The 56,711-nt window shown below is 63.4% G+C and carries 52 protein-coding genes and 1 tRNA gene (1 of these 53 only partly in view); 22 read left to right on the forward strand and 31 right to left on the reverse strand.

Going from position 1 to position 56,711, the window contains the following annotated elements; all coding sequences use genetic code 11:
• Positions 1–13 precede the first annotated feature (13 nt).
• Positions 14–1,045, forward strand: a complete 1,032-nt coding sequence (locus tag BJ122_RS06275) for a thermonuclease family protein (protein WP_245407632.1) — start codon at positions 14–16, stop codon at positions 1,043–1,045.
• Between the two features lie 237 nt (positions 1,046–1,282).
• On the opposite strand, the gene BJ122_RS18965 is transcribed toward BJ122_RS06275, so the two are convergent.
• From BJ122_RS18965 to BJ122_RS06285, 3 genes are all read right to left on the reverse strand, one after another.
• Positions 1,283–1,933 carry a hypothetical protein gene (locus tag BJ122_RS18965; RefSeq protein WP_146227162.1) on the reverse strand — a complete coding sequence of 217 codons (651 nt, stop codon included), beginning with the start codon at positions 1,931–1,933 and terminating at the stop codon, positions 1,283–1,285.
• Positions 1,934–2,569: a DNA-processing protein DprA gene (locus tag BJ122_RS06280; protein ID WP_110780321.1), complete on the reverse strand. Its 636-nt coding sequence runs from the start codon at positions 2,567–2,569 to the stop codon at positions 1,934–1,936.
• A 717-nt stretch (positions 2,570–3,286) separates the two neighbouring features.
• Positions 3,287–3,721, reverse strand: coding sequence for a thermonuclease family protein (locus tag BJ122_RS06285; RefSeq protein ID WP_110780266.1), 435 nt, complete (start codon positions 3,719–3,721; stop codon positions 3,287–3,289).
• 291 nt (positions 3,722–4,012) lie between these two features.
• Between BJ122_RS06285 and BJ122_RS06290 the strand changes: the two genes are divergently transcribed.
• The gene (locus tag BJ122_RS06290) at positions 4,013–4,249 is read left to right on the forward strand and encodes a zinc ribbon domain-containing protein (protein ID WP_110780267.1); all 237 of its coding nucleotides are present in this window, start codon (positions 4,013–4,015) and stop codon (positions 4,247–4,249) included.
• A gap of 367 nt (positions 4,250–4,616) precedes the next feature.
• On the opposite strand, the gene BJ122_RS06295 is transcribed toward BJ122_RS06290, so the two are convergent.
• Together BJ122_RS06295 and BJ122_RS06300 are read right to left on the reverse strand one after the other, a co-directional pair.
• A tRNA-Pro gene (locus tag BJ122_RS06295) sits at positions 4,617–4,694 on the reverse strand.
• Positions 4,695–4,802: 108 nt separating this feature from the next.
• Complete coding sequence (locus BJ122_RS06300) at positions 4,803–5,117, reverse strand: hypothetical protein (RefSeq protein WP_027277198.1); 315 nt, start codon at positions 5,115–5,117, stop codon at positions 4,803–4,805.
• Positions 5,118–5,429: 312 nt separating this feature from the next.
• On the opposite strand from BJ122_RS06300, the gene BJ122_RS06305 reads away from it, so the two are divergent.
• Complete coding sequence (locus tag BJ122_RS06305; protein ID WP_110780268.1) at positions 5,430–7,331, forward strand: potassium transporter Kup; 1,902 nt, start codon at positions 5,430–5,432, stop codon at positions 7,329–7,331.
• A gap of 64 nt (positions 7,332–7,395) precedes the next feature.
• Here BJ122_RS06305 and BJ122_RS06310 read toward each other — a convergent pair whose 3' ends face one another.
• Positions 7,396–8,937: an undecaprenyl-phosphate glucose phosphotransferase gene (locus BJ122_RS06310; protein WP_110780269.1), complete on the reverse strand. Its 1,542-nt coding sequence runs from the start codon at positions 8,935–8,937 to the stop codon at positions 7,396–7,398.
• A 329-nt stretch (positions 8,938–9,266) separates the two neighbouring features.
• Between BJ122_RS06310 and BJ122_RS06315 the strand changes: the two genes are divergently transcribed.
• On the forward strand, positions 9,267–11,342 hold the full coding sequence (locus BJ122_RS06315) for a GumC family protein (RefSeq protein ID WP_110780270.1): 2,076 nt from the start codon (positions 9,267–9,269) through the stop codon (positions 11,340–11,342).
• Positions 11,343–11,362: 20 nt separating this feature from the next.
• On the opposite strand, the gene BJ122_RS06320 is transcribed toward BJ122_RS06315, so the two are convergent.
• Complete coding sequence (locus tag BJ122_RS06320; protein WP_027277194.1) at positions 11,363–11,575, reverse strand: DUF2842 domain-containing protein; 213 nt, start codon at positions 11,573–11,575, stop codon at positions 11,363–11,365.
• A gap of 89 nt (positions 11,576–11,664) precedes the next feature.
• Between BJ122_RS06320 and BJ122_RS06325 the strand changes: the two genes are divergently transcribed.
• The gene (locus BJ122_RS06325; protein ID WP_110780271.1) at positions 11,665–12,708 is read left to right on the forward strand and encodes a COX15/CtaA family protein; all 1,044 of its coding nucleotides are present in this window, start codon (positions 11,665–11,667) and stop codon (positions 12,706–12,708) included.
• Positions 12,709–12,720: 12 nt separating this feature from the next.
• Here BJ122_RS06325 and BJ122_RS06330 read toward each other — a convergent pair whose 3' ends face one another.
• From BJ122_RS06330 to BJ122_RS06355, 6 genes are all read right to left on the reverse strand, one after another.
• Positions 12,721–13,062, reverse strand: a complete 342-nt coding sequence (locus tag BJ122_RS06330) for a DUF190 domain-containing protein (protein WP_103010619.1) — start codon at positions 13,060–13,062, stop codon at positions 12,721–12,723.
• 2 nt (positions 13,063–13,064) lie between these two features.
• A complete protein-coding gene (locus BJ122_RS06335; protein ID WP_110780272.1) occupies positions 13,065–13,496 on the reverse strand; it encodes a CrcB family protein in 432 nt (143 codons plus the stop codon).
• Positions 13,493–13,897 (reverse strand): fluoride efflux transporter CrcB, encoded by a 405-nt coding sequence (gene crcB, locus BJ122_RS06340; RefSeq protein WP_110780273.1) that lies wholly within the window; start codon positions 13,895–13,897, stop codon positions 13,493–13,495. The genes BJ122_RS06335 and crcB overlap by 4 nt, the downstream gene beginning before the upstream one ends.
• 23 nt (positions 13,898–13,920) lie before the next feature.
• Positions 13,921–15,201, reverse strand: a complete 1,281-nt coding sequence (locus BJ122_RS06345) for an O-acetylhomoserine aminocarboxypropyltransferase (RefSeq protein WP_110780274.1) — start codon at positions 15,199–15,201, stop codon at positions 13,921–13,923.
• 83 nt (positions 15,202–15,284) lie between these two features.
• Complete coding sequence (locus BJ122_RS06350) at positions 15,285–15,875, reverse strand: CoA-binding protein (RefSeq protein WP_110780275.1); 591 nt, start codon at positions 15,873–15,875, stop codon at positions 15,285–15,287.
• Positions 15,876–15,944: 69 nt separating this feature from the next.
• Positions 15,945–16,772 (reverse strand): enoyl-CoA hydratase, encoded by an 828-nt coding sequence (locus tag BJ122_RS06355; RefSeq protein ID WP_110780276.1) that lies wholly within the window; start codon positions 16,770–16,772, stop codon positions 15,945–15,947.
• Positions 16,773–16,871: 99 nt separating this feature from the next.
• Between BJ122_RS06355 and BJ122_RS06360 the strand changes: the two genes are divergently transcribed.
• The 5 genes from BJ122_RS06360 (at position 16,872) to BJ122_RS06380 (ending at position 20,395) form a co-directional block, all read left to right on the forward strand.
• Entirely contained in the window at positions 16,872–17,300 is a 429-nt protein-coding gene (locus BJ122_RS06360; RefSeq protein WP_110780322.1) for a PaaI family thioesterase, read from the forward strand.
• 157 nt (positions 17,301–17,457) lie between these two features.
• Entirely contained in the window at positions 17,458–17,922 is a 465-nt protein-coding gene (gene rplM, locus BJ122_RS06365; protein ID WP_110780277.1) for a 50S ribosomal protein L13, read from the forward strand.
• Entirely contained in the window at positions 17,922–18,404 is a 483-nt protein-coding gene (gene rpsI, locus BJ122_RS06370; protein WP_027277184.1) for a 30S ribosomal protein S9, read from the forward strand. The genes rplM and rpsI overlap by 1 nt, the downstream gene beginning before the upstream one ends.
• A gap of 344 nt (positions 18,405–18,748) precedes the next feature.
• Positions 18,749–20,005: a GGDEF domain-containing protein gene (locus tag BJ122_RS06375; RefSeq protein ID WP_110780278.1), complete on the forward strand. Its 1,257-nt coding sequence runs from the start codon at positions 18,749–18,751 to the stop codon at positions 20,003–20,005.
• Between the two features lie 87 nt (positions 20,006–20,092).
• Positions 20,093–20,395: an antibiotic biosynthesis monooxygenase family protein gene (locus BJ122_RS06380; protein ID WP_110780279.1), complete on the forward strand. Its 303-nt coding sequence runs from the start codon at positions 20,093–20,095 to the stop codon at positions 20,393–20,395.
• Positions 20,396–20,492: 97 nt separating this feature from the next.
• Here BJ122_RS06380 and BJ122_RS06385 read toward each other — a convergent pair whose 3' ends face one another.
• Positions 20,493–21,632, reverse strand: coding sequence for an AI-2E family transporter (locus tag BJ122_RS06385; RefSeq protein ID WP_110780280.1), 1,140 nt, complete (start codon positions 21,630–21,632; stop codon positions 20,493–20,495).
• A gap of 308 nt (positions 21,633–21,940) precedes the next feature.
• Here BJ122_RS06385 and BJ122_RS06390 point away from each other — a divergent pair, with 308 nt between their 5' ends.
• Positions 21,941–22,882, forward strand: coding sequence for a septal ring lytic transglycosylase RlpA family protein (locus tag BJ122_RS06390; RefSeq protein ID WP_110780281.1), 942 nt, complete (start codon positions 21,941–21,943; stop codon positions 22,880–22,882).
• A 35-nt stretch (positions 22,883–22,917) separates the two neighbouring features.
• On the opposite strand, the gene BJ122_RS06395 is transcribed toward BJ122_RS06390, so the two are convergent.
• Positions 22,918–23,865, reverse strand: a complete 948-nt coding sequence (locus BJ122_RS06395) for an alpha/beta fold hydrolase (protein WP_110780282.1) — start codon at positions 23,863–23,865, stop codon at positions 22,918–22,920.
• A 143-nt stretch (positions 23,866–24,008) separates the two neighbouring features.
• On the opposite strand from BJ122_RS06395, the gene BJ122_RS06400 reads away from it, so the two are divergent.
• The 6 genes from BJ122_RS06400 (at position 24,009) to BJ122_RS06425 (ending at position 30,225) form a co-directional block, all read left to right on the forward strand.
• Positions 24,009–25,274, forward strand: coding sequence for a D-alanyl-D-alanine carboxypeptidase family protein (locus BJ122_RS06400; protein WP_110780283.1), 1,266 nt, complete (start codon positions 24,009–24,011; stop codon positions 25,272–25,274).
• Between the two features lies 1 nt (position 25,275).
• The gene (tmk, locus tag BJ122_RS06405; protein ID WP_110780284.1) at positions 25,276–25,965 is read left to right on the forward strand and encodes a dTMP kinase; all 690 of its coding nucleotides are present in this window, start codon (positions 25,276–25,278) and stop codon (positions 25,963–25,965) included.
• Positions 25,962–27,002, forward strand: a complete 1,041-nt coding sequence (locus BJ122_RS06410) for a DNA polymerase III subunit delta' (protein ID WP_110780285.1) — start codon at positions 25,962–25,964, stop codon at positions 27,000–27,002. Before tmk ends, BJ122_RS06410 begins: the two co-directional genes overlap by 4 nt.
• Positions 27,003–27,065: 63 nt before the next feature.
• On the forward strand, positions 27,066–28,622 hold the full coding sequence (metG, locus tag BJ122_RS06415) for a methionine--tRNA ligase (protein WP_110780286.1): 1,557 nt from the start codon (positions 27,066–27,068) through the stop codon (positions 28,620–28,622).
• An 8-nt stretch (positions 28,623–28,630) separates the two neighbouring features.
• Entirely contained in the window at positions 28,631–29,422 is a 792-nt protein-coding gene (locus BJ122_RS06420; RefSeq protein WP_110780323.1) for a TatD family hydrolase, read from the forward strand.
• Positions 29,419–30,225 carry an MBL fold metallo-hydrolase gene (locus tag BJ122_RS06425; protein WP_110780287.1) on the forward strand — a complete coding sequence of 269 codons (807 nt, stop codon included), beginning with the start codon at positions 29,419–29,421 and terminating at the stop codon, positions 30,223–30,225. Before BJ122_RS06420 ends, BJ122_RS06425 begins: the two co-directional genes overlap by 4 nt.
• 206 nt (positions 30,226–30,431) lie before the next feature.
• Here BJ122_RS06425 and BJ122_RS06430 read toward each other — a convergent pair whose 3' ends face one another.
• The 12 genes from BJ122_RS06430 to queC all read right to left on the reverse strand — a co-directional run bounded on the left by BJ122_RS06430 (position 30,432) and on the right by queC (position 45,932).
• Entirely contained in the window at positions 30,432–31,769 is a 1,338-nt protein-coding gene (locus BJ122_RS06430; protein WP_110780288.1) for a phenylacetate--CoA ligase family protein, read from the reverse strand.
• 63 nt (positions 31,770–31,832) lie between these two features.
• Positions 31,833–32,618: a MetQ/NlpA family ABC transporter substrate-binding protein gene (locus tag BJ122_RS06435; protein WP_110780289.1), complete on the reverse strand. Its 786-nt coding sequence runs from the start codon at positions 32,616–32,618 to the stop codon at positions 31,833–31,835.
• A 249-nt stretch (positions 32,619–32,867) separates the two neighbouring features.
• Positions 32,868–34,517, reverse strand: coding sequence for an acyl-CoA synthetase (locus tag BJ122_RS06440; protein ID WP_110780290.1), 1,650 nt, complete (start codon positions 34,515–34,517; stop codon positions 32,868–32,870).
• An 85-nt stretch (positions 34,518–34,602) separates the two neighbouring features.
• Positions 34,603–36,552 carry a TRAP transporter large permease gene (locus tag BJ122_RS06445; RefSeq protein WP_110780291.1) on the reverse strand — a complete coding sequence of 650 codons (1,950 nt, stop codon included), beginning with the start codon at positions 36,550–36,552 and terminating at the stop codon, positions 34,603–34,605.
• A complete protein-coding gene (locus BJ122_RS06450) occupies positions 36,486–37,505 on the reverse strand; it encodes a TRAP transporter substrate-binding protein (protein ID WP_110780292.1) in 1,020 nt (339 codons plus the stop codon). The genes BJ122_RS06445 and BJ122_RS06450 overlap by 67 nt, the downstream gene beginning before the upstream one ends.
• Before the next feature lie 220 nt (positions 37,506–37,725).
• The gene (locus tag BJ122_RS19420) at positions 37,726–38,010 is read right to left on the reverse strand and encodes a hypothetical protein (RefSeq protein ID WP_110780293.1); all 285 of its coding nucleotides are present in this window, start codon (positions 38,008–38,010) and stop codon (positions 37,726–37,728) included.
• A 187-nt stretch (positions 38,011–38,197) separates the two neighbouring features.
• A complete protein-coding gene (locus BJ122_RS19205) occupies positions 38,198–38,350 on the reverse strand; it encodes a hypothetical protein (RefSeq protein WP_181418886.1) in 153 nt (50 codons plus the stop codon).
• A 90-nt stretch (positions 38,351–38,440) separates the two neighbouring features.
• Positions 38,441–40,081 carry a DUF1254 domain-containing protein gene (locus BJ122_RS06460; protein ID WP_110780324.1) on the reverse strand — a complete coding sequence of 547 codons (1,641 nt, stop codon included), beginning with the start codon at positions 40,079–40,081 and terminating at the stop codon, positions 38,441–38,443.
• Between the two features lie 197 nt (positions 40,082–40,278).
• Complete coding sequence (locus tag BJ122_RS06465; protein WP_245407634.1) at positions 40,279–41,919, reverse strand: methyl-accepting chemotaxis protein; 1,641 nt, start codon at positions 41,917–41,919, stop codon at positions 40,279–40,281.
• Between the two features lie 328 nt (positions 41,920–42,247).
• Positions 42,248–44,398 (reverse strand): methyl-accepting chemotaxis protein, encoded by a 2,151-nt coding sequence (locus tag BJ122_RS06470; RefSeq protein WP_110780295.1) that lies wholly within the window; start codon positions 44,396–44,398, stop codon positions 42,248–42,250.
• Between the two features lie 271 nt (positions 44,399–44,669).
• Positions 44,670–44,987: a YdhR family protein gene (locus BJ122_RS06475; RefSeq protein ID WP_110780296.1), complete on the reverse strand. Its 318-nt coding sequence runs from the start codon at positions 44,985–44,987 to the stop codon at positions 44,670–44,672.
• Between the two features lie 192 nt (positions 44,988–45,179).
• On the reverse strand, positions 45,180–45,932 hold the full coding sequence (gene queC / locus BJ122_RS06480; protein ID WP_181418887.1) for a 7-cyano-7-deazaguanine synthase QueC: 753 nt from the start codon (positions 45,930–45,932) through the stop codon (positions 45,180–45,182).
• 113 nt (positions 45,933–46,045) lie between these two features.
• Between queC and mazG the strand changes: the two genes are divergently transcribed.
• The 3 genes from mazG to BJ122_RS06495 all read left to right on the forward strand — a co-directional run bounded on the left by mazG (position 46,046) and on the right by BJ122_RS06495 (position 48,675).
• Positions 46,046–46,864, forward strand: coding sequence for a nucleoside triphosphate pyrophosphohydrolase (mazG, locus tag BJ122_RS06485; RefSeq protein WP_110780298.1), 819 nt, complete (start codon positions 46,046–46,048; stop codon positions 46,862–46,864).
• 153 nt (positions 46,865–47,017) lie between these two features.
• Positions 47,018–48,310, forward strand: a complete 1,293-nt coding sequence (locus BJ122_RS06490; protein ID WP_110780299.1) for a hemolysin family protein — start codon at positions 47,018–47,020, stop codon at positions 48,308–48,310.
• Positions 48,307–48,675 carry a hypothetical protein gene (locus tag BJ122_RS06495; protein WP_110780300.1) on the forward strand — a complete coding sequence of 123 codons (369 nt, stop codon included), beginning with the start codon at positions 48,307–48,309 and terminating at the stop codon, positions 48,673–48,675. Before BJ122_RS06490 ends, BJ122_RS06495 begins: the two co-directional genes overlap by 4 nt.
• Positions 48,676–48,793: 118 nt before the next feature.
• Here the strand turns inward: BJ122_RS06495 and BJ122_RS06500 are convergent, their stop codons facing one another.
• Positions 48,794–49,291, reverse strand: a complete 498-nt coding sequence (locus tag BJ122_RS06500) for a single-stranded DNA-binding protein (protein WP_110780301.1) — start codon at positions 49,289–49,291, stop codon at positions 48,794–48,796.
• Positions 49,292–49,730: 439 nt separating this feature from the next.
• Between BJ122_RS06500 and BJ122_RS06505 the strand changes: the two genes are divergently transcribed.
• On the forward strand, positions 49,731–50,462 hold the full coding sequence (locus BJ122_RS06505) for an outer membrane protein (RefSeq protein ID WP_110780302.1): 732 nt from the start codon (positions 49,731–49,733) through the stop codon (positions 50,460–50,462).
• A gap of 307 nt (positions 50,463–50,769) precedes the next feature.
• Entirely contained in the window at positions 50,770–53,757 is a 2,988-nt protein-coding gene (uvrA, locus tag BJ122_RS06510) for an excinuclease ABC subunit UvrA (protein ID WP_110780303.1), read from the forward strand.
• A 632-nt stretch (positions 53,758–54,389) separates the two neighbouring features.
• Here uvrA and BJ122_RS06515 read toward each other — a convergent pair.
• The 3 genes from BJ122_RS06515 to BJ122_RS06525 form a co-directional block, all read right to left on the reverse strand.
• Positions 54,390–55,223 (reverse strand): class I SAM-dependent methyltransferase, encoded by an 834-nt coding sequence (locus tag BJ122_RS06515; protein ID WP_110780304.1) that lies wholly within the window; start codon positions 55,221–55,223, stop codon positions 54,390–54,392.
• Between the two features lie 444 nt (positions 55,224–55,667).
• Positions 55,668–56,321, reverse strand: a complete 654-nt coding sequence (locus BJ122_RS06520; protein WP_110780305.1) for a ChrR family anti-sigma-E factor — start codon at positions 56,319–56,321, stop codon at positions 55,668–55,670.
• Positions 56,318–56,711, reverse strand: partial view of a sigma-70 family RNA polymerase sigma factor gene (locus BJ122_RS06525; protein ID WP_430694761.1) — the 3' portion only. The gene runs 194 nt beyond the window's last position; only the last 394 of its 588 coding nucleotides appear in the window; the start codon falls outside the window, past its right edge — the gene reads right to left on this strand; it ends in the stop codon at positions 56,318–56,320. Before BJ122_RS06525 ends, BJ122_RS06520 begins: the two co-directional genes overlap by 4 nt.

Below are 56,711 nucleotides of genomic sequence, written 5' to 3' on the forward strand. Positions count from 1 at the left end.
TGCAGCGGCCGCGATGTTGGTGTTCGTACCCAGCTCGGTTGGCGCTGGCGGCTGGGAAACCGTGCATCGTCACGTGCACAAGACCGGGAAGTGCGGTTCGGGCAAGGAGGTCCTCGCGACGCTCTATTCGATCGGTTCGCGCACGAGCACGGGCGAGCCTGTAAGCCGTGACAGCCTGACCGCGGCTTCCCACGAATACCCGCTCGGAACGACGGTCTCTGTGACCAATCCTGCGAACGGACGAACGTGCAGCGTCCGCATCAACGACCGAGGTCCATTCGGAAGGGCCCGCGACGCCGGTGTGAAGATCGATTTCACTCCGGGCGCGGCGCGCTGCCTGGGAATGCGGGGCACGCAGTACGTCTGCTTGCCTGGCGACGAAACCGTCGAGGTCGCCGGCGTGCCGCGCATCGTTGATGCCGATACGGTCGAGATCGGCGGCACCAAGATCCGATTGCATGGCATCGACGCGCCGGAGACCGACCAGCTCTGTCTCGACGAGAAGGGGGAGCGCTGGCCCTGCGGCATCGCATCACGCGACGAGCTTGCCAGGCGTTTCGGGGGCAAGCCGTGGACCTGCGAGGTCAGCAGTCAAGACAAATACGGCAGATCTCTTGGCACGTGCCGCGTGGGCTCAGAGAGCGTTGAGGAGTGGATGGTTCGCTCGGGCTGGGCGCTGGCCTTCATTCGCTATTCGCGCGAACACGAGGCTTCTGAGGCCGTCGCTAGGGAAGCGCAGTCCGGGTTGTGGGCCGGCGCATTCATTGCGCCATGGGATTGGCGCGACCGAAACCGAAGGACCATGATCCTCGGAGCGGCCAGCGTGCCGCGCAACGCGCAGGAGGTGCTGCTCGGGGCAGCGTCGGCGGCTGCAGCGCCGTCTCAGCAGTGCGTGATCAAGGGCAACATCAGCCGCAGCGGCGAGTGCATCTACCATCAGCCAGGCAACCGCTGGTACGCGAAGGTGATGATGGGCCCGGGGAAACGTTGGTTCTGCAGCACCACGGAAGCCGAGGCGGCCGGCTGTCGGGCACCCAAGCGCTGAGATATCTGCCGGCGTCTCATTCAAGGCGCGACGGGCGAGCTTTTCACTAGCCGGCCTTTCAAGCTGAGGCGCATGTCAGGTGAATGCATGTGCCACGCTGGTGATCTACGAGAGGCCGCCTTACAGCTCGCTGACAGCGATTACTCGCGATGCGGAATGGTCCAGACGAGCACGTGACCGCGCCGATGATCGATGCGATGCGGCGGACGGCCTGATAGCAGCGTCAGGGGCGAGGGTTCAGAACAGGGGCGGCTGAGGGATTGCAAGATCTCGGCCCTCGGCCTTGAACATATTTGGTTCTTGATTGCAGGTGCTACGAGCAACAACCAACCCCTTGTTCAATGCTGCTCCAATTTCAGACAGCCGCCACACCGCCGCAATGAATGAAGATCCGGACGTCACCACGTCATCAAATAGGATGACAGGCCGTGTGGGTTTTTGAACAACAACTAGATTGTCGTAGCGAGGTTCAGGACTTCGATGCCCGGCGGTGGTGTGAACTGCCGGAGCCGCAGATCTCCAGCGGAGGCAATCCTCGGCTACCAATTTTCCCGATGAAGCAGACGCCATGCTGCTTGCAAATGACAATGTTCGGTAGTTCGGAGACGCGCCAACTACGGCTGAGCTATTTGGTATCGGCACGATCGTGGTCGTTTCGCGCAGCGTCTTCGCAACGTCTTTTCCTATGAAGGTCCAAAGTCGTGCCAAGAACTCCTCTTTGCTGCTCTGCTCGAGTCGGATGGATAGCCCAGCGATTCCGATTTGGGCATAACCGTTGATAGGCTGTCCCTTGAGGCACTTTACGACCTTGTTCGTGTCAAAATCTTGCTGTCTGGGCGAGATCCCAGCCCAGTCCGTCAAGTAATAGCAATAGTGCTGGACCAGCATTTAGGCGCCGATAGCAGCGACGATCTCGTCCGTAGAAGACAGAACCGCTACTTTGGGATGCTTCAAGAATTGTTGCGGCCAGGAGAGAGAGCCATTTTCGGCTACCGCCCTCATAATGAAAAGCCACCGATTGAGCCGGACGCACTCTGCCGCTTGATGTAGCGTGCCTGAAGTATCTGACGCTTCAACGATCACCGTCGCATCACTGATAGCTGCCATCACGCGGTTCCGAGCTGGAAAATTCGACTTGAAGACGCGCTCGCCGTTGCGAAATGGCGAAATCAGTAAGTGGTGCTTGTAGATGTGCTGTTGAAGTTCCGAATTTTCCGCCGGGTACGCCTTGTCGAGCGGAGTTCCGATTACGGCGACCACTCGACCTTGATTGTCTATTGCACTCTGCAGAGCGGCCGTGTCGACGCCTTTCGCGAGGCCGCTGACCACCGTCACCCTAGTTCTGGCCAGATCTCGAGCAAGTTGAGAAGCCCTCCGCCAGCCATCATCTGAGACCTCGCGCGTGCCAACGATGGAGACAGTGGGGCCATCCAACAAATCGAGCTCGCCAGCATAATAGATCGCAACCTCGCGGCTGGGAGAGGCATTCCGCAAGAAATCAAGCTGGCGATCAGCCAGCGGCATGCGACCGAACCTCATCAATAGGTCCGAGAGTAAATACCGATGCGAATCGACCGGCGGAGCATACGAGCCGCGGCGGCGCTCTCTTCCTTCAATTCTGCGATTTATCATTGCGGTCGACAGCATACCGCGAATCTCACTATTTGGCCTGCAATTGTAACGACTAGTGCGGCGATGTTACAACCCGAGTCCGCGTATGGAATTGTGCGGGATCAAGCTTTCCAGCGATTTGAGAAGGGCACGGCGAGATCCCGGTGATCCAGCCAATTCGGGGCGATCGACACGGCGCCGGGCGTGCCGCAGGCCGTGCAGAGCACCATCCGGCCGACTTCTCCCCAGCTGCGGCCCGGTGTAGATCCTCGAGCCGGACGTGGCCGCTGGAGACGCTGGCGACGCCGTGGCCGTCGCTGATCCACTCGGCCGGGCTGCCGGTCGGACCTGGCACAGCCGCGGCCCGTTCTGTGCGTGCGCACAGTGCCGCGCGCGGTCAATACCGCGATGGGAAGCGAGCGGACCGGTTGGCGATCGACGAATCGGATCGAGGCACTGGTCATCGGATCACCCACAGCCACACCGCCATCATCAGCGCGAATAGGATGCATGACGTGGCGATCGCGGCGATGCGCTGGAGTCTGGTCGTTTGCCTTCCGTGTCGCGGATTGCTCACAACAGCGTCCTTTCACGCCTACGCCGGCCGGCGTGGGCGCTGGCCTCCGAGGCTCACCGCCATGGGTTCGGCGCCGGCGGGCAGCCCGTCGGCCCGCAGATGAACGGAACGGCCAAGCCTTCGCGGATCAGGATGGCCCCGACGTCTTCGCCCCGCGATTTGAGGACGCCGCACTTGCGACCGAAGTTGCAGAACGCGGAGTCTTCCGAGCCGGGCCGGCAAGAGCACTGCACCTCGGCATAGTCGAGCTCGCCGCCGCGGACGATCTCCCGAAGCCTGGCCGTGGCCCTGCCGCCGAGCTCCCGTTCTCTCTCGGTCTCTGCATTCCGCGTTTCCGGGGCATTGAAGCCGACGAGGCGGCGATCCGGCTGCTGGCCGTCGATTCGGATTGTGTCGCCGTCGATCACCCTGATCCGGTCGGGGGCGATCGGCTCGGCCGCAGCAGCGCTTGCCAGCAACAGCAACAGCGCCGGGAAAACGTGTCTCATTCCTTCGCCCCTTTGCCGCGCTCCTGCACGTTCTCTGGCGTGCACCTCTTTTCCGGTGGATTGCCACAGACCCGGCTGAACTCGGCCCAGCCGACGCACTTGCCTGACGGCCCCCGATAGCCCGGGCCGCCGCGGTCGCCGCAGGCCGGCATGGCCGACGTGGGGATCATGACGACCGCAAGAGCGGCTATGGTAACGCGCAGACGCATAATGGAACCATCGGCCCCGAGGCCCAATGGTGCAAGCCTATGACCACTGTCCGAATGGACAGGCGGCGCTATCGTGCCGGGCATGAGCCTCAAGATCACCCTCGCCGAGATGCGCGCTGCCGGCGCGCGGGCCGTGCTGGTCTATTGCCGCGCCTGCGGTCATGGCACGCGGCTTGAGGCCGAGCGCTGGCCGGATGACGTGCGGCTGTCCGATCTAGAGCCTCGGTTCACCTGCAAGGCGTGTGGCGCCCGCGGCGCCGATGTCCGGCCGGACTACAACAGCGCGCAGCGGGGCGAGGGGGCGCTCTACCGAACCTGATCAACACAAGCGCCGGTGTCATCCCCCTAGTGTTTCGATTGGTTGATCTGTCAAGGATTCGTTAACCAACCGGGAGCAGCCTCATGCGTGGCACACCTCCGTGCCGGGCCATGTGAAACCTCGAAGTGAAATCCAGACCGGACTGCAGAACCGCCGCCCGTCCTCGCTCGGGTGGCGGTTTTGTCTTTGGGACTGAGATCAGAACCCAAACTCGGCGCGGTCGTCGGTCAATTGCGGCAACGATTCTGAGCATTGGCAGGGCAGGGACCAAAGCCCCCAGATGACCCAATATGGACCCAACCCGGAAAGCCGCAATGATCGGCCAAAGAGCCGATCAAGCTAAACTGCTGAAATGTATTTGGAAAAATGGTCGGAGCGAGAGGATTCGAACCTCCGACCCCTAGTCTCCCAGACTAGTGCGCTAACCGGGCTGCGCTACGCTCCGATGCCTGTCGTGTAGCTTCGTTCGCCGCCGGGCGCAAGCCGGAGTAGCCTTTGCGCCCAGCAAAAAAGCCGCCCGAAGGCGGCTTTTGCGAATGGCAGGCGGTGTTGGTCAGCCGCGCTTAAACATGCCGGTGACATTGGCCGGAACCGGGATCTTGGCAGCCAGCCCCGGGACGAACACCAGCGCCACGATCACGCCCGCGAGCAGAATCGACAACAGCCCCATGCTGGCCAGGCCAGACACGATCCACAGCGCCACCAAAAACACCGCCACTTCACCAGCGAAATAGGCCAGCACCGTCCAAAAACTCTGCTGGGCGACCTTGATCGGCGGCGCAAACAACGCGACCGCGATGCTGAACACCAGAATCACCACGGCGTACAGGAACAGCGCCGACATGGCTTCCAAGACGGCTGCAAGCATGGGGAGTACCTCGACAGAACAGAATGATCGGCAACCATAGGACGATTCGACAGGGCACGAAAGCCGCCAGCGGCGCGCCTGCGGTGCGCGGGCACCGCTAAGCCGCCCATGGTGCCGATCCCGCCAATAATCGCGTGCAGCGCGCGGAGCGATGGCCGCGCCCCGGTATGTCGATGCCGGCGTGTGGCGCGGCGGCTTTACACGCTCTTGATGGCGGCGTGCCGTATTCCGAATGGCATCCTTATGCGCCGGCCAGGAACCTGGGAGCTGGGGCCACGAACGCTGTTCGGCCCGCTGCTTTCAGAGGACCCGATGAGCGACGCCATCAGCGCACCTGCCGCCATTCACACCAAGCGACCCACCTCCCTTGCCACCCTCACGCTCGGTTCGATCGGCGTGGTCTATGGCGATCTCGGCACCAGCCCGCTGTACGCGCTCAAGGAGAGCTTGGCGGCCGCCTCGGCCGGCGGTGCGCTGACCCAGCCGATGGTGCTCGGCGTGGTGTCGCTGGTGCTGTGGACGCTGTTCGTGATCGTCACGCTCAAATACGTGCTGCTGATCATGCGCGCCGACAATCACGGCGAAGGCGGCATTCTCACGCTGATGGCGCTGCTGCAGGGCGTGATGCGCCGCCGCTTCACCGCGATCTCGGTGCTCGGCATGGCCGGCGCCGCGATGTTCTATGGCGACGCCATGATCACGCCGGCGGTGTCGGTGCTGTCGGCAGTCGAAGGGCTGAAGCTGGCAACGCCGGCGTTCGAGCCGTACATCATGCCGCTCAGTATGGCGATCCTGATTGGTTTGTTCGTGGTGCAAAGATGGGGCACCGCCGCAGTGGCCGCCTGGTTCGGACCTGTGATGCTGGTGTGGTTCTGCGTAATCGGGATCGGCGGCCTGATGAACCTGATCGGCGATCTCAGTATTTTGGCTGCGCTCAATCCGCTGCTCGGCATCGAGTTCCTGCTCAATCACGGCTATGCCGGCATGGTGGCGCTGGGCGCGGTGTTTTTAACCGTCACCGGCGCCGAGGCGCTCTATGCCGACATGGGCCATTTCGGCCGCAAGCCGATCAAGCTGGCTTGGATGTCGATCATCTTCCCGGCGCTGGTGCTGTGCTATCTCGGGCAGGGCGCGATGCTGCTATCCAGCCCGGACAAGGCGGAAAACCCGTTTTTCCATCTGTTTCCGGAATGGGCGCTGTTGCCGATGGTCGGCTTGGCGATGCTCGCGACCACCATCGCCAGCCAGTCGGTGATCTCGGGCGCGTTCTCGCTGACGCGCCAGGCGATCCAGCTCGGACTGTTGCCGCGCATGGAAATCCGCCGCACCTCGGAGACCGAGAAGGGCCAGATCTATCTGCCGCGCGCCAACTGGCTGCTGTTGATCGCGGTGCTGTATCTGGTGTTCGCGTTCAAATCGTCGAGCGCGCTGGCGGCCGCATTCGGTATCGCTGTCACCGGAACCATGGTGATCACCAGCATCATGGCATTTTTGGTGATGCGGACCTGCTGGAAATGGCCGCTGCTGGTGTCGGCGCTGGTGATCGCGCCGTTCCTGGCGGTCGACACCATCTTTCTGTCGGCCAATCTGCTCAAAGTGTTCGAGGGAGGCTGGATCCCGCTGGCGATGGGCACCGCGCTGATGGTGATCATGATCACCTGGCAGCGTGGCTCCAAGATCGTGGCGCAGAAATCGGTGCGCGACGAGACCGACCTTGATGATTTCATCCGCTCGATTTCGACCTCAAGCTCGGCGGTCCGGGTCCGGGGCGTCGCGGTGTTCCTGACCGCCAATCCGAACTCGACGCCGACCTCGCTGATGCACAACCTCAAGCACAACAAGGTGCTTCATGAGCACAACGTGATCCTGCGGGTGGTGACCGAGGATGTGCCGCGCGTGCCGAACAGCGGCCGCGCCAGCGTCGAAGTGGTCAATGACCGCTTCACCCGGATCGTGCTGCGCTTTGGCTATATGGAAACGCCGGATGTGCCGGCAGCGCTGCGGCAATGCGCGGCGGGTGGTTTTGCCTACAACGCCATGAACAGTTCGTTCTTCTTGTCGCGCCGGGTGATCCGCGCCGGCCGGCCGTCGGACATGCCGCGCTGGCAGTCATGGCTGTTCGTCAACATGGCGAAATGGGCCGACGACGCCAGCCTGTATTTCCAGATCCCGAGCGGCCGCGCGGTCGAGATCGGCATGCAGATCAATGTCTGAGAGGGACCGGAGCGGGAGGGCGCTGTGGTCACCGCAGCGCCTGAGGAAACAAACGCCAGCAAGCTTAGTAGGCGTTCTCGCCCTTCAGCAGCGCCCACGGCGTCTTGAGCAGGATGTACAGATCGAACAGCACCGACCAGTTCTCGATGTAGTACAGATCGAACTCGACGCGCTTCTGGATCTTCTCATCGGTGTCGACCTCGCCGCGCCAGCCATTGATCTGCGCCCAGCCGGTGATGCCCGGCTTGACGCGATGGCGCGCGAAATAGCCATCGACCGCCTCGTCGAACAGCCGGTTCTGCAGCTTGCCCTGCACCGCATGCGGGCGCGGCCCGACCAGCGACAGATTGCCCTTGAACACCACGTTGAACAGCTGCGGCAGCTCATCAAGGCTGGTGCGGCGGATGAACCGGCCGACGCGGGTGACGCGCGGATCGTTCTTGGTCACCACCTTGGACGCGGTCGGGTCGGCCTGATGATGATAGAGCGAGCGGAACTTGAAGACGTCGATGCGCTCATTGTTGAAGCCGAACCGCTTTTGCCGAAACAGCACCGGGCCGGGGCTGTCGAGTTTGATGGCGAGCGCCACCAGCGCCATCACTGGCGCCGCCACCAGCAGGATCAGGCCGCCGACAATACGGTCGAACAGCATCTTCATCACCAGATCCCAGTCGGTGATCGGCGCTTCAAATACGTCGAGCGTCGGCACCTTGCCGAGATAGGAATAGGAGCGGGGCCGGAACCGCAGCCGGTTGGTGTGCGCCGACAGCCGGATATCGACCGGCAGCACCCATAGCTTCTTCAGCATTTCCAAAATGCGCGTTTCCGCGGAAATCGGCAGCGCGAACAGCACCAGATCGACGCGGGTGCGGCGCGCGAATTCCACGATGTCATCGACCTTGCCGAGCTTGGGCACGCCGGCGCAATTGTCGAGCGCCCGCTCGTCATTGCGATCGTCGAACACGCCCAAAATCCGCAAGTCGGAATCGTCCTGGGCGTTGAGCGCGCGGATCAGGCGTTCGCCATTGTCATCGGCGCCGACGATCACCGTGCGGCGGTCAAGCCGGCCTTCGCGCGCCCAGCGTCGCACCAGGCTGCGCAGCCCGAGGCGCTGCGCGATCAACGCACTCAAGCCGGCGAGGTAAAAGCCCAACAGCCAGACCCGCGACACCTCGCTGCCAAGCTTTGCGAAGAACGACACGCCGATGAACAGCAGAAACACCACGGTCCAAGCCGACAGCATCCGCGTGAATTGCCGCAGCTGGCAGCGGAACATCTGCACCTGGTAGAGATCGGCTGCCTGGAACGCCAGCACCATGGCAGAAGTCATCGCAAAGATCGCCGCCATGTACGGCCAGGTAGCGCCATCGTTGCGCGCCACGTAACCGAAATACAGAACAACGCCGGTCAGGCTGATCAGAACGAAGTCGCTGATGCGCGCCATACCAGTGATCACAACCGGCGAATAGGCGGGGCGCACTTTCTCGTTGGCAATAGCAAGCGCCGGTGCGGAGAGCCGGCGGCGGCGCTCAACGGGTACACCGGTCGGTGTGGCGCTCGGCGTTGCAGCTGCGCTGATCAGCGCGCGTGCGTCGATAGGTTCCAAGACTTACTGTCCCGTATTTGCCGCAAGCGGTCAGGCCGCGTCAGCGATCGTTTTCTTCATTCTGCTATCGATTAACGGAAAACTTGGAACAATTAGTTAGCGGCTCGTGCGACAACTGCTGCGCATCGTCTGGGGCCATCCCAACTACACTTCAGATCACGACATTCCACAGGGATTGCGCGACCTTGAGTTGTGATTTTGATCCCAAAACTCATGACCGCTGGCGCGGCGCCCCTTAAGCAAGCGTCGCCCGGCAATTAACGCCCCGGCAACCTTAATGAAGTGTAATCGCTGCCAGACTCAGCGGGGACACGGGTCGGGAGTTTTCCATGCGTTTGGCGTTTTGGCGGAAGGGCGGCGGCGTGCCGGTCGGTGAGGCGGCTACGGCTGACCCGACTGCGGACAATGACGCCGAAGCGCCGTCTGGGCGCCAGGCAGCGGCCATTTTGCGCCAGAAGAAATGGCGCGTGCTGGCGCCGACCGCGCTGGCGCTGTTGCTGTCGCTGGCGATCGTCAGCCTGATGGCGCCGCGTTATCAATCAACCTTGCAGCTCTCGAGCGAGCGCCCGAGCGCCGTGCGGCAGCAATTGCTGAAATCGCGCGACATCGCCCGCGAGGTGATCGACAGCGCCAAGCTGATGGAGCGGCCGGAATTCGATCCGGTGCGCGGCCAGCCGTCGGCGCTGAAATCGCTGGCGTCATTGGCCGGCCTTGCCAAGGATCCGCTGGTGCAGACGCCCGAGCAGCGCGTGCTGGCCGCTTATTTCGACCGGCTGACAGTCGAGGCCGATGACGCCGCGCGAACGTTGGTGGTGGGGTTCCAGTCCAGCGATCCCAACCTTGCGGAAGAGGTGGTCGAGGCGATCGCCGAGCACGCCGAGGTGTTGGAAGAGACGCTGCGGCAGCAGCAGGCGAGCGCCGATGCCCAGCGTCGGACCGGCGCGATCGACCAGCAGCGCAAGCGGCTGGCGGAGGCCGAGGCGCGGGTTGCACAATTGCGCGCGCTGTCGGTGGATGGCGATGGTGCCGCAAATCTCAATACCGAATTGATCAAGGCGCGCGCGCAGAAGTCCGAGGCCGAAGCCAAGGCGCGGCTGCTGCAAGACGCGCTGCAAAGCGGCCGGCCGATCGATGTCGCGGCGCTTGATGCCGAACCGATGCGCCGGCTGACCGAGCGGCGGGCCGCGCTGCGCGGCGAACTGGCTCAGCAGTCGCTGACCTTGCTCGATGGCCATCCGCGCATCAAGGAGCTGAAGGCGCAACTCGCCGAGCTGGATCGGCAGCTTCGTGCCGAGGCGACGCGGCAGGCGCAATCATTGGAAGTTGAGGCGCGGCTCGCCGCCGAGCGGATCGACAGCCTGACCGCTAACCTCGAGCAACTCGCCCGGCAGCCGTCGCCGGCGTCCGACAAGTCGCAGCTCGCCGCGGCGGAACGCGAGCTGAATGCGCAGCGTGTCAAGCTTGAGTCCGAGCAGGCTGCCGGCCGCGCGACGGCCGAGCCCGAAGCGACGGATGCCGAGGCGGCCGACCAGCAGATGGTGTCGACCACGCCGGTTGCTCCGCGCAAGCTGCCGATCGTGCTGGCGGCGACGCTCGCCACCATGCTGCTCTCCGCAGGGGTCACGGTCGCGCGCCACAGGCCGCGTCCAGCCGCGCCGTCGGAAGCGGATGATGGCGCGGATGAGGATGTCGGGGAGCAGGGCACCGCGATGGAGCCCGAACCGCTGACGCCGCCGGTCGAGACGGCGATCGAAGTGCCGGCCGACCCGGTGCCGGCCTTCACCGCGGCTGTACCCGACACCCATCCTGCCTTGGCGGCCGCGGTCGGCGACCTTGAGGCGCTGGCTGCCGAGCTGAGCAAGGCCGGCCGCGCGGCGCGCAAGCTGACATTCCTGGGGGCCCGCCAGCCGGGCGGCGCCACCATGACCGCATTGACGCTGGCGCGGCTGTTGTCGCGGAGCGCCAAGGTGGTGCTGATCGATCTGGCGCCGTCATCGCTCGCGCTGCGGGCGATTTCGACCGACCCGGCGGCGCCGGGCCTTGCCGAATTGCTGCTGAAACAGGCCTCGTTCGGCGACATCATCAATCGCGACCGCTTTTCGCAGCTGCATCTGGTCACCACTGGCCATGGCGGCGCCGACCGGGCGCTGCTGCGCTCGCCAGAGCTCAACCTGGTGCTCGATGCGCTGCTGCGCGTCTATGACCACGTGTTGCTCGATGCCAGCGCCGCGACCGACCTGTCCGCGGGACTTTTGAGCGCGCAGGCGCATGCCATCGTGCTGCCAGAGCCGGACATGACGGCGCATGAGCAGGCGCAGCGGCGCGCGCAGCTGATGGCGGTTGGATTTTCGGATGTGACGATGCTGGGCAGCCCGCCGCCACTCGCCGTGCCGGCAGCGGCCTGACGGGACTTTTGGGCGCCGCCTCAGGCGGTGCGGTCAGGCCGCGACATCCAGCTCACGATCGGCATCGCCGGCAGCACCCAGCCGAGCCCGACCACGACATAGAAGCCGGCCTGCATCCATTTGGAGTCCTGGATCAGCGGGAACTGGGCCAGCACCATGCCGAACAGCGACCAGGTGATGGCCAGCACCAGCAGACCGATGGTTCCAACGAATTTGCGGGTGCGGATCTTCATGGTTTCGGGTCCGGAGCAATGTACCGCGCGGGTTGCGCGCATGCAGCGTGGCGATAGGCTGCGAAAAACACATTCGGGGTAGGGCGTCAATGGCCGGTTCCTCCAACGCTCGATTTGTTGCGCTGCGCATCTGGCTGTTTTCGGTCGCGGGGCTGATCGTGGCGATGGTGTTGGTCGGCGGCGCCACAAGGCTGACCGGCTCCGGCCTGTCGATCGTGGAATGGCAGCTGGTGACCGGCACGCTGCCGCCGTTGTCGGACCAGCAATGGCTTGAGGCGTTTTCGGCCTATCAGCAGATACCGCAATATCGCCAGCTCAATGCCGGCATGACGCTGGCCGAGTTCAAGACGATCTTTTGGTGGGAGTGGAGCCATCGGCTGCTCGGCCGCGTGATCGGCCTCGCTTATCTGGTGCCATTCCTCTGGTTCATCTGGCGCGGCGGGCTGGAACGCACGCTGCAGCGCCGGCTGTGGCTGATTTTTGCGCTCGGCGCGCTGCAAGGAGCTGTCGGCTGGTGGATGGTGAGCTCCGGGCTGACGCAGCGCGTCGAGGTCGCGCAGGAACGGCTGGCGATCCATCTGACGCTGGCGCTGGCGATCTTCGCGGCGATCATCTGGACGCTGCAACGGCTTGGCCCACAACACAAAGAACAAGGTTCTAAGCGGCTGCGCTTCACGGCAGCGGCGCTGCTGGCGCTGGTATTCGTGCAGCTATTTCTGGGAGCGCTGGTCGCCGGGCTGCGTGCCGGGCGAATCTACAACACCTGGCCGCTGATCGACGGCGCGCTGCTGCCAGCGGCGCAGCGGCTGTGGCTCGAAACGCCATGGTGGCGCAATCTGGTCGATAATCAGCTCACCGTGCAGTTCAATCACCGCATGATGGCCTATGCGCTGTGCGCCCTCGCACTGCTGCATGTGATCGATGCGTGGCGCTGCCGGGCGGCGACAAGCAGCGCGCTGCTGCTACTCGGTGCACTGCTATTGCAGGCCGGGGCCGGGGTGCTGACGCTGCTCTATCAGGTTCCGATCGGACTTGGGCTGTTGCATCAGGCGCTGGCGGTGCTGGTGCTGACACTGGCGGTTACGCATCTGGCGCGGCTGTGGCCGCCGCGCGCGCCACAGCTCCTTCGCTAGAGCAGCGGCGAACTACTCGGCCTTGCCGTATTGAATGACCTGCACCTTCTCCAGCGTCACCAGGCCGCTGCTGCCGTTCATCATCACATTGAGCTCGGGCAGAAAGCCGTTGATCGCCTGCTCGCTGTCAACGATCTCGATCACCAGCGGCAGGTCCTGTGACAGCCGCAAAATCTTCGCGGTGTGCAGCCGGCTGCTCTTGCCATAGCCGACCGGGCCACGCAGCACGGTGGCACCAGCCAGATGCAGCTCGCGCGCCTTGAGCACGATCGCCTCATGCAGCGGCGTGCCCTCAAATCGATCGTCCTCGCCGATATAGATGCGCAGCAGCACCGCCTCTTTGGGAAGATCCATGATCAGGTTCCTTTCAGACGATTGAGCCTTGTGGCGGCGAGAAGCCCAAGCCACGCCGCGAGCAGCCATGCGACCGGCGAGCTGCCAAGATAGATCAGCGCCGCCAGCGCGTGGCCATGATGCAGCAAGTCAAGCATTTCCAGGCTGAAGCCGGAGAAGGTGGTGTAACCGCCGCAAATGCCGGTCATCACAAATTGCCGCTGCCGGCTGGAAGCGAACAGCCGGCCGTCCGGCGCGGTGATCGCGGCATAAAAGCCGATCAGCAGCGAGCCGGTGACGTTGACGGTCAGCGTTGCCCACGGAAACCCTGGGCCGAGCAGCGCGTGTTGCGCGAGCGCCAATAGATGACGCGCCAAGCCGCCGATCACGCTGCCAGCGGCGATGTAGCCATAGAGCACGGCGCGATCGAGCATTTCGCTGCGGCGAGCGCTCATGGCAGCACGCTCCACCAGCGGCCCGAGGCATAGCCGAGCGCGACCACGACCAGCCCCAGCACCAGCGTGAACATCACATTGCACGCCGCGCGCAACGCTTCACCTTGGCGGGCGAGCGTGAGGGTCTGCAGGCTGAATGACGACACCGTGGTGTAGCAGCCGAGAAAGCCGGTGACCGCAAACAGCCACGGTCCAGGCGTCGCGAACCAGCCGCGCCCGGTGCTGGCCAGGGCACCGAACACGCCAATCACGAACGCACCGCTGAGATTGACGATCAGCGTGCCCCACGGAAAGGTCTCGCCGATCCGCCGTGCCACCCAGCCGGACACGAAGAACCGCGCCATGCCGCCGAGCGCGCTGCCGAGCGCCACAAAGAGCAGCCCTGTGACGACCTCGATCATGATGGCGGCTGGCGCGGCCGCACTCAGGCGCCGAGCGCCTGCTCCAGATCGGCGATCAAATCTTCCTTGTCCTCAATGCCGATCGAGACCCGCACCACGTCCGGCGCGGCGCCGGCCGCGGTCTTTTGCTCATCGCTGAGCTGGCTGTGGGTGGTGGAGGCCGGGTGGATGATCAGCGAGCGGGTGTCGCCGACATTGGCGAGATGCGAGAACAATTTCAGCTTGGCGACCAGATCGACGCCGGCCTGATAACCGCCCTTGAGCGCGAAGGTGAACACCGCGCCGGCGCCCTTCGGTGCGTATTTGCGCTGCAGGTTGTTGTAAGGATCGCTGGGCAGGCCGGCATAATTGACCTGTGCCACTGCCGGATGCTTCGACAGCCATTCGGCAATCGCCTTGGCGTTGTCGCAGTGCTTCTGCATGCGCAGCGGCAGGGTTTCGATGCCGGTCATGATCATGAAGGCGTTGAACGGCGATATCGCCGGCCCGAGGTCGCGCAGGCCGAGCACGCGGCAGGCGATCGCGAATGCGAAATTGCCAAAAGTCTCTTGAATCTTCAGGCCATGATATTCCGGGCGCGGCTCGCTCAGCATCGGATATTTGTTGTCGCGCGACCAATCGAAGGTGCCGGCGTCGACGATGATGCCGCCGAGCGAATTGCCATGGCCGCCGAGGAACTTGGTGAGCGAATGCACCACGATGTCGGCGCCGTGGTCGATCGGGCGGATCAGATAGGGCGTCGCCAGCGTGTTATCGACGATCAGCGGCACGCCGGCCTTGCGCGCCACCGCGGCGATCGCTTCGATATCGGTGATGGAGCCGCCCGGATTGGCGATCGACTCGATGAAGATCGCCTTGGTGCGCGGCGTCACCGCGCGCTCGAAGCTGCCGATGTCATCGGGATCGGCCCACGCCACGTTCCAGCCAAAACTCTGAAAAGCGTGTTTGAACTGATTGATCGTGCCGCCATAGAGCTTGCGCGCCGCGATGAATTCATCGCCGGGCTGCAGCAGCATCTGGAACGCCACCAGCTGCGCGGCATGGCCGGACGCGGTCGCGAGCGCCGCGGTGCCGCCTTCCAGCGCCGCAACGCGCTCCTCAAGCACCGCGGTGGTCGGGTTGGTGATGCGGGTATAGATGTTGCCGAACGCCTGCAGCCCGAACAGCGAGGCGGCGTGGTCGGCGTCGTTAAAGACGTAGGACGTGGTCTGATAGATCGGCGTGGCGCGCGCGCCGGTGGTGGGGTCCGGCTGGGCTCCGGCGTGAACGGCGAGAGTGGCGAACCCGGGGCTGCGATCGGTCATGACTGATCCTATGTGCGTTGAGAATTGCCGGTTATCTGAGCCGATCGGGCGGAGGCGTCAAGCAAGGGCCGCGACGGTCGGTATTAGCTGTTGTCAGGTTTTGAGTCGGTGCGCCGCGGCGCGGCAAGCGTGCCGCCGGCAAGGCTCGATTGGCCGAGCGCCAGGCGCATGCCAGTGGTCGGCATCGGGCGGCGCTTGGAACTGAGCGTGCGCGAATTGACGCCGAGCCAGCCGATCTCGGCCGACAGCCGCGCATATTCGATTTTCGGGCAGCGGTTCATCACCACTTTGACGCCGGCTTGTTCCGCGAGCGCGGCCGCCGTATCGTGGCGCACGCCAAGCTGCATCCAGATCACCTTGGGCAGCGGCTTAAGCGCCAGCGCTTCTTCGACCGCGGGCAGCACCCGATCGGCATTGCGAAACAGATCGACCATATCGACCGGGCGATCGATCGCTGTCAGCGACGCCACAAAGGGGCGGCCGAGCAGCTCTTTGCCGACCTGGCCGGGATTGACTGGAATCACGTCATAGCCGCGCTCGGCGAGATATTTGAACACGAAGTAGCTCGGGCGGATGGTGAGCGGCGACACGCCGACCACGGCGACCGTCTTGACCTCGTTCAAAATGGCGCGGATGTCATCGTCGCGATAGTCGTCATGATGAAGGGCGGTCATAACGGCGATCCAGCACGGGCGGGGTGGGCAAGCGACGCAGCGGGCAGGGGCGCGCTCAGCGATCCTTCCTCAGCGATCCTTCCACAGCGGCGGGCGCTTGTCGATGAATGCTCGGATGCCCTCGTCGGCGTCTTCTGCCATCAGATTGTCGGTCATCACGCCGGAGGCGAAGTTATAGGCCTCGGTCAGCGGCAGTTCGAGCTGACGATAGAACGCCGCTTTGCCAACGCGCACCGTGTACGCCGATTTGCTGGCGATGCGCCGCGCCAGATCGATGGCCGCCGCGCGTTCGGTACCAGCCGGTACCACGCGATTGACCAGGCCGATCGCCGCAGCGGTCGCGGCATCGACCGGTTCGCCGGTCAGCAGCATATGCATGGCGTGTTTGGGCGCGACATTGCGCGACAACGCCACCATCGGCGTCGAGCAGAACAGCCCAATATCGACGCCCGGCGTGGCAAAGCTGGCATTGTCGGCGGCGATCGCAAGGTCGCAGCTCGCCACCAGCTGGCAGCCGGCGGCAGTTGCGACGCCTTGCACGGCAGCGATCACCGGCTTGGGCAGGTGCACGATCGACTGCATCATCGCGCTGCAGGCGCTGATCAGCCGCGCGAAGCAGGCGCGGCCTTGATCGGGATCGGCGCGGTGCGCCGTGATTTCCTTCAGATCATGACCAGCGCAAAACGCCGGCCCATTGGCCGTGATCACCACGGCGCGAATGCCGTCGTCCCGCGCGATGGAATCAAGTTCCGCCTGCAGATCGCTGATCAGGTCTTTCGACAGGCTGTTGCGCGCGGCCGGACGATTGAGCGTCAACACCGCAACACCGCTTTCAACGGTTTCGCGCAGCAGAGCAGGGGTGTGGGAGGCGACAGGATAGACAGGCTGGACGGTCATTGATGATCCGGGGCTGGGAACGGCAATCATGTTATTGTAACAGACCATTGTGAAGCGCGGTGATCAATGAAACGGCGCGACAAGGGTGGGACGACCAAGATGAGAAATGCCAAGATGAGCGTGGCGGAAGTCGAGAGCTTTCTGCACCATGAGTTTCCGCAAGCGTTCGCTCACGATGACATCAGCATTGAATGCGCCGACGGTTCGACCAGCCTGCTGCGCCAGCGCTTCTCCGAGCGGCTGCTGCGGCCGGGCGGCACCATCTCCGGGCCGACGCTGATGACGCTGGCCGATTTTGCGATGTATGTGGTGCTGCTGTCGGCGATCGGCCCGGTCGGGCTCGCGGTCACTACCAATCTCAACATCAATTTCCTGCGCAAGGGCCAGCCCGGCCAGGACGTGCTGGCGACTGCGCGGCTACTCAAGCTCGGCAAGCGGCTGGCGGTCGGCGAGGTGCTGCTGCTGTCGGGCACCTGTCCGGACCCAATCGCGCATGTGACCTCGACCTATTCCATTCCAAATGCTTGAACTTTTTGCGGGTAATATCGCACCATATTCATAAGTCATTGTTCTGATTGAGCAATGTCCGGCGCGCGGGGATTGACGGCGGCCCGGCCGTTAATTACAAGCACGCCAAGTCCGGCGCATCGGCGCTGAACCGTTCCCCATTCATGGAAGATCTCGCATGAAGACTTTTTCGGCAAAGCCTGCCGAGGTCACGAAGAAGTGGGTCGTGATCGACGCCACCGGTCTCGTGGTCGGCCGGCTCGCGGCGCTGGTGGCCAACCGGCTGCGCGGCAAGCACCTCCCGACCTACACGCCGCACGTCGATTGCGGTGACAACGTCATCATCGTCAACGCTGCCAAGGTGGTGCTCACCGGCCGCAAGCGTGACAACAAGATGTATTACAAGCACACCGGTTTCATCGGCGGCATCAAGGAACGCTCGGCGAAGTCGATCCTCGAAGGCCGCTTCCCGGAGCGCGTCGTCGAGAAGGCGGTGGAGCGCATGATTCCGCGCGGTCCGCTCGGTCGTCAGCAGATGGGCAATCTGCGGGTCTATGGTGGCCCCGATCATCCGCATGAAGCGCAGCAGCCCGAAACGCTCAACGTCGCCGTCCTGAACCGCAAGAACGTGAGGGCCGCATAATGTCTGAAACCATGCAGTCCCTCGAACAGCTCGCCTCGTTGAAGGTGGCTGCCGCGGCTCCCGATGCCCCGCAGCACGTCAAGAAGGTCGACAAGTTCAACCGCGCTTACGCCACCGGCAAGCGCAAGGACGCCGTCGCCCGCGTCTGGATCAAGCCGGGTGCCGGTAAGGTGACCGTCAACGCCCGTGACATCGAGGTGTATTTCGCCCGCCCGGTGCTGCGCATGATGATCCAGCAGCCGCTGGTCGCGGCCGCCCGCGCCGGCCAGTACGACGTGATCTGCACCGTCGCTGGCGGCGGTCTGTCCGGCCAGGCTGGTGCGGTTCGCCACGGCATTTCCAAGGCGCTGACCTATTTCGAGCCGGAGCTGCGCTCTGTGCTGAAGAAGGGTGGCTTCCTGACCCGCGACTCGCGCGTCGTCGAGCGTAAGAAGTACGGCAAGGCCAAGGCCCGCCGTTCGTTCCAGTTCTCGAAGCGCTAATCGCTTCCGCAGACCCGATCTGCACTCAAGTTCAAGAGAGCGCCTCCGGGCGCTCTCTTTTTTTGTGCGATCTAATACCAACGGCTCCTGCCATTGACCCGTCATGCCCGCGCTTCGTCCCGGCCATGACATGCGGATGGGTTGGTATCAATTTCCGTTGGTATAAGGTTGCATTCGGCATCAATCTCTGGTTGAATGCATTTGTCCGCTGCTGCACCGCAAGGTTGAGTGCAATTTAGCGTTGAAACGCGCGCCATTTTTGCGGAAATTTGCGCAGCGCAAACAAACTCCATCTCAATACGGCGTTCCTACCGTCGGGCATCTTTCAAGGCCCGGTGGCACTCATGTCGCTCGATATTTCCACGTTGTATCTGGTCGCTACGCTGCTCGCCGCGTTGCTCGGCGGCATGCTGATGTATTTTGGCCGCAAGGAGGGCATTCCGGCGCTGGATTGGTGGGGCTACGCCTATCTGCTCGGCGCAACCGTTGTCGCTCTGTGGGCACTGGCCAGCCCGGCGCTGCCGGATGTCGCCGGACTTGCCATCAATGCATTGGGCTTCGTGGCCTGCGGCATGGTGTGGAACGCGGCGCGCGTGTTCCACGGCCGCGCGCCGAACTGGCCGGGCCTGTTCGTCGGGCCGCTGGCCTGGATCGCCACCATTGTCAGCCTGCCGTCGGACGCGATCGCGCTGCGCATGACGATCGGCGCTGGCATCGTCGCGATCTATGCGGTGCTGACTGCGTTCGAGCTTGGTTCGGAACGACGCAAATCGATGCAGCGGCGATGGCCGGCCATGCTGGTGCCGCTGCTGCATGGCGGCGTGCTGATGCTGCCGATCCTGCTGGCCGATCTCTTGATGACGCCCGAACAGAGCGCCAGCGGCAACATCTGGATGACGATCTTTGCGGTCGAACTGGTGCTGTATGCGGTTGGCACGGTGTTCGTGATCTTCATGCTGGTGTCGGATCGAACGGTGCGGGCGCACAAGACCGCGGCCTCGCTCGATCCGCTGACCGGGCTGTTCAATCGGCGCGGTTTTAGCGAAGCCGCCGCGCGCATGATCGAGCGCGAGGCCAATGCTGGCCGCCCGGTGTCGGCGATGATTTTCGACATCGACTATTTTAAGTCGGTCAACGACCGGTTCGGTCACCCGGCCGGCGACGAACTGCTCAAGCTGTTCGCGACGCTGGTGGCCAGCTCGCTGCGCATCACCGACCTCAGCGGCCGGATCGGCGGCGAGGAATTTGCCGCGCTGCTGCCGTGCACGATCGAAGAAGCGATGATTGCGGCCGAGAGGGTGCGTGAATCGTTCGAAAATTGCGGGATCGTGGTCGATGAGGAAGCGATCCCGACCACGGTGTCGATCGGCGTTGCCGGCGGCCCGGCGCGCACCGAGCTGGAAGTGCTGCTCGCGGCTGCCGATACCGCGCTGTATCAGGCCAAGCGCGGCGGCCGTAACCGAGTTATCGCAGCAACCGAAGAACCTTTGTCTCTCGAAACCTGCCGTCGGCGGCTGGCCGCTGCGGCGAGTCGCGGCGCCGCCGCGGAGCGTCCAAGCTTGATGCCGAGCCATCCGATCGGAGCCGGTGCCATCGCCTGATGGCAGCGGTGGATCGGCAGGGCGTCATGCTTCACCACCCCTCCGGGGTCGGCTAGAGATAGCGCTCTCGCCAACCCCGGAGTCGTGATGATCACCGAAATCGCCCAGATCGACGTCAAGCCTGGCATGGAAGCCGACTTCGAAGCCGCCGTCACCAAAGCACGCGCGGTGTTCGGCCGCTCCAACGGATTTTGCGGCTTTGAACTGCATCGCTCGATCGAGAAGCCGCAGCGCTATCGCTTGATGGTGAAGTGGCAGACCCTGGAAAACCATACCGTCGACTTCCGCGGTTCAGAGAATTTCACCGAATGGCGCGCGCTGGTCGGCCCCTTTTTCGTGGCGCCCCCTGAGGTCGAACACACCGAGATCGTGCTGACCTCGGCCGGCTAGTTTTGGCCATGAGTTGACCGCGCCGCTGAGGCGCTCCTGTGCGAGGGCGGCTCTGCGTTGTTCAGAACCGCCGCAATTCGCACCGCCGGACCAGACGCTAAGACGCCGTCTCCGGGTCAAGGTCGCTGCCGAGGTGATCCATCACCACCCGGCCGATCGCCATCAGCGGCAGCGCCAGCGCCAGCCCCCACAGCCCGAACACGATGCCGAGCAGGATCTGCACCGCAAACAGCGTCGCGGGAGGGATGTTGATGGCTTGCCGCTGGATCAGCGGCGTCAGGATGTAGCTCTCCATGGCGTGCACGCCGAGGAACAGCACAAAGGCGCTGACCATCGCGATCCAGCCCGACGCGATGCTGGCCAGCACGATGATCGCCCCGCCGAGAATCGCGCCGATGGTTGGGATGAATGCCAATAGCCCGGCCTGAACGCCGAGGATAAAGGCGCCCGGGATGCCGATGATCTTGAGCCCGATCGCGGTGGTCGCGAACACCGCGGTCATGGTGATCATTTGCGCCAGCAACCAGCGCTGCAACACGTCACCGGCATCGTCGACGATTTCAGCGGTGGTGGCGCGGAGCGATCGCGGCACGCAGCGCAGCAGCCCGTTGCGATACACCGCCGGCTGTGCGGCAAAGCACACGCCCAAAAAGATCACGATGAAGAAGTTGCCGACCGCGCTGACCGTCCCGAGCAGCAGTTTTAGGGTCTGACTGAAAATCGCGCCGCCGCCAGAGGCGAGGGCACCGGCGCTCGGCAGGCTGCGCGGGGTCGCTTGCGCCGCCGCGGTCTCCGCTGTGGTTGGCGTGGTGCTAAGATCCATGAAGCTGGTGTCGAACCCATGCTCCTCCAGGATCGCTTTGCCTTTGACGATTTGCGCCTTGATGGTGTTGCTCAGCAAGGTGGCCTGCTGCGCGATCGTGCTGCCGCCCAGCGTGGACATGCCGACGAACATCGCGGTCAGCACCACGCACACCAGCGCCAGCCGCAGCCCGTGACTGCCGCCGATCACCTTGCCGAGCAGCGAGGTCACCGCGCTCAGGAACACGCCGAACAGGATGCCGGCGAAAATCAGAAACAGCGTGGCGGCAAAATGCCAAGTGAACCACAGCGCCGCCGCCGCCAGCACCGTGCTGATGCCGCCGACCGCCAACGCCCAGGCCAGATCGTTGCGTTGCTGGATCCGGCCCTCGAGGGGCGAGCTGCCAGGCGACACATCTTTGATGAGCTGATTCATCGCACCCCCGACTCGTTTCCCGCCTTTGACTGAGTTGATGCGATCTTATCAAGGCGCCGCGATGGTTTCGATGACGATCGCCAAGCGTGCCGCTCGCCGCCTCACCCCCTTGAGAACTGCAGCAAGCGGGCAACGGGGTGGAGATTTCCACCGCAAAGCATTAACCATTGTTCCACTATCCTCTGTGTCACCCCATTTCCGCCGTGATCTCGCTGCGATATGGTTTCCAATTGTTGTGGGGTGAGGGCCGCAACGGCCGCGGCGGGACGTCCGTTTGGGCGTCTGGCCGGGGAATGGTATGGGGATCTATGGGGTATCGCGAACCAGATTCGTTCGGCCGCGCGGCACGTGCCGCTGCCGCCATGAGCGCTTGCCTGATGCTTGCCAATTGCGCGGCATCCGACAAATTCGCCAGCCGCGTTGATCCGAAATACGGCGTCTCTGCCAGTCCGCGCGTCGTCGCGCCGGGCGAGCCGGTGCCCAAGGGCGGCGGTACTTACCGGGTCGGAAAACCCTATGTGGTCGGCGGCCGGATGTATGTCCCCGAGGAAGACGTCAACTACCGCGCCGAAGGCTTGGCCTCCTGGTATGGCGACGACTTTCATGGCCGGCTGACCGCCAATGGCGAAGTGTTTGATATGCAATCGCTGTCGGCGGCCCATCCGACGCTGCCGATTCCGAGCTATGCCCGCGTCACCAATATGGCCAACGGCAAATCTCTGGTGGTCCGCGTCAATGACCGCGGCCCCTATCACGGCAATCGGTTGATGGACGTTTCCAACCGGGCCGCTGAACTCCTCGAATTCAAACGGCATGGCGTCGCCAAGGTGCGGGTCGAATATGTCGGCCGCGCGCCGCTGGAAGGCTCCGACGATCGCCAATTGCTGGCAACGCTGCGCACGGGCGAACCGGCTCCGGCGCCGTCGGTGGTGCGGGTGGCCGCTGCCGGCAATTTCGTGCCTGACATTCCGAGCCCGACCCGCGGCGCGATTCGCGGCGACGTACCGCTGCCGGAAGGGCGGCCGTATTCGCTCGGCCACAGCTCGCAGGACCTGGCGTCGATCAACGCCACCTCGGAAATCTCGGCCTCGCGCAGCAGCCGCTCGGCGGGCCGCACGCTCGATAACAAGCGCGCGGTGGCCTATGACGCCGGCAAGGACGTCCATCCGGTTGCGCATCCGGTCGCTGCCAAGATGAGCGGACATCAGGACGCGATCGGCGCGATGATCTCGGCCCGCGGCCTGTACTAAAAACCATTATGCTAGTTAGCTCAACGGCTTGATGATCAAAACTCAAGCCGTTTGAGAAACTCGACCAGCGTGGCATTGACCTCTCCCGGACGCTCCTGCTGAATCCAGTGACCGGCCTCCGGGATGATCAGCTTGCGGGTCAGGGCCGGCAGCACCCGTTCCATCTCGGCGACGCGCTTGCCGCCAAGTAGGCCTGTCACCACCGCATCCTGCGCGCCGCCGATGAACAGCGACGGCTGCCGGATTTGCGCGTCCTGCCAGGGCGCGGTCAGCTCCCAATTGCGATCGATATTGCGATACCAGTTCAGGCCGCCGCGAAAACCGCTGGCGCGATAGGCGGCGACGAATTCGGCGAGATCATCCTCATCCAGCCAATCCGGCAGCGGCTGATTCGGTGGTGGGCTGCGCAGCAGCCCCTGGCCGGGAGCGACGAATAGCGCCTGTGGATCGGCGAAGCCGCCGCCGAGGATGGTGCGCAGCGTCAGTTCTGGATCGCGCTCGAACTCGGCCTCAGCCAGCCCCGGCGGTTGAAAATACTGCCAGTAGAAGTTTTCGATGCCCTGCTTGCGCAGGGCGTCGAGCGGCCGCTCCCGGCCGCGATAGGGCGGCGGCACGCTGAGACCGGCGACGCCGCAAAACAGATCGGGCCGAAACAGCGCCGCGTGCCAGGCGACCGCCGCGCCCCAATCATGGCCGACGATCGCGGCCCGATGGACGCCGCAGGCGGCGGTCAGCGCCACCATGTCGCCGACCAGATCGAACATCGAATAGGCGGCCACTTCGGCCGGTGCCGAGGAACGGCCAAAGCCGCGCATATCCGGTGCCACCACGCGGTAGCCGGCAGCGGCCAGCGCGGTGATCTGATGGCGCCAGGAATAGGACAGTTCGGGCCAGCCATGGCAGAGCAGCACCAGCGGGCCGCTGCCCTGTTCGCGCACGAACAACTCGATGCCATTGACCGGAACGGTACGTGTGGTCTGCATAGGGTGTGCTGCTTTTTCTGTGGGGAGATCGTGGCAGCGCCGATGCCCGCAGGCTAAGATTGATCACCAAGCGACGCAATCGGAAACGGGGGCGTGCCATTGCGTCGCTGCTGCCATCACTGCACGCTGCTTCCAGGACACTCATGGCGTTGTTCAGCAATCTTTCGGCTCGTGGCGTACCTCTGACCAAGCTGTCGCGGCTTGTCGGCGTCGGCCTACTGGCGGTGCTGGTGGGATGGGCCGGCATGGCGCTGGCTGCCAATAAGAGTGTGCAGGGCGCCCCCGCCGCCGCAGCCAAGGACGACGGCGGCTACGACACCGACGCGCCGACCGCGATCCTGATCGAAGCGTCGAGCGGCAGCGTGCTGTTCGAGAAGAACGCCGACGAGCTGCGTGCGCCGTCCAGCATGATGAAGCTGATGACCGCGGAATACGTGTTCCGCGCGCTGCAGCGCGGCGAAATCCAGCTGACCGACGAGTTCAAGGTCAGCGAAAACGCCTGGCGCAAGGGCGGCGCGCCGGCTGGCGGCTCGACCATGTTTGCCGAGATTCACAGCCGGGTCTCGGTCGATAATCTGCTGCACGGCGCCATCATTCAGAGCGGTAACGATTCCTGCATGGTGCTGGCTGAAGCATTGGCTGGCAGCGAAAGCGCCTTTGCCGAAAAGCTGACCCAGCGTGCCCGCGAACTTGGCCTGACGCGCTCGACCTTCGCCAATTCGACCGGCCTGCCGGACCCGGGCAACAAGATGACGGTGCGGGAGCTGGCCAAGCTGGCGCGGCACCTGATCCTGACCTATCCGGAGAACTACAAAATCTTCGGCGAGCGCGAATTCACCTGGAACAAGATCCGCCAGCAGAATCGCAACCCGCTTCTGACGATGCTCGAGGGCGCCGACGGCCTGAAAACCGGCTTCACCAAGGAAGGCGGCTACGGCATGGTCGGCTCGGCCGTGCAGAACGGCATGCGGCTGATCGTGGTGGTCAACGGCCTGGAAGGCGCCGATGACCGCGCCAACGAGACCAAGAAAATCCTGGAATGGGGTTTTCGCAATTTTGAATCGCGCACGCTGTTCAAGGCCGAGGATTTGGTCGGCTACGCCAAGGTGTTTGGCGGCGAGAAGCGTTCGGTCAAACTGACCAGCACCGAGCCGGTGCGGGTGATGGTGCAGAAGAACGGCAACGACAAGCTGATCGCGCGCATCCTGTATCGCGGCCCGATCCCGGCGCCGGTGCAGCCCGGCCAGCCGGTCGGCGTGGTCCGGGTGTGGCGCGGCGCCAATCTCGCGGTCGAGGTGCCGCTGCACGCCGCCGAGGAAATCGGCCAGGGCTCGATGACCTGGCGCGCGTTCGACAGCGTCAGCGAGCTGGTGATCGGGCTGGTGCGCGCCGGCGTGTCGAAACTCTGAGATGATCGCCCCGCACCCGACGCGCCCCGGCCCAGGCCGCTTCATCAGTTTTGAAGGCGGCGAGGGCGCCGGCAAATCCACCCAGATCAAGCTGCTGTCGGAGCGTCTGCAAGCTGCCGGGTTTCGCACGCTGGTGACGCGCGAGCCAGGCGGCTCGCCCGGCGCCGAGATCATCCGCCATCTGCTGCTGTCGGGCATTGGCGGCCTGATCGGCGGCGCGAAGGCCGAAACGCTGCTGTTTGCCGCCGCGCGCGATGACCATGTGCAGACCGTGATCGCGCCGGCACTGGCCGACGGCCAATGGGTGCTGTGCGACCGTTTTTCGGACTCGACCCGGGCCTATCAAGGCCGGCTCGGCGCGGTGCCGCCGGCGCTGCTCAACGCGCTGGAACGGGTCACGATCGACGGCTTGAAGCCGGACCTGACCTTGATCCTCGATCTGCCGGCGGAGATCAGCCTGAAACGGGCTGCGGCGCGGCGCGGCGACAGCGCCCCGGATCGCTTTGAATCGGAGGGGCTGGAATTTCACCGCGGTCTGCGCGATGCCTTTCGGCAGATCGCCGCCGACGAGCCCAAGCGCTGCGCTTTGATCGATGCCGACGCCGACATCGACACGGTCGCGGCGCGGATCTGGGGCGCGGTGCGGCAGCGGCTGCTGCTCGCTTTGAGCGACGGAACCGAACCGGAATGAGCGCACGTAAAGTCGAAACCGAAATCGAGTTGCCGCGGCCGCGCGATACCGTGGCGCTGATCGGCCATCACGACGCCGAAGCGCAGTTGCTGGAAGCCTATCGTAGCGGCCGTATCGCGCATGCCTGGCTGCTGAGCGGACCGCAGGGCATCGGCAAGGCCACCTTGGCGTATCGGATGGCGCGGTTCGTGCTCGCGTATCCCGACCCGATGTCGCCGCCGGTGCAGCAGGCGACCTCGCTGGCGCTACCGGAAAACCATCCGGTGCTGCACCACGTTTCGGCTGGGTCTCACGGCGGCTTGCTGACGCTGGAGCGCACCGTCAACGACAAGGGCACGCTGCGCACCATCATCACGGTCGACGAAGCGCGCGAAACCATCGGCTTCTTCGGCTCGACCTCGGCCGGCGAGGGCTGGCGGGTATGCGTGGTCGATACCGTTGACGAGCTGAACGCCAACGCCGCCAACGCGCTGCTGAAGGTCATCGAGGAACCGCCGCAGCGCTCGCTGTTCCTGCTGGTCAGCCATTCGCCGGCGCGGGTGCTGGCCACCATTCAGTCGCGCTGCCGGCGGTTGCCGTTGCGACCGCTGCCGAGCCATCAGGTGGTGCAGGCCGCATCGATCGCCTCGGGCATCGATCCTGACGATCCGACCCTGCAGCAGGCCGCCGCCGCGGCCGAGGGCAGCGTGTCGCGGGCGCTGACCTTGCTCGGCGGCGACGCGCTTGGACTGCATCAGCGCACCACCGCGCTCTTGGAGTCGCTGCCGAATGTCGATCCGCGCGCGCTGCACGCGCTTGGCGATGCGCTATCGGGTACCGATCGGGTTGCGCTTGCCACCTTTATCGATGGCATCGAACGCTGGATCGCGCTGCGGCTGCACCAGGGCGACGTCAACGCGGATTTGCCCCGCCTTGCGCGGCTGGCAGAGGTATGGGAAAAGATCAATCGCGCCGCGCGCGACACCGAAACCTTCAATCTCGAGCGCAAGCCGCTGGTGTTTTCGGTGTTCGGGCTGCTCGCCGAGGCGACCCGCTGACGCTGGGGTCCCTCCGTTCGCAGGCAGACCGCGGCGATCATCCAGCAGAAGGCTTCCTCGACGATGGCGCCCGCCAGCAAATCTCGTGACACCTATTACCTGACCACCGCCATCGCTTATCCGAACGGTGTGCCGCATATCGGCCATGCCTATGAGGCGATCGCCACCGACGCGCTGGCGCGGTTTCAGCGGCTCGACGGCAAGGACGTGTTCTTCTTGACCGGCACCGACGAGCACGGCCTGAAGATGGTTCAGACCGCGCAGAAGGAAGGCCTGACACCGGCCGAACTCGCCACCCGCAATGCCGGACGCTTTCGGCAGATGGATGACCTGTTGAACGTGTCTTACGACCGTTTCATCCGCACCTCGGAAGAACAGCACCATCGCTCCTCCCAGGAAATCTGGCAGCGCATGGTCAAGAACGGCGACATCTATCTCGACAGCTATGCCGGCTGGTATTCGGTTCGCGACGAGGCCTATTACGCCGAGGACGAAACCACGGTCGGCGAGGACAAGGTGCGCCGCGGCCCGCAGGGCACGCCGGTCGAGTGGGTCGAGGAACAGAGCTACTTCTTCAAGCTGTCGGCCTATCAGGACCGGCTGCTGCAACTCTATGCCGATCAGCCCGATTTCATCGGCCCGGACTCGCGCAAGAACGAGGTGGTGTCGTTCGTCAGGGGCGGGCTCAAGGACCTGTCGGTGTCGCGCACCACGTTCGACTGGGGCATCAAGGTGCCGGATGCCGACGGCCATGTGATGTATGTCTGGGTCGACGCGCTGACCAACTACATTACCGGCGTCGGCTTCCCGAACGAGAGCGATCCGAACTGGCGCTACTGGCCGGCTGATCTGCATGTGATCGGCAAGGACATCATTCGCTTCCATGCGGTGTATTGGCCGGCGTTCCTGATGTCAGCTGGCATCCCGGTGCAGAAGCGGGTGTTCGCGCACGGTTTTCTGTTCAACCGCGGCGAGAAGATGTCGAAGTCGCTCGGCAACGTGGTCGATCCGTTCAATCTCGCCGAGCAATATGGCGTCGATCAGCTGCGCTACTTCCTGCTGCGCGAAGTGCAGTTCGGCCAGGACGGCAGCTACAATCACGAAGCGATCGTCAACCGCATCAATGCCGATCTCGCCAATGATCTTGGCAATCTGGCGCAGCGCTCGCTGTCGATGATCGCCAAGCAGTGCGAGAGCATCGTGCCGGAGCCCGGTGAGTTCAGCGACAACGACAAGGCGATCCTGAGCCAGGCCGACGGCATGCTGGCGCTGGCGCGCAGCGCGATGGAAACGCAGCAGATCCATCAGGCGCTCAATGCGGTGTGGGCGGTGGTGGCCGAGGCCAATCGCTACTTCGCCGGCGAAGCGCCGTGGGCGCTGGCCAAGACCGATCCGGCGCGGCAGCGCACGGTGCTCTATGTCACCGCCGAGGTGATCCGCCAGATCGCGATTTTGGCGCAGCCGGCAATCCCGGCATCGGCCGCCAAGCTGCTCGACATTCTGGCGATCCCGGCCGACCAGCGCGACTTCGCCGCGCTCGCGACCCGCATCAGGCCCGGCACCCAAATGCCGGCACCAGCGCCGGTGTTCCCGCGCTATGTCGAGCCCGCCGCGACGTGAGTCTGCCGATGCTGGTCGACAGTCACTGCCATCTCGATTTCCCGGATTTTTCCGAGGAGCTCGAGGACATCATCAGCCGTGCCACGCAAGCTGGCGTGGGGCGGCTGATCACCATCTCCACCAAGGTGCGCGAACTGCCCAAACTGATCGCGATCGCCGAGCGCTTTCCGAGCGTCTATTGCTCGGTCGGCACCCATCCGCATCACGCCGATGACGAAGACGGCATCAGCACCGCAGAGCTGGTCGAGCTGACGCGCCATCCCAAAGTGGTGGCGCTCGGCGAAGCCGGGCTCGATTACTTCTATCAGTTCGGCTCGCGCGAGGCGCAGCATCGCGGCTTCCGCGCCCATATCGCGGCGGCGCGCGAAAGCGGCCTGCCGCTGGTGATCCATAGCCGCGAGGCCGATGATGATTGCGCCGCGATCCTCGAAGAGGAAATGGCGGAGGGTGCCTTTCCGGCCTTGCTGCATTGCTACACCGGCGGCAAGCATCTGGCGCACAAGGCGATCGAACTCGGGCTGTCGATCTCGTTCACCGGCATTCTGACTTTCAAGAAGTCGCAGGAACTGCGCGATCTCGCCGCCGAGCTGCCGCTCGACCGGCTGCTGATCGAAACCGACGCGCCTTATCTCGCGCCCGGCAAATTCCGCGGCAAGCGCAATGAACCAGCGTTCGTGGTCGAGACCGCCAAGGCACTCGCCGAGATCAAGGGCGTGAGCTTTGAGGAGCTGGCGAACGCCACCACCGACAATTTCTTCCGGCTGTTCACCAAGGTGCCGCGACAGGAAGACGCTGCATGACACTGACGCTCACCATCCTGGGCTGCGGTTCGTCGTCGGGCGTGCCACGTCCGGCACTCGGCTGGGGCGCCTGCGACCCGGCCAACCCCAAGAACCGGCGCCGGCGCTGCTCGCTGATGGCCGAGCTGCGCCGCGGCGACGACGTAACGCGGGTGGTGATCGATACCTCGCCCGATCTGCGCGAGCAGCTGCTCGATGCCAATGTCGATCATGTCGATGCGGTGTTTCTCACCCATGAGCACGCCGACCAGACCCACGGCATCGACGATCTGCGTTCGCTGGTGATGCACAGCAGGCGCCGCATTCCGGTGTATCTCAATGACAGCACCGCGGCGCATATCCGGCTGCGCTTTGCCTATTGTTTTGAGCAGGCGCCGGGCAGTGCCTATCCGGCGATCCTGGAAGCGCGGCCGATCGAAGCCGGCGAGAGCCGCGTGATCGAAGGGCCGGGTGGGGCGCTGAGCATCTCGGCGTTTCTGCTGCGCCATGGCAATATTCCGGCGCTCGGCTACCGGATCGGCGATGCCGCCTACACGCCCGATCTGCACGACATTCCAGAACAGAGTTTTGCAGCGCTGCAAAACCTCGATCTGTGGATCATCGATGGGCTGCGCTACAAGCACCACCCGAGCCACTTCAATATCGAGACCGCGCTGCGCTGGATCGAACGCTTTAAGCCGAAACGCGCGGTGATCACCAATATGAGCGCCGATGTCGACTATGCGACGCTCAGCGGGCAGCTGCCGCCCAACGTGATCGCCGCGTTCGACGGCATGCGGCTTGAAGTCGGTTGTTCCGATTAGCGTTGTCGTCGGGCAGCAGAGTTGCCGGCGGTCGCTGTGACGCCAAGAACTCTGAACTATGACACGTCATGCCCGCGCTTGTCGCGGGTATCCACGTCTTCTAGCTATTACGATATCAAAGACGTCGATGGCCGGGACGAGCCCGGCCATGACGCATGGAGAGGGGTTGGTATCAGTAATCGCTGCGATCAACGGCTCTCCATCCTTCAATTCCACACGCCGCTGCGACGATCTTCGACGCGCTTGGCCTTGTGGGTGGCACGCGGCAACGTATCGGGTTGTAGCACCGACACAGCTGCCGACACGCCAGTGACCGCGCGCAGCTTGCGCTCGAAGCGATCGGCCAGCTGGTTGGGCTCACCGTTGAAGCCGTGAATATGCTCGACCTCGACCGTGAGCCGGTCAAGGTGGTTGATGCGCTCGACCACCAGCCGATATTCGCCGGTCAGCTCGTGATCCTGACGCGCCACCGCCTCGACGTCGCTCGGGAACAGATTGACGCCCTTGATGATCAACATGTCATCGAGCCGGCCGTGCACGCCGTTCAGCCGGATAGCAGTGCGGCCGCAGCGGCACGGTTCGGGATTGAAGCTGACGATGTCGCCAGTGCGGAACCGGATCATCGGCCGCGCCGACTTCTGCAGCGTGGTCAGCACCATCTCGCCGCGATCGCCGGGCTTGACCGGCTCGCCGCTGCTCGGATCGATCACTTCCACCAGAATATGATCTTCCGCCCAGTGCAGGCCGTTCTTCCGTTCGCACATGCCGGCGCACGAGCCAAAGATGTCGGACAGGCCGTAGTAATCATAAACCGAGGCACCCCACAGCGTTTCGATGCGGTCGCGGGTCTCGGGAATCGAGCCGCCCGGCTCGCCGGCGACAAAGATGCGGCGCACGGCAAAATCCTTGCGCAGATCAAAGCCCTGCTTGACCGCGGTTTCGCCGAGATACCAAGCGTAAGACGGCGTGGTCCAGATCACGGTCGCCTGGAACTGGCGTAGGATCTGCAACAGCCGGTCCGAGGGCAGGGTGCCGGCATGCACGGTCAGGGCGCCGAGCTTCTGCGCGCCGAGCACGCACGGCCCGCCGATGAACAGCGACAGGTTCAGCGAATGCACATAGCGGTCGCTCGGCCGCATGCCGGACGACCAGAACTGCCGCGCTTCATAATCGATCCAGGCGTCAAAATCGGCCGCGGTAAACGGCGAGGCGGTCGGCACGCCGGTCGAGCCGGACGACGCCGAGATGTAGACGATGTCGCGCTCCGGCACCGCAACGAGATCGCCCAACGGCGGCACGGCGAGCTGACGATCACGCAGCGTGTGCTTGTTGATGAACGGAAAACGCCGGATGTCGTCGAGCGTCTTGATCTGGTCGGGCGTTACTTTGGCGGCGTCGAACGAGGCGCGGTAGGCCGGCGAATTCTGATAGGCATGCGCGACATGGCGCTGCAGCAGCGACAGTTTCAGCGCGTCCCATTCGGCGCGCGATTGGGTTTCGAGCCGTGCATCCCAGTACGGCCGATCGTCGGAAAGGCTGGTCATCACATTACAATCTTGAACAGAGGATGACCGGCGGCCCACAGGCCGGCCGGTCGAAAAAGGGCGTCACCAGGTGGTCAGGATGGTGCCGTTGAAGCGCTTTTCGGTGAATTCCTTCACTTCCGGCGAGCGGTAGATTTCAACGAACTTCTTCAGCGCCGCGTTGTCCTTGTTCTTGGCACGAACCGCGAACACCAGGTTCCAATTGCTATCAGCGCTTTCCAGCAACAGCGCCTTCTTCGGATCAAGGCCGGCGCTGAGTGCGTAGTTCAGGTTCACCGCTGAGAAATCGAGGTCGTTGAGCGAGCGCGGCAGCTGCGCCGCGTCGAGTTCGACAATCTTCAGACGCTTCGGATTGTCGATGATGTCAGCGATGGTGGCCTTGATGCCGACATCGGGTTTCAGCTTGATCAGACCGGCCTTCTCAAACAGCTGCAACGCGCGCGCGCCGTTCGACGGATCGTTCGGGATCGCCGCCGACGCGCCGGTCTTCAGCTCCGACAGGTTGTTGATCTTGTTGGAATACAGGCCGATCGGCACGATGATGCCCTTGGCGATCGACACGAGGTCATAGCCGCGCTGCGCGATCTGATTGTCGAGATAGGGCTGGTGCTGGAACAGGTTGATATCAAGATCATCCTGCGACAGCGCCACATTCGGCACCGTGTAGTCGGTGAATTCAGTGATTTTCAGCGTGATGCCTTGCTTGCTGGCGAGATCGCCGGCGTAGCGCAGAATTTCGGCATAAGGCCCGGCCGTGGTGCCGATCCGGATCACGTCGCTGGCCTTCGCCGGAGCAATCAGTGAGAGAATAGCAAGCGCTGCACCTGCGAACTTCAATGTACGTTTCATGTCCAATCCATTTTTGCGGAGGCCGACCGTGGTCGACCGATTGGACGAAACTACATAGCCGCTGTTTCACTGGCCATTTTGAAGTCAATGGCAAATGGAGGCGAATGTTGCTCCGCAGCGTGAGGATAGAGAAAGACTCAATTCAGTGTCGCAAGCATGCGCGGCTGCGGGGCAGCGATCCTGGTGATCTGATCGAGACCAGGAATCGCCGCCACGCGGGCTCTGCAGCACAGAGCTGTCGTTGCCGCGCTATTCCGAAATCGCTTTTGCTGATTTCACCTGATCGCGCAGCATGAACTTCTGAATCTTGCCTGTCGAGGTTTTGGGAATCGAGGCGAACTCGATGACCTTCGGCGTTTTGAAACCGGGCAGTTGCTCGCGGCAATAGGCGATGATTTCCGCCTCGGTCACGCTGGCGCCTTCCTTCAATTCGACGAACGCGCACGGCACCTCGCCCCATTTCGGATCAGGCTTGGCGACCACCGCGGCGAACATGATCGCCGGGTGCTTGTACAGCACGTCCTCGACCTCGACCGAGGACACGTTCTCGCCGCCCGAGATGATGATGTCCTTGGAGCGGTCCTTGATGATCACATAGCCATGCTGATCGAGCACGCCGAGATCGCCGGTGTGGAACCAGCCGCCGGCGAAGGCTTCCTGGGTAGCTTTCTCGTTCTTCAAATAGCCCTTCATGACGATATTGCCGCGGAACATGACCTCGCCGATGGTCTCGCCGTCGCGCGGCACCTCGGTCATGGTTTCTGGATCAAGCACCGTGACCGCTTCTTGCAGCGGGTAGGGAACGCCCTGGCGGCGCTTGAGCTGGGCGCGCTCGGCGAGCGGCAGCTCGTCCCAGCCGGGCTGCTCGGCGCACACCGAGGCCGGGCCATAGACTTCGGTGAGACCGTAGACGTGGGTCAGCTTGATGCCGATCGACTCCGCGCCAGCCAGCACCGCGACCGGCGGCGCCGCGCCGGCGATCAGCCCGACGATCGGACGGCCGCTGCCGTCCTTCGGCGCGCTCGGGGCGTTGATCAGGGTGTTGTAGACGATCGGCGCGCCGGCCATGTGGGTGACGCCATGTTTCGGGATCAGCTCAAAGATTTTGGCCGGATCGACCTTGCGCAGGCAGACATTGACGCCAGCCGCCGCCGCGATGGTCCAGGGAAAACACCAGCCATTGCAGTGGAACATCGGCAGCGTCCACAGATAGACCGGATGCTGGCCAAGGCCGGCGGCGATGATGTTGCTGACCGCGTTGAGATACGCGCCGCGGTGATGGGTGACGACGCCCTTGGGATTGCCGGTGGTGCCGGAGGTGTAGCCGAGCGCGATCGCATCCCACTCGTCATCAGGACGGCGTCCGGCAAAGCTTGGATCGCCCGCCGCCAGCGCGGCTTCATATTCGATCTCGCCGATCCGCCGGCCAGCGCCAAAGGCCGGGTCATCGACATCGATCAGCAGCGGCTTGGGGCCGCTCATCAAGGCAATGGCGTCCTCGATCACCGCGGCGAATTCCGGGTCGACCAGCACCGCCTTGGCGCCGCCATGGTCGAGCTGGAACGCGATCGAATTCGGCTCAAGCCGGATATTGAGCGGGTTGAGCACCGCGCCTAGCATCGGCACCGCGAAATGCGCTTCATACATCGCCGGGATGTTGGGCAGCATCGCCGCCACGGTGTCGCCGCGGCCGATGCCACGGCTGGCGAGGAAGGAGGCGAGGCGGTGGCTGCGCTCGCGGGTTTCCGCCCAGGTGAAGCGCCGGTCCTCATAGACCACGCTGGTCATGGTGGGGTAGATCGCGGCGGTGCGCTCCAGGAAGCTGAGCGGTGTCAGCGGCACATAATTGGCAGCGTTTTTGTCGAGACCGAGATCGTATTGGTGCGGTTGGGCGGCCATCTGACAAACTCCTCCTCACAGATAGATATTGGTCGTTCTTGATATTTTGGACGAAGCGCCGAACCGGCACGCCGCCGCCCCGATCTCACAGGAAGCCGATCGAGATCCAGGGAAACACCGCCACAATAATCAAACCGGCGAGCAGCGCCAGCAGGTAGCCCCAAATCGGACGGATACCTTCGGCGGGGTCGACACGGCCGATCGCGCAAGCAGCGTAGTAGCCGACCCCGAAGGGCGGCGCGAACAGCCCGATGCCCATCGCCAGGATCACCACCATAGCGTAGTGCACCTCATGGATGCCGACCGCGCGCGCGATCGGGAACAACAGCGGGCCGAACAGCACGATCGCTGGAATGCCTTCCAGCACGCTGCCGAGGATCACAAAGGCCAGCACCGACACCGCCATGAAGGTGGCGGCGCCGCCGGGCAGGCCGGTCATCGCGCTCGCCAGCGCCCTTGAGAAGCCGGACTGGGTCAGCCCCCAGGCCATGCCGGTCGCGGTGCCGATGATCAGCAAAATCGCGCCCGACAGGCTGGCGGTTTCCACCAGCATCGGCCGCAGCCGCTGCCAATCGAATTTGCGATAGACCAAAAGCCCGGCGAGCAGGGCGTACACGATGCCGATGGTCGACACTTCGGTGGCGGTGGCAACGCCCTCCACCACCGCGGCGCGGATCACGAATGGCAGCGCCAGCGCCGGCAGCGCGACCACAAAGGCTTTCAGAATCTCGCCGCCGCTGGCGCGGCTGACATGGCTGAGATCCTCATCGCGGTAGCGCCACCACACCAGCATGCACAGTGTGATCGCCAGCACCGCGCCCGGCAGCAGCCCGCCAGTGAACAGCGCCGCGATCGACACGCCGGTGACCGAGCCGATGGTGATCAGCACCAGGCTTGGCGGAATGGTTTCGGTCTGTGCGCCGGTGGCCGAGAGCAGGGCGACCAGATCGCCCGGCTTGGCGCCGCGCTTCTTCATTTCCGGCAGCAGCACCGGCGCGACCGCCGCCATGTCGGCGGCCTTGGCGCCGGAAATACCGGACACCAGATACATAGCGCCGACCAGCACATAATGCAGGCCGCCGCGCACATGGCCGAGCAGGCTGGCCAGAAACGTCACCATGGCGCGCGCCATGCCGGTCATCTCGATCAGCAGGCCGAGAAACACGAACAGCGGCACCGACAACAGGATCAGATGGCTCATGCCCTCGTCCATCCGGCCGACCAGCACCATTAGCGGCGTGTGGGTGGTGAGCGCCAGATAGCCGTAGATCGCCAGGCCAAAGCCAAACGCGATCGGTACGCCGGCGAACACGCAGGCCGCGACCACGCCGACAAAGAAGATCAGCAGATTGATATTGCCGAGCGGCTTCAGCAGCGGCTGCGCCAGCACGAACGCGCCGATGATGACAGCAACCAGGGCGAGGGCGCCGGCCACGATTGGCCAGCGCCCAAAGCGCAACAAGCGCAGCAGCGCAAACAGCGCCATCAGCACGATGCCGACCGGCAACGCCGCCGCGCGCCAGCTATTGGCGATCTGCAGCGCTGGCGTGGTGATGTAACTTTCCTCATAGGCGTAGTCGGCCGAGGGCACGACGATCAGCAGCAAAAATGCCAGCGCTGCCAGCGTCGCCACGACGTCCAGAAAGGCGCGTAGTGAGGGGCCGGCGCGCGCCACCAGCGCCGTCATGCGCATATGCTCGCCGCGGTGAAACGCCACCGCGGCGCCAAGCATCGCCAGCCACAAAAACAGCATCGACGCCAGTTCGTCGGACCAGGTCAGCGGGCTGTGCAGCACATAGCGCGACACCACGCCGGCAAACAGCACCACGATCTCGGCAACCACCAGCAGCGCCGCCGGCCACTCGACCAGCGCGCCGAGCGCCCGCTGCAGCCGGTCGATCACCGGCCGATCAGCGGACGTCACCAAGGTTTGCGTGTTGAGCGCGTGCGCCACGGCGGCGTGCGGAGTTAAGTCAGCGTGCCAACCGCCTTCTCCAGCAGCGACCAGGCTTGATCGCCATATTTGCCCTTCCATTCGGCGTAGAAACCGGCCTTGCGCAGCTTGTCGCGGAACAGCGCCACGTCCGGCTGATTGAAGATCAGCCCCTTGGCGGTCAGGTCGTCACGCACCGAAGCGTTCAGCTTGGCGGTGTCTTCGCGCTGATTCATGGCGGCGGCGTTGATGTTTTTCGCGACGATGGCGCGCAGATCTTCCGGCAGCCGCTCCCAGGCGCGGCGGTTGGCCAAAAACCAGAAACCGTCCCACATGTGGTTGGTAAGCGAGCAATATTTCTGCACTTCGTACAGTTTGGCGGTCGAGATCAGCGCCAGCGGATTTTCCTGGCCCTCGACCACCTTGGTCTGCAGCGCCGAATAGACTTCGCTGAAATTGATGGAGGCGGGCGCGGCATCGAGCGCCTTGAACATCGAGGTCCACAGCGGCGACACCGGCACGCGGATCTTGAAGCCCTTGAAATCGTCGGGCTCGTTGATCGGCTTGGTCGAGGAGGTGGTCTGGCGGAAGCCGTTGTCCCAGATCTTGTCCATCACCATGAGATTGGCCTTGCTGATCTCGGCGCGGATATGGGCGCCCAGTTCGCCATCCATCGCCCGCCAAACCGTGGCGTAGTCCGGGAACGCAAAGCCGATGCCGTTGATCGAGGTCGCCGGCACCAGGGTCGCCAGGATCAGCCCGGACAAGGTGAAGAACTCGACGCCGCCAGAGCGAATCTGGCTGAGCATATCGGTGTCGGAGCCGAGCTGACTACTCGGGAAGATTTGGATATCGACCCGGCCGCCGGTCTCGGTTTTGACCGCCGCGGCCATCTCGCGGGCGCGGACGTTGAGAGGATGGCTGTCGGGCAGGTTGTTGCCGAACTTGTAGGTGAACTCGGCCTGCTGGGCGCGCGCGATGAACGGCATGCCGACGGTGCCGGCCAGCGTCGCTGCCGCTGAGGTCTTCAACAAGGTCCGACGTGAGACGCGCATCCGATTTCTCCCTGGCGCCTGGTGCCGTGTTCGGCGCCTTGTGTGGCTCTGGTTCTGCTTGCCGACACTTTGGCAATTTATCCGGTTCAGCTCACCACCATTCCGCGGCGCTGCGGTCAAGCTCTTTTGCTGCGTGGTCACGACGCCGCTGGCGGCCGGCTGCGACGCCAGCGCCTGTTGGAGCTGTTCTGGGTCTCGGTCGTCAAGCGGCGTGCCAGCGTCAAATGCGGCCGCCATGGGTGGCGCCAGCGCGGCCCGAATGGCCCGCGAGCCGCAGCACCAGCCAGATCTGACCCGCACCCGTCCAGCGGCCGCAGCGGATTCCCTGGACGGCTCGGGCGTCGCCGAAAGCGCGTGGCGCCTGTGCCGACCCCAGGCGCCACGCGCGCCGTCGCCATGGTCCAAATCCACGCGCCGAGGTCATGGCATTGATGGCGATCACGAGGCTTGAGAGCGGCTGCGCGCGGCGCAGCCACCAGGCGCGTTGGCGGCCGACGCTGGCCATAACGCGAACGCATCGGCGCGCATCGCCAACGCCCCAAATCTCAGGAAATCCCGCTAAACCACTCCAACTCCATATGGATTTCTGTTCCATAATATACCTTATGCGATTTATGGATATCCGGTGCGGGCCGACCTGTGGCACAAGCTGTTGCGCTCCCCTTGAAGCGCAGCGAAATCCGGTGTGCGCGTTACTGGCGTTTCAATTCGCGGATCAGATTGACGAGCCGGGCATTGAGGGGTGCGAGCTGCGCCAAACGTTCAGCGTAAGTCAGCGCCGCCGGCCGCAATGTGTCGGCCAGCACGGGCGTGCCATGGCTCGCCCTGCCCCGGCTCAGGATCAAGGTAGCCTGTTGCTATCGGCAGCACGAGGCGCCGTCCTAAGACGGCGCCTCGCTTGGCACTCGCATCGCCGCGGCGGGCTGTTCCTTTTGTTACTCCTTGCTCGGCTGATCCTTGGCGGGATCGGGCGTTGCAGGTTGTGCCGCCGGCTCAGTCTTGTCGGGCTCGCTCTTTGCAGCTTCAGGCGTGGTGGCCTCAGATTTGGCCGGCTCCGGAGAAGCAGCATCGGCCTTGGCGGGCTCCGCCTGGCTGGCGTCGGCCGGCGCCGCCGGTTCTGCCTGTGCCGGCGCGGCGGGCGGCTCGGCCTTGACGATCTGCGCCGCCGGCGGCTTCCACGAGCCGTTCAGCGCCGTGGCTTCCGGCCAATAGATCCGCATCACGATATAGGCCGGACCATTGGGCGCCGGCAGCCAGTTAGCCTGCTTGTCCGGGCCCGGCGAGTCCTTCTGCAACAGCAGCGTCAGCGAACCGTCGGCGTTCTTCTTCAAGTCCGGCAGCATCGGTGAGTTGATCAGATAGCGATTGATCGGATTGTTGATCAGAAGCTGGGTCTTGCCGTCATACATGGTCACCGACCAGAACGCCTTGGCCGGCGGCAGCATCCCAGCCGGGAAGGTCAGCGCGTAGTTGTTCGCGCCAGTGTCCGGCTTCTTGCCCTCGGCGTCGGTCGCCAGCATCGGATACAGCGCCTCGGCGGCATCGTTGCCATAGATGCCAGCCATCGCCGCGGCCGCGCGCCGCGCATAATCGCCGGCATACATCGCCCGGTCGCCGAACGCGTTGCTGGCAATGCGCCAGCCGTTTTCGACCCCGCCGAGATTGTCGATCTTGGCCTTGATCTTCTCCATGCCGCTCTTGATGCCGGCTTCCAGCTCCTCTCTCTGATCCGCCGTCAGCTTGGCGACGTCGAACGGCTTGCCGGCACGAATGCCGATCCTGGCAAACCGCGCCCGCATTGGCGCCTCGACCGCGGCCGGTCCGGTCGCCGGGGCGTAGGTCAGCAGGAAGTTGAGATAGCCGAACGGGTCCTTAGCCCCGAGTTCCTTGTCGATCTTCGGCCATTTCACCGCGCTGCTGCGCGCCTTCGCCGCCCGCCCCTCGAACTGCGACAGCGGCATCGCCCGGTAGCCGGCCTGGATCTTTTTGACGTTGTCGATGTCGGCCGCGTTGAACAGCTGGGTTCGAATGAGGCCGAGCGAGAAATCGGTCTCGCTGCGAAACACGGTTTTGATAGTTTTCGGCGCCTTGCCTTTCCAGCGCGGCCCGGCGACCAGCGCGCATTGCGCGGCGTTGCCGGTGGTGCGGGTGCCCATGTAACCGTAGTTGAAGGTGTACATGTCGATCAGCTGCAGCGAAAAGTACCGTGACTGTTCAATGTCCGGATTGCAGATCACGATCGGTTCGGCGCGCAGATCCATGCCAATGAAGGAGTATGGCGTGTCGCTGTTCGGGGTCACCACAGCGGTATCAGCGGGCGTATAGACCCGCGCCGTATTGTAGAACTGATTGAAAGGCGCCTTGTATTGTGACGATGCCGTGTCGACGAATGATTCGTAGTACACGCCGTAATTCATCACCATCGGGTAGCCGTAGACGAAGGCCTCTTCCGCAATCGCTTTGACGTCGCCTTTTTGCAATTTATCGCGCGCGCTGGCGCAATCGGCACTCAACACGCCGATCGCCATCGTGGCGATCGTAACGGGCAGGATCGTCTTCATCGGTCGCAGCAGCATCGCGAAGGCCTCCCTCATTGTTAACCATGGCGGCCGTCAGCTTTTTTGCTCGCATCAGATTGTGCATTGATCTCGCGCAACCTGCATTCGCTATTCGACCCTTTCTCAATCCAGAGCTGATTACGACGTACTGCGCCGCGTGCGCCGGTCAGCGGCTCGCGCTGCGGTTCTGATCAGTATCAGAACCGCAATGCCGGTTAAGCGGCGCGCACGGTGTTGAGGAATTTGCCGACCTCGAGCTTGAGCCGGTTGCTGTCGCGCGACAGTGCCTTGGCCGCCGTCAGCACCTGGGATGATGCGGCGCCGGTGTCGGAGGCGCCATGCTGCACGTTGCAGATGTTGGCTGACACCTCGTGGGTACCGGCCGCCGCCTGCTGGACGTTGCGGGAAATCTCCTGGGTCGCCGCGCCCTGCTGCTCAATCGCCGAGGCGATGGTGGCCGCGATTTCCGACATCCTGGCAATGGTGGCGCCGATCGCCTGAATCGCATCGACCGATTCATGGGTTGCGCTCTGAATGCTGGCGATCTGCTGGCCGATGTCGCCGGTCGCCTTGCCGGTCTGCTCGGCCAGCGCCTTGACCTCGGACGCCACCACGGCAAAGCCACGCCCCGCCTCGCCGGCGCGCGCCGCCTCAATGGTGGCGTTGAGCGCCAACAGATTGGTCTGGCCGGCAATGGTGTTGATCAGTTCGACCACATCGCCGATCCGGCTGGCGGCCTTCGCCAGTTCGCTGACCCGCTCATTGGTGTGGCGGGCCTGTTCGACCGCCTCGCCGGCGATCCGCGCCGAGCTTTGTACCTGGCGGCTGATCTCGGTGATCGACGACGACATCTCTTCGGTGGCCGACGCGACCGATTGCACATTGGTGGAGGCTTCTTCCGAAGCCGCGGCCACCACGGTCGCCAACGATTGAGAGCGGTCCGCGGTGGTCGCCAGCGTATCGGCCGAGGCCTCGAGCTCGGTCGATGCCGATGACACCGTTTCGATGATCTCACCGATCGCCGCTTCGAAATCGTCAGCCATGCGGTGCATGGCGGCCTTGCGTTGCTCGGCGCCGACCCGCTGTTGCTCAGCGACCATGTCGGCTTCGTGGCGTGCGGCTTTTTCAGAGTTCTCACGGATCTTGACGACATTGGTCGCCATGTCGCCGATCTCGTCGTTGCGGTCCGCACCCGGGATCGCGACCTTGAGGTCGCCGGCCGCCATCTTGGCGAGCGCACCGTTCAGACCCGCGAGCCCGGCGGCGATCCGCAAGGCCACGAACAACACCGCGATGATGCCGAGCGCGATCGAGATCGAAGCCAGCACAATGGTGTTGGACCAAGCCGATTGATAGCTGTTTTGGGCGTCCTGGGTTGCCGCGTTGGCTCCCTGGTCATTCTGCGCGACCGCCTGATCGATGACCTTCAGCACCACGTCGAAGGCCGGCCGCGCGGCGGCGTCATCGGCCCTGAGCAAGTCACCCGACTGTCCTGACAGCGCCAATTCGGACATCTGGCGCTGCAGCGCCAGATAGGTGAACCATTTCGCGCTCAGTTCGTCGAACATGCGCCGAGCGGTCGGATCGGTGATGCGCTGCTCATATTTCCGGATGGTATCGGCCGCCTGGCCGGCGCGCATTTCCTGATTGGCTACCAGTTCCTTGCGATAGGCCGGATCGGTGGCGAGCAAGACGCGCAGGCTGGCCACGCGATAACGAACCATAGTGTATTTCACTTCGCCGAGCTGACGCACCGCCGGCAGCCATCGGCCATTGACGTCTTCCATCTTGCTGTTGATCGCACCGAGCTTAGTCAGCGCCATCCAGCTCTGGCCCATCAGCAACAACAACAGCATGAAAACAATGGTAATTAGACAAAACTTCAGTGTCACGCGCACGACTGCCCCCTATTGCAATCGACCAATCCGAAAACTCACAGCGCGCTGCCGGTGGTCATGGTCGCGCGATCTGACGGACAACGGCCATCAGACGAACAGCGTCAGGGTGCGTCGCAAAAATTTCTGATCAGTTGAGACCGCAGCTAGGGGAACTACCAGTTGAGCGAAAATCGTAGCGCACGGCGCCGCTCAGCGGCATAACCGTTTGCGGGCAGCAGAATGCAACAGCCCAGGCGCGGTGCCGCGCCTGGGCTCGCCGGTTTTCGTGATCAGCCGCGGGACTAGACTAAGCGGCGCGCACCGTATCTAGGAACTTGGTGACTTCGCGCCTCAGGTTGTTGCTTTCCCGAGCGAGAGACCGGGCGGCCGATAGCAGCTGCGTGGAAGCCGATCCGGTCTCGCTGGCACCACGTTGCACATCGCTGATGTTGCTGGTGACCTCAATGGTGCCCTGCGCCGCCTGATGGACGTTTTGAGAGATTTCGCGGGTGGCCGCGCCCTGCTGCTCGACCGCCGAGGCGATGGTCGAGGAAATCTGCGACAGTTGCCCAATGGTGTCGCCGATCTCCTTGATCGCTGCGACCGACTCCTGGGTCGCGGTCTGAATCCCGGCGATCTGCTGGCCGATTTCTTCAGTGGCCTTGGCGGTCTGCTCGGCCAGCGCCTTGACCTCGGAGGCCACCACCGCAAAGCCCCGCCCCGCCTCGCCGGCGCGCGCGGCTTCAATGGTGGCGTTCAGCGCCAGCAGATTGGTCTGGCCGGCGATGTCATTGATCAGCTCGACCACCGCGCCGATCCGGGTCGCAGCGCTCGACAGTTCGCTGACCCGATCGTTGGTGGTGCGCGCCTGTTGCACCGCCGCGTTGGCGATCTTGGCCGAGTCCTGGACCTGCCGGCTGATTTCGTCGACCGACGATGCCATCTGCTCGGTGGCGGAAGCAACCGACTGCACATTGGCGGTGGCATCGCCCGAAGCAGTCGCCACGATATGGGTGAGCTGCTGCGTGCGTTCGGCCGTTGCGGTCAGGGTGCCGGCAGAATGCTCAAGCTCGGTGGAGGCGGCCGATACCGCATTGATCATCTCGCCGACCGCCGTCTCGAAATCGCCAGCCAGCTTGTGCATTTCGGCGCGCCGATCGGCGGTGATGCGCCGCTCGGTCTCGATCTGCACTTCGCGATCGAATCCGAGCTTGGCCTGCATCGCCTGGATGTTGCGCAGCGCCGTACCGATCTCGTCGTCACGCTTGATCAGGATACGGCTGTTGAAATTGCCGCGTGCAATGGCGTCCATCGCGGTATTGAGCCGACCGAGCGGCCGCAAGGTCGCCTGGATGGTACGCAGGCCGAGCCAGCCACCATAGCCGAGGGCAACCAGCAGCAGCGACACCACGATCGCCAGCACCACATAATAACTCCGCTGCTCGCTCTCGTAGTCGGCCTTGGCTTCATTGACATAGACAGCGACCAGCTTGTCGAGATCGCGCCTGGCGGCCTGCAGTTGCTCGGAAACCTGACCGGCCAGCAATTCTGACAGCTCGTCATATTTGGCAGAGAGCAGCATCTCCAGTCCGGTTCGCCCGCCCTTGTCGAGATAGTCGGACAGTCTGCGTCCAACCTCCTCGGCGGCCGCTTTCTCATCCGGGGTACGCACCTGGGCGCCAAACGTCGACCAAGCCCGGTTGGTGACATCGATGTTGTCGCGCAGCCGGCGGACCGCTTCGTCAGTCGGGCGGTTGGCCCGCGCGTTCGACAACGCTTCGTACATCAGCAGCGTTGAGGCCTTGAGGCCCTCCTCGACCTCGAACAACTGCGCCAGCGGTAGCGTGCGATGTTCATAGATCGACTGCACCATGCCGTTGCTGGATTGGGTGGCCATCATGCCGGTGAGGCTGATCATGGTCATGAACATCACCAGCACCGTCACCAGCGTGGTGAGCCGCGCTTTCAAGGTGCCGGTGAAGAACGACAGACGATCGAATACGGTCTTGCGCCGGATGATGCCGTCCGCGATCACGAAATCCTTGCAGGTCTTGTTGCGAAGCTGGGCATAGACCAGTTCGGCCTGCTGACGCAGTTCAGGCGCGAGCTTGGAACGGATCGACATGTAGCCGGTAAGCACGCCATTTTCCCAGATCGGACTGGCGCTCGCCATCACCCAATAATAGTCACCGTTCTTGCAGCGGTTCTTGACCGCGCCATACCACGGCCGGCCAGCCTTCAGCGTCGCCCACAGGTTCTCGAAGGCCTCAACCGGCATGTCCGGGTGCCGCACGATGTTGTGCGGCTGTCCCATCAGCTCTTCCTCAGTGAATCCGGATGCCTCCAGAAACGCCTGATTGAAATATGTGAGGCGCCCCTTCGGATCAGTCTTGGATACGATCAGGCAATCGTCGCTCAGCTTATACTCGACGTTGGTGACCGGCAGGTTGTTACGCATCCGACTGTCCTCGTTTCTTGGCCTCTTGATAATGGCTGCGGAGCAATCGGCTGTGCGCTTGACCATCACGAAGCTGAGGCGATCAGCATCCGGAGCCACGCTGCGAGCAAGCAGCGGCGTCGGTCGGGCGCTGCCAGATGCGCAGCACGGCAAAACTAAGTGCCGCGGCTGATCTGATCCTTAATCTGGCAGCGCGTAGGACTACGGGGATTTCTTCGCCTAGCGAATGGACAGCGGAATCATGACCCGCTGCGATCGCAATCGTCGCTTTTCACTCTGCCGCGGCGATGTCAGCGCAATTGGCATTATCAACCACTACAGGACTTTCGAACCAATCGATCGACGGCGGCACGCCATAGAGTTTTTCGACGAACGCCCGCCATTCGCCGCTGTAGACTTTCTCGGCGGCTTCGCGGCTGTCCCAGAAATACACCCCGCCTGCGGTCATGCCGTCTTCAGAGCGGATGTAATATTTGCGGATCAGTCCCGGCAGATTCCGATATTTCGGCGCGCTGCTTTGGAAGCGGCGTTTCGCCTCGTCGAGTGACAGCGGTTGCGCAACACGGAATTGGACGACGGTGGTGATCATCGAAGCCTCCCTGGACGCTTCTATTGGCGCGCATCGGACGGCGCGCTTGGGGCCATTGCGGCCCAATCGAGCCGGACGCGGCGCCAGAGCCCGATCAGCCTGTTGTTATGATGGCAACGACCAAATGCGCCGGCAAGCGCTGGCGACCAACTCGACGTGGATAGCGGCGCAAAGCCGCGGATCGCCCGCCGATCAGTGCCCGCCGGAGCTCTGCTGCTTGGCAGCAAACTCCTGCCAGCCCCGGGCGCGCAGCCGGCACGCGGGGCATTCGCCGCAGCCATAGCCCCAATCATGGCGGGCGCCACGCTCGCCGAGATAACAGGTGTGGGAATGCTCGCGGATCAGATCGACCAGGCCGTCGCCGCCGAGCTCTTGTGCCAGCGCCCAGGTCTCGGCCTTATCGCGCCACATCAACGGCGTGTGCAGCGCGAAATTCTTGTCCATGCCGAGGTTGATGGCGGTTTGCAGCGCCTTGATGGTGGCGTCGCGGCAATCGGGATAGCCGGAATAATCGGTCTCGCACATGCCGCCAACAATCGCACCAATGCCGCGGCGATAAGCCAGCGCTGCCGCGAAGGTCAGGAAGATCAGATTGCGGCCGGGCACAAAGGTATTGGGCAGGCCATCGGCCCCCATGGTGATGGCAACATCGCGGGTCAGCGCGGTGTCGGAGATCGACGCCAGGGTCGGAACCGACAAAGTGCGCGCTTCGCCGAGCTTGGCGGCCCAGCCGGGCTGCAATGCCTTGATCCCGTCGATCAGATGCTGCCGGCTCTCCAGTTCGACCAGATGGCGCTGGCCATAATCGAAGCCCAGGGTCTCGACATGGGTGAACCGTTGCAGCGCCCACGCCAGGCAGGTCGCCGAATCTTGTCCGCCCGAAAACAACACCAGCGCCTTTTCGGCGCCGCTGCCGGCGGTCTCGTTGTGCTCTCGATTGTTCATCGCCGACCGCAATAGCACTGCTGCGCCGCTGCGCCAAACTGGCGCTGGCATTTTCGCTGGGGTTTGCCGCCGCGCTGCGGCATAGAGGGGGCTGCTAACGAAGAGTGCCCGCCATGAAGCCATCCCGTGACATTACCCGCCTGATCGAGATCATGGCCGCGCTGCGCACCCCCGGCACCGGTTGCCCATGGGATCTCGAGCAGAATTTTGCGACGATCGCGCCCTACACCATCGAAGAAGCCTATGAGGTGGCCGAGGCCATCACCCGCAACGATCTCGACGATCTGCGTGACGAATTGGGCGACCTGCTACTGCAGGTGGTGTTTCATTCCAGAATGGCGGAGGAACAAGGCGCGTTCGTGTTCGGCGACGTGGTCGAAGCGATCTGTCGCAAGATGATCCGCCGCCATCCCCACGTCTTCGCAGACCCCGACAATCGCGAAGCCGATCCGGCCGGCGCCCAGGTCACCTGGCATCGCATCAAGGCCGAGGAAAAGGCCGAGCGCGCCGCGCGCCGCGCCCAGCCCGAGGTGGAGGCGTCGTCCCTGCTCGCCGAGGTCAAACCCGGCCAGCCGGCCCTGACCCGGGCCATGGAACTACAGCGCAAAGCTTCGACCGTCGGTTTTGACTGGAACGACCCACGCGCCGTGCTGGCCAAGATCCGCGAGGAGATCGATGAAGTCGAGGCGGCGCTCAATGAAGGCGACAACGCCGCCGCCCATGAAGAGACCGGCGATCTGATGTTCGCGCTGGTCAATCTGGCGCGCCATGTCGGCGCCGATCCGGAGACCGCGCTGCGCGCCACCAATGCCAAGTTCGAGCGGCGCTTTGGCTATATCGAGCGGGCGCTGGCCGCCGAGGGCCGCGACTGCCGTTCCGCCACGCTGGCGGAAATGGATAAGCTCTGGACCCAGGCCAAGCGCGAAGAATAAAATCCATTTTTGTTCAATACTTTCAATAATTATTCTAATCTAAAAACTGAACTAGAGGGACGGCTCTGCACAATCGGGCAGTTACGTTTCCGAGCCGCCATACCTACATATTAGGAGTCCGCATCGGAGATTGAGGGGGTCGGCGCAAGCGCCATGTTGTCGCTGGAATTCGCGATTGTCATCGTACTGATCGTCATCAATGGATTGCTGGCGATGTCAGAGCTGGCCATCGTTTCATCACGGCCGTCGCGACTGGCGGTGATGATGCAGAAGAATGTGCGCGGCGCCAGCCAGGCGCTGGCGCTGGCCTCTGATCCCGGCCGCTTCCTGTCCACGGTGCAGATCGGCATCACGCTGGTCGGCGTGCTGTCCGGCGCCTTTTCAGGCGCGACGCTCGGCTTGCGGCTAAACGACTGGTTTCGCGAACAGGGCGTGCCGGGCGCCGACCTGCTCGGCGTCGGGCTGGTGGTGACGCTGATCACTTATGCCACGCTGATTGTCGGCGAGCTGGTGCCGAAACAGCTGGCGCTGCGCAATCCGGAAGTCGCCGCGGTCAAAGTCGCGCCGGCGATGACGCTGCTCGCCAAGCTGTCGATGCCGCTGGTCTTCATCCTCGACTGGTCCGGCAAGGGCATTTTGCGGCTGCTCGGCAAGGATGGTGAGGCCGAAGACAAGGTTTCCGAGGAAGAGATTCACTCGCTGGTGCGCGAGGCGGAGACCGCCGGGGTGCTGGAACCGGGCGAGAAGGAAATGATCGCCGGCGTGATGCGGCTCGGCGACCGCCCAGTCGGTGCGGTGATGACGCCGCGGCCGGACGTCGAACTGATCGATCTCAACGATCCGTGGGACACGGTGCGAGAGGCGCTACTCAACACCCCCCATTCCCGTCTGCCGGTCACGGACGGCAATCGCGACGATCCGATCGGCATCATTCAAGCCAAGGACGTGCTGACCGCCTATTTGCGCGGCGACAGACCGGAGCTACGCAGCCTGGTGCGGGCCGCGCCGGTGATCCCCTCCTCGGCCGACGCCCGCGACGCGCTGGCGATGCTGCGCAAGTCGACGGTGCATCTCGGCCTAGTCTATGACGAGTATGGCGCGTTCGAGGGCGTGGTCACCACGGCCGACATCCTGGAATCGATCGTCGGCGCCTTCAATTCGGAGCAAGGACCGCCGGAACCGGCTTTCGTGCGCCGCAACGATGGCAGCTATCTGATCGCCGGCTGGATGCCGGTCGACGAGGTCGGCGACCTGCTGAAAGTGCCGCTGCCCGAGCATCGCGATTTTCATACTGTCGCCGGGCTGGTGCTGCATCATTATGGCGCGTTGCCGGAGGTCGGCGATCATTTCGACTTCCAAGATTGGCGCTTTGAAGTGCTTGATCTGGACGGACGACGCATCGACAAGATCCTGGCAACCAAGCGTGAAGCGGAGGCTGTGACATGACCAGCGCTCACTCGGCGAACCAGCGCGACGCAGCAGCACGCGCTTTGACCGCGATCCGCGCGGTGCACACCGCGCTGTGGCTGTTTTTCGCCAGCTCGATCATCGGCGTGCTGATCGCGATCCCGCTCGGCGCGCTGCAGGCCGCGCTCTGGATGAGCCTGTTCGTCTGGGCCGAACTGGCGGTGCTGCTGCTCAATCGCATGCGCTGCCCGCTGACGATCGCGGCGGCGCGTTACACCGACGACCGTTCCGCCAATTTCGACATCTGGCTGCCGGCCTGGGTGGCGCGGCGCAGCCGCTTGGTTTTTGCGGTGCTGTTTACGCTGTCGCAACTGTGGCTGGCGGCCGTGCTGTTGCTGCCGTAACAAACGAAAGCAGCGGCCGCTCAATTCGAGGGCCGCTGCTGGAGCATTTTAGGGCTCAGTGAGCGCCCCGCCGTTCGGTGCGGAAAGCCGCGCCCGAGTCTTTCTCAGATCACCGCTCTCAGAACGGAATGTCGTCGTCCATGTCATGGCGACCGCCGGCCGGCGGCGCCGGAGCGCGGCGCGGCGCGCTCGACGGACCGCTCGAGCCGAAATCACCGCCCATCGAATCATCGGCGCCGTAACCGCCACCGCCACCGCCGCCGCTGCGGCCATCAAGCATGGTCAGCACCGAGTTGAAGTTCTGCAGCACGACTTCGGTGGTGTACTTCTCGGCGCCGCTCTGGTCGGTCCATTTGCGGGTCTGCAACTGGCCCTCAATATAGACCTTGGCGCCCTTCTTCAGATATTGCTCGGCGATCCGGCACAGCCCTTCGTTAAAAATCACCACGCGATGCCATTCGGTGCGCTCTTTGCGTTCGCCGGAATTCTTGTCGCGCCACGTTTCCGAGGTGGCGACGCGCAGGTTCGCGATCGGGCGACCGTCCTGCGTGCGCTTGATCTCGGGGTCCGCGCCGAGATTGCCGATCAGAATCACCTTGTTTACGCTGCCAGCCATCTCGCTGATCTCCCCTGCTAAATCGCCGAAAACGCCGGCCTCACATCCGATTCGCGATCTGCCCGCGGCGCAAGCGAGCTTGATCCCGATCGCTAAGGCTATACGCCGTCAGCCGATGGCTGCGGCAGTCCCTGCGGCGCTTATCCACACAGCGATTATGTTCGATGTTTGTTCCTTTGAGAAGGTGCAATTGCGTGCCGGAAGGAGTTAGTTAGCGCGGCTTTTGCATCGCCTGGCGAACGAACCTCGTAAAGTTCCGCAGTCGGGATTTTTCTCAACCATTACACGGGCTTCTCCCCGGGCAGTTCCTGGGTGACTGTTGCTTTTGGGTGACGGATTTTTCAATCAACTTGGCTATAGTCGGCACCATAGGTTGTGGCGCTCGCGCTGAAGTGCCTCCAGGATCATCCCGGTGGCCGTTGGATTGGGGAGATTTGAAATGAAGAAATTTCTGCTCGGTACGGTTGGCGTGATGGCTCTGGGCCTGGCTCCGGCGATGGCGGCTGATCTGCCGGCCCGCGCTTACACCAAGGCTCCGCCGGTGATCGCCGCGGTTTATGATTGGTCGGGTTTCTACATCGGTGCCAACGCCGGTTGGGGTTCGATGCGCGACAGCTGGAACGGCTTCGGCCTCGATTTAGGTAATCATGACTCGACCGGCGCGGTGGCTGGTGGTCAGATCGGCTATCGCTGGCAGGCCGCGAACTGGGTGTTCGGCCTGGAAGCGCAGGGCAACTGGGCTGATCTGAGCGGCAGCCATGTTGACTACAACTGGCTCCCCGCATGGACTGAACATTCCAAACTGACTGCCTTTGGCCTGTTCACTGGTCAGGTCGGCTACGCTTGGAATAACGCTCTGCTTTACGTCAAGGGCGGCGCCGCGGTAACGAGTTCGAAATACGATTTCACCGTTGGCGCTCCTGTAAATTTGGTGGCGTCGACCAACGATCAAACCCGCTGGGGCGGAACGGTGGGAGTCGGCTTTGAATATGGTTTTGCACCGAATTGGTCGGTCGGCGTCGAGTATGATCATATTTTTATCAGCCGTTTCGACGCAGATTTCTATAATAATGGGCTTGTGTTGGCTACCAACCGCGTCGGCGGCGACGTCGATCTCGTGACCGCCCGCCTCAACTATCGCTGGGGTGGCCCGGTGGTGGCGCGCTACTAAGCGCTCGCCCGACCCACAGCTTCGTGACGAAAGGCCGGCCTCGTGCCGGCCTTTTGCTTTTGTGTGGGCTCGCCTGCCTGACGTTTCGCCATACGCGGCCAGCCGTCTCGTTCACCGGCGCCCGGGCCGCCTGATCGCTGCGCACATCTCGGGAACGGCGATAATCGGTTGATGACGTCACTCTGATACTGGAAAAACACCTGCGTTCTTCCTATGTTCGCACCGCGCCGCTCTGCCCCGCGCGGTGGCGTCCTGTTTTTGCCGGTGTCGCCCTGTGCGTCCGGAACAGCCCAGTCCGGGAAAGCTTATGGATGAAGTGATCAAGGCCCGACGCCAGCAGGCCGCCTCGAGCAGCCGCGCCATCACCATTCGCGGTGCCCGCGAACACAATCTGAAAAACGTCGATCTGACGATCCCGCGCGACAAATTGGTGGTGTTCACCGGGCTGTCCGGCTCGGGCAAGTCGTCGCTCGCCTTCGACACCATCTATGCCGAGGGCCAGCGCCGCTATGTCGAATCGCTGTCGGCCTACGCCCGGCAGTTTTTGGAGATGATGCAGAAGCCGGACGTCGACCAGATCGACGGGCTGTCGCCGGCGATCTCGATCGAGCAGAAGACCACTTCCAAAAACCCGCGCTCCACGGTCGGCACCGTCACCGAAATCTATGACTATATGCGGCTCTTGTGGGCCCGCGTTGGCGTGCCCTATTCGCCCGCCACCGGCCTGCCGATCGAGAGCCAGACCGTGTCGCAGATGGTCGACCGCGTTCTGGCGCTGCCGGAAGGCACAAGGCTCTATCTGCTGGCGCCAGTGGTGCGCGGCCGCAAGGGCGAGTACCGCAAGGAACTGGCCGACTGGCTGAAAAAGGGCTTTCAGCGCGTCAAGATCGACGGCACCTTTCACGAGTTGGCCGAAGTGCCGCCGCTCGACAAAAAGATCCCGCACGACATCGACGTAGTGGTCGATCGCATCGTGGTGCGTCCCGATCTTGGCCAGCGCCTGGCCGAAAGTTTTGAGACCGCACTAAAACTGGCCGAAGGCTTGGCGGTGGTCGAGTTCGCCGATTCGCCGAATGCGCCGGCGGGCGAAGCGAACACGGCGGCTACCAGTGGTAAAGACAAGAAGACCGCCAAGATTCACGACAAGAGCGGCCCGGAGCGGCTGCTGTTCTCCGAAAAATTCGCCTGCCCGGTGTCCGGCTTCACCATTCCGGAAATCGAGCCGCGGCTGTTCTCGTTCAACAATCCCTATGGTGCTTGCCCCGAATGCGGCGGCCTCGGCATCGAGCAGCATGTCGACGCCGATCTGGTGATTCCCGACAAGGAGCTCAGCCTGCGCAAGGGCGCGATCGCGCCCTGGGCCAAATCGTCCTCGCCCTATTATCTGCAAACGCTGACCGCGCTCGGCAAGCACTACAAGTTTTCGCTCGATGCCAAGTGGAAGGAGCTGCCGAAGAAGGCGCAGAACGCGATTCTGTATGGCTCCGGCGACGACGAGATCAAATTCTCCTACGAAGACGGCGTGCGTTCCTACGACACCAAGAAGCCGTTCGAGGGCGTGATCACCAACATCCAGCGCCGCTTCCGCGAGACCGAAAGCGAATGGGCGCGCGAGGAGCTTGGCAAGTACTTCTCTGACGTGCCCTGCGCGGCCTGTCATGGTCACCGGCTGAAACCGGAGGCGTTGTGCGTCAAGGTCGGCGCCAAACATATCGGCGAGATCGCCGAGCTGTCGGTGAAAGCCGCCGGCGAGTGGTTCGCCAGCGTGCCCGATGCGCTCAACAAGCAGCAGAACGAAATCGCCGCGCGCATTCTGAAAGAGATCCGCGAGCGGCTGACCTTTCTGCTCGACGTCGGCCTCAACTATCTGACGCTGGCACGCGCCTCCGGCACGCTGTCCGGCGGCGAAAGCCAGCGCATCCGCCTCGCCTCGCAGATCGGCTCCGGCCTGACCGGCGTGCTCTATGTGCTGGACGAGCCGTCGATCGGTCTGCATCAGCGCGACAATGCCCGGCTGCTCGATACACTCAAGCGGCTGCGCGACCTCGGCAACACCGTGATCGTGGTCGAGCATGACGAAGACGCCATCATGCTCGCCGACCATGTGGTCGATGTTGGCCCCGGCGCCGGCATGCATGGCGGCCGCATCGTCGCCCAGGGCACGCCCGCCGAGGTGATGGCCAATCCGAAATCGCTGACCGGCAAATATCTTACCGGCGAAAAATTCGTGCCGGTGCCTGAGCGCCGGCCGCCGAACCATCGGCGCACGCTCAAAGTGGTCAACGCCCGCGGCAATAATCTCAAAAACGTCTCGGCCGAAATCCCGCTCGGGCTGTTCACCTGCGTGACCGGCGTGTCCGGCGGCGGCAAGTCCACGCTGCTGATCGACACGCTGTACCGCGCCCTCGCCCGCAAGCTGAACAACGCCAGCGAAGCCGCCGCGCCGCATGACCGGATCGAGGGTCTGGAGCATATCGACAAGATCATCGACATCGATCAGTCGCCGATCGGCCGTACGCCGCGCAGCAATCCCGCGACCTATACTGGCGCTTTCACGCCGATCCGCGAGTGGTTTGCCGGGCTGCCGGAATCCAAGGCGCGCGGCTATGAGCCCGGCCGGTTCTCGTTCAACGTCAAGGGCGGCCGCTGCGAAGCCTGCCAGGGCGACGGCGTCATCAAGATCGAGATGCACTTTTTGCCCGACGTGTACGTCACCTGCGACGTCTGCAAGGGCAAGCGCTACAATCGCGAAACGCTGGAAGTGCTGTTCAAGGGCAAGTCGATCGCCGACGTGCTCGACATGACGGTCGAGGAAGCCGCCGAATTTTTTAAGGCGGTGCCGCGGGTGCGCGAAACGTTCAAAACGCTGCAGCGCGTCGGTCTCGACTACATCCGCGTCGGCCAGCAGGCGACCACGCTGTCGGGCGGCGAAGCGCAGCGCGTCAAGCTGGCCAAGGAGCTCAGCAAGCGCGCCACCGGGCGCACGCTCTATATTCTGGACGAGCCGACCACTGGCCTGCATTTCCACGACGTCGCCAAACTGCTCGAGGTGCTGCACGAGTTGGTGGCGCAGGGTAACAGCGTGGTGGTGATCGAGCATAATCTCGAAGTGATCAAGACCGCCGACTGGGTGATCGATCTTGGTCCGGAAGGCGGCGACGGCGGCGGCGAAATCGTCGCCTGGGGCCCACCGGAAGATATCGTCAAAGCCCCGCGCAGCTACACCGGCAAATTCCTAAAGCCAGTACTTGAGAAGAAGCATCCGGCGCCGACAAAGAAACGAAGCGCGGAGTAGGCGTCGCTGCGTTTTCTGGGCTTAGCGCGTAGGATGGGTTGAGCGCTTGCGAAACCCATCTCTTTCGTTCGTGGGTTTCGCTGCGCTCAACCCACGCCACGAGCTTCATGCAGTGGCGTAGCCCAGATGAAGCGCAGCGCAATCCGGGACGGCGGCTGATCACTGGGGATGCTCTCACCAGGCGAGGTGCTCAGTTGAGCGCGTAGGATGGGTTGAGCGCTTGCGAAACCCATCTCTTTTCGTTCGTGGGTTTCGCTGCGCTCAACCCACGCTACGAGCTTCATGCAGTGGTGTAGCCCAGATGAAGCGCAGCGCAATCCGGAACGGCGGCTGATCACTGGGGATGCTCTCACCAGGCGAGGTGCTCGGGTGAGGCTCAGGTTCGAGATCTGCCTTCCAGACCGCATCATTTGGCTCTGAAGCAGCGCGTAGGATGGGTTGAGCGCTTGCGAAACCCATCTCTTTTCGTTCGTGGGTTTCGCTGCGCTCAACCCACGCTACGAGCTTCATGCAGTGGTGTAGCCCAGATGAAGCGCAGCGCAATCCGGAACGGCGGCTGATCACTGGGGATGCTCTCACCAGGCGAGGTGCTCGGTTGAGACGCAGGTTCGAGATCTGCCTTCAAGACCGCATCATTTGGCTCTGAAGCAGAACAAGAACAGCGAATCCATAAAAACGACGGGCTCACGCATACAAGAAATCCGCTTCGCAAGCTCGCGACCATCATTCCATTTCCGACGATCGATCCCTCCTATACGCGCGTAGTTGAAATTCTCCTCGGTGTACTCAGAGGTCAGGTCGTCATTCGTCAAAGCTTCGATGGTCTTTGGATTCTTGAAGCAGAGGATGTCGTCGCGATCCACCCCACAGCTTTCAATGATCCCCTTCAGACGCAAGGCAATGTCGAAATCTAAGCCGTCACGATCACGGATGCCCTTGTGATAGGCCATCCAAATCTCGACAAGGAGCGCGACCTCATGTGGCTCAAGGCAGGCCATAGCCGCGCCGAGTTGCGCCCTGTTGAGAGCATTAGCGGGTTCAGCCAACACGACAATTCCGCCGGGCTTCGCGAGACGAACCATTTCGCGCACCAACGCTGCTGGATCGTTCAGATGGAGCGCCAAGGTCTGACACGTAACGAGATCAAAGCTATTCGCGGGGAGCCGAGTGTCTGTTGCATCTGCTTCGACTAGCTCCAGTCGTGCAACCAATCCGGCGAGAGATTTGTTGCGACGAAGAACGTCAATCCATCCGGGATCTGAGTCGAGCGCAACGACCGCGGTCCTATTCCAAGGAAGCGCCTGGGCAAGAGCCTGCGTCCAATGTCCTGCACCGGCACCAAGGTCACAAACGGTCTTCGCATGAGCGAATCCATGCGAACTGGCGATGTGTTGTAGCCAGACAGGATCCCACCAGTCCAAACGGCTTTGATCGATATATTGCACCGAGTGCATTTCGGTCGCCATCCGCTGTGATCGCTAAATCTGTTTGATCCTAACAATCACAATTAGATCGCATGTATTCGCGTTTTGTGGAATGCGATCTAAATTCGTGATCCCAAGGGGATATGCTAGCCCGGATGAAGCGCAGCGTAATCCGGGTCACGGTTCGCAGCGAAATGACCTGGATTTCGCTGCGCTCCATCCAGCGCGTAGGATGGGTTGAGCGCTTGCGAAACCCATCTCTTTTCGTTCGTGGGTTTCGCTGCGCTCAACCCACGCTACGAGCTGTGCACGTGACGGAGGGATTCCCAATGCCACCGGCCGCCGGCTATTCTGGCGACGGCCTATCGACCCGATCCGCCGGATGAAGCGCAGCGCAATCCGGGTCACGGTTCGCAGCGAAATGACCTGGATTTCGCTGCGCTCCATCCAGGCTACAGGTTAGCCCCTTCCCGCTAAAACCCGCCGCTATATCCCAAACCACGGCTGCAGCAGCCGGGCGAACGCACCCTTAAAACGTAGCGGCGCGTCGGTGACGGCCAGGCAGATGCAATCCTGCTCCGGTCCGGCAAACGGCTGGTGCTCGGTGTGTTCATCGGTTTCGGCGACGTCGCCGCGCGCCAGCACCGCATCGCGATCGTACAAGGTGCCGCTCAACACCAAAGTCAGTTCGCGACCGCTATGGCCATGGGCCGGCACCTGCGTGCCGCATTGGAAGCGCAACATGCGCGCCCGCGCCCGGCAGCCGGGAATGTCGATCGCGATCTGCTGCACCCGCGGCGCCACCCGCGTCCAGCGCAGCGCGCCGAGATCGCCGCCGAGATAGCTGCGCAGCGGCTCGGGAGTGACGATATCGCCGCGCCGTACGGCGACCTTTGCAGCGCCAGCCTGGTCGCGACCGCCGAGCTGCGCCAGCACGCTCCCCATCAGCCCCGGCGACAGCTCGGCCGGCGGCAGCGCGTCCAGCAATTCACCGCCGACCGCATCGGCCGCAAGATTGCGCGACCGGCAATGCGGACAGAGCGCGAGGTGAGTGGCGACCAGCAGGCTGGAGGCTTCATCAAGTGTGCCGGCCGAATAGCTCAGCAGCAGCTCGTCGCTGAGATGATACTGCGCGCTCATGGCCGTACTCCGCTCTGAGCGTCGAGCGCGGCACGCAGCTTGCCGAACGCCAGCCTGATCCGCGATTTCACCGTACCGATCGGCAGTCCCAACCGCTTGGCGATCTCGCCATGGGAGTGATTTTCGTAGAACGACAACATCAAGATGCTCTTTTCATGCACTGACAGCGAGTTCATCACCTCGCGGAGGTTTTGTTCAGCCTCGGCCCGTTCCAGTTTTCGGTCGGGCGGTTCTTCTTCATCCGGAATGAAGGCCGGGTCGTTGGGATCGAATGATGGCCGGCGCGCCTGTCTAAAACGGTCGATGCTGAGATTGCGGGCGATCGTAAAAATCCAGGTCGATGCCGAGGCCTTGGCAGGATCGAACTGCTCGGCATTCTTCCACAGCGCG

The organism is Rhodopseudomonas faecalis (genome assembly GCF_003217325.1).
GTDB classification, from domain to species: domain Bacteria; phylum Pseudomonadota; class Alphaproteobacteria; order Rhizobiales; family Xanthobacteraceae; genus Rhodopseudomonas; species Rhodopseudomonas faecalis.

Bases quoted from the DNA above. Each gene is read 5' to 3' on its own strand.
- BJ122_RS06275 (WP_245407632.1), top strand. From the start codon at position 14: ATGTTGGTGTTCGTACCCAGCTCGGTTGGCGCTGGCGGCTGGGAAACC.
- BJ122_RS18965 (WP_146227162.1), bottom strand. From the start codon at position 1,933: ATGCTGGTCCAGCACTATTGCTATTACTTGACGGACTGGGCTGGGATC.
- BJ122_RS06280 (WP_110780321.1), bottom strand. From the start codon at position 2,569: ATGCCGCTGGCTGATCGCCAGCTTGATTTCTTGCGGAATGCCTCTCCC.
- BJ122_RS06285 (WP_110780266.1), bottom strand. From the start codon at position 3,721: ATGAGACACGTTTTCCCGGCGCTGTTGCTGTTGCTGGCAAGCGCTGCT.
- BJ122_RS06290 (WP_110780267.1), top strand. From the start codon at position 4,013: ATGAGCCTCAAGATCACCCTCGCCGAGATGCGCGCTGCCGGCGCGCGG.
- BJ122_RS06300 (WP_027277198.1), bottom strand. From the start codon at position 5,117: ATGCTTGCAGCCGTCTTGGAAGCCATGTCGGCGCTGTTCCTGTACGCC.
- BJ122_RS06305 (WP_110780268.1), top strand. From the start codon at position 5,430: ATGAGCGACGCCATCAGCGCACCTGCCGCCATTCACACCAAGCGACCC.
- BJ122_RS06315 (WP_110780270.1), top strand. From the start codon at position 9,267: ATGCGTTTGGCGTTTTGGCGGAAGGGCGGCGGCGTGCCGGTCGGTGAG.
- BJ122_RS06320 (WP_027277194.1), bottom strand. From the start codon at position 11,575: ATGAAGATCCGCACCCGCAAATTCGTTGGAACCATCGGTCTGCTGGTG.
- BJ122_RS06325 (WP_110780271.1), top strand. From the start codon at position 11,665: ATGGCCGGTTCCTCCAACGCTCGATTTGTTGCGCTGCGCATCTGGCTG.
- BJ122_RS06330 (WP_103010619.1), bottom strand. From the start codon at position 13,062: ATGGATCTTCCCAAAGAGGCGGTGCTGCTGCGCATCTATATCGGCGAG.
- BJ122_RS06335 (WP_110780272.1), bottom strand. From the start codon at position 13,496: ATGAGCGCTCGCCGCAGCGAAATGCTCGATCGCGCCGTGCTCTATGGC.
- crcB (WP_110780273.1), bottom strand. From the start codon at position 13,897: ATGATCGAGGTCGTCACAGGGCTGCTCTTTGTGGCGCTCGGCAGCGCG.
- BJ122_RS06345 (WP_110780274.1), bottom strand. From the start codon at position 15,201: ATGACCGATCGCAGCCCCGGGTTCGCCACTCTCGCCGTTCACGCCGGA.
- BJ122_RS06350 (WP_110780275.1), bottom strand. From the start codon at position 15,875: ATGACCGCCCTTCATCATGACGACTATCGCGACGATGACATCCGCGCC.
- BJ122_RS06355 (WP_110780276.1), bottom strand. From the start codon at position 16,772: ATGACCGTCCAGCCTGTCTATCCTGTCGCCTCCCACACCCCTGCTCTG.
- BJ122_RS06360 (WP_110780322.1), top strand. From the start codon at position 16,872: ATGAGAAATGCCAAGATGAGCGTGGCGGAAGTCGAGAGCTTTCTGCAC.
- rplM (WP_110780277.1), top strand. From the start codon at position 17,458: ATGAAGACTTTTTCGGCAAAGCCTGCCGAGGTCACGAAGAAGTGGGTC.
- rpsI (WP_027277184.1), top strand. From the start codon at position 17,922: ATGTCTGAAACCATGCAGTCCCTCGAACAGCTCGCCTCGTTGAAGGTG.
- BJ122_RS06375 (WP_110780278.1), top strand. From the start codon at position 18,749: ATGTCGCTCGATATTTCCACGTTGTATCTGGTCGCTACGCTGCTCGCC.
- BJ122_RS06380 (WP_110780279.1), top strand. From the start codon at position 20,093: ATGATCACCGAAATCGCCCAGATCGACGTCAAGCCTGGCATGGAAGCC.
- BJ122_RS06385 (WP_110780280.1), bottom strand. From the start codon at position 21,632: ATGAATCAGCTCATCAAAGATGTGTCGCCTGGCAGCTCGCCCCTCGAG.
- BJ122_RS06390 (WP_110780281.1), top strand. From the start codon at position 21,941: ATGGGGTATCGCGAACCAGATTCGTTCGGCCGCGCGGCACGTGCCGCT.
- BJ122_RS06395 (WP_110780282.1), bottom strand. From the start codon at position 23,865: ATGCAGACCACACGTACCGTTCCGGTCAATGGCATCGAGTTGTTCGTG.
- BJ122_RS06400 (WP_110780283.1), top strand. From the start codon at position 24,009: ATGGCGTTGTTCAGCAATCTTTCGGCTCGTGGCGTACCTCTGACCAAG.
- tmk (WP_110780284.1), top strand. From the start codon at position 25,276: ATGATCGCCCCGCACCCGACGCGCCCCGGCCCAGGCCGCTTCATCAGT.
- BJ122_RS06410 (WP_110780285.1), top strand. From the start codon at position 25,962: ATGAGCGCACGTAAAGTCGAAACCGAAATCGAGTTGCCGCGGCCGCGC.
- metG (WP_110780286.1), top strand. From the start codon at position 27,066: ATGGCGCCCGCCAGCAAATCTCGTGACACCTATTACCTGACCACCGCC.
- BJ122_RS06420 (WP_110780323.1), top strand. From the start codon at position 28,631: ATGCTGGTCGACAGTCACTGCCATCTCGATTTCCCGGATTTTTCCGAG.
- BJ122_RS06425 (WP_110780287.1), top strand. From the start codon at position 29,419: ATGACACTGACGCTCACCATCCTGGGCTGCGGTTCGTCGTCGGGCGTG.
- BJ122_RS06430 (WP_110780288.1), bottom strand. From the start codon at position 31,769: ATGACCAGCCTTTCCGACGATCGGCCGTACTGGGATGCACGGCTCGAA.
- BJ122_RS06435 (WP_110780289.1), bottom strand. From the start codon at position 32,618: ATGAAACGTACATTGAAGTTCGCAGGTGCAGCGCTTGCTATTCTCTCA.
- BJ122_RS06440 (WP_110780290.1), bottom strand. From the start codon at position 34,517: ATGGCCGCCCAACCGCACCAATACGATCTCGGTCTCGACAAAAACGCT.
- BJ122_RS06445 (WP_110780291.1), bottom strand. From the start codon at position 36,552: ATGGAAGGGCAAATATGGCGATCAAGCCTGGTCGCTGCTGGAGAAGGC.
- BJ122_RS06450 (WP_110780292.1), bottom strand. From the start codon at position 37,505: ATGCGCGTCTCACGTCGGACCTTGTTGAAGACCTCAGCGGCAGCGACG.
- BJ122_RS19420 (WP_110780293.1), bottom strand. From the start codon at position 38,010: ATGGCCAGCGTCGGCCGCCAACGCGCCTGGTGGCTGCGCCGCGCGCAG.
- BJ122_RS06460 (WP_110780324.1), bottom strand. From the start codon at position 40,081: ATGCTGCTGCGACCGATGAAGACGATCCTGCCCGTTACGATCGCCACG.
- BJ122_RS06465 (WP_245407634.1), bottom strand. From the start codon at position 41,919: ATGCTGTTGTTGTTGCTGATGGGCCAGAGCTGGATGGCGCTGACTAAG.
- BJ122_RS06470 (WP_110780295.1), bottom strand. From the start codon at position 44,398: ATGCGTAACAACCTGCCGGTCACCAACGTCGAGTATAAGCTGAGCGAC.
- BJ122_RS06475 (WP_110780296.1), bottom strand. From the start codon at position 44,987: ATGATCACCACCGTCGTCCAATTCCGTGTTGCGCAACCGCTGTCACTC.
- queC (WP_181418887.1), bottom strand. From the start codon at position 45,932: ATGAACAATCGAGAGCACAACGAGACCGCCGGCAGCGGCGCCGAAAAG.
- mazG (WP_110780298.1), top strand. From the start codon at position 46,046: ATGAAGCCATCCCGTGACATTACCCGCCTGATCGAGATCATGGCCGCG.
- BJ122_RS06490 (WP_110780299.1), top strand. From the start codon at position 47,018: ATGTTGTCGCTGGAATTCGCGATTGTCATCGTACTGATCGTCATCAAT.
- BJ122_RS06495 (WP_110780300.1), top strand. From the start codon at position 48,307: ATGACCAGCGCTCACTCGGCGAACCAGCGCGACGCAGCAGCACGCGCT.
- BJ122_RS06500 (WP_110780301.1), bottom strand. From the start codon at position 49,291: ATGGCTGGCAGCGTAAACAAGGTGATTCTGATCGGCAATCTCGGCGCG.
- BJ122_RS06505 (WP_110780302.1), top strand. From the start codon at position 49,731: ATGAAGAAATTTCTGCTCGGTACGGTTGGCGTGATGGCTCTGGGCCTG.
- uvrA (WP_110780303.1), top strand. From the start codon at position 50,770: ATGGATGAAGTGATCAAGGCCCGACGCCAGCAGGCCGCCTCGAGCAGC.
- BJ122_RS06515 (WP_110780304.1), bottom strand. From the start codon at position 55,223: ATGGCGACCGAAATGCACTCGGTGCAATATATCGATCAAAGCCGTTTG.
- BJ122_RS06520 (WP_110780305.1), bottom strand. From the start codon at position 56,321: ATGAGCGCGCAGTATCATCTCAGCGACGAGCTGCTGCTGAGCTATTCG.